Source organism: Microbacterium sp. SA156 (assembly GCF_049065455.1).
Lineage (GTDB): Bacteria > Actinomycetota > Actinomycetes > Actinomycetales > Microbacteriaceae > Microbacterium > Microbacterium barkeri.
In genome coordinates this window covers 111486-157272 of sequence record NZ_JBAKGU010000009.1, presented here as the reverse complement: position 1 = coordinate 157272, position 45787 = coordinate 111486, and the positions used below count along the sequence as shown (strand labels likewise).

Sequence of the window (45787 nt, the reverse complement as noted above, 5' to 3'; positions counted from 1 at the left end):
CGGGCCGAGGAATCCGCGCGACACAGCTTGGAGCGTGCGGCCCAGCGCGTCGCGGTCCGCCCCGTCGACGAGCCGGTAGTCGAGGCCGGCGGCGGCGAGGTGCGGGCCGCGGGCTTCGCGTCGGCGGGGGCGTCCGCGGGCTTCGCGGCGGCCTCCGACTCGAGCGCGGCGCGCAGCTTGCGCGCGACGGGCGGTTCGACCGTCGACGACGGGCTCTTCACGAACTCGCCGAGCTCCTTGAGCTTCGCGAGCGCGACCTTGCTGTCGACGCCCAGCTCCGCGGCGATCTCATGTACGCGTGGTTTTGCCACAATTCTCCTGTCTGGGGCGGCCTGCCCCGGACAGGGCAGACCTCTAAAGGCGGACGGGTCTCATTTCGAGCCGTTCACTTGATTTCCATAGCTGCTCAGCCATTTCTCGAAGGTCTGCGTGTCGAGCGGGCCCGGCACGCGCAGTGCTCGTACGAAGGCGCGGCGTGTGAGTGCGGTTCCGATGCACTCGGGCGTCGGATGGACCCACGCCCCCCGGCCCGGCATGACAGCGCGCTCATCGGGGACGAGCTCGGAATCGATGACGACCACCCTGAGAAGGGCGGCTCGGGGAGCGCGCATGCGACAGGCGACGCACGTCCGTACGGGTTCCATCCTACACCTCGGCATCGCGGATGGCCGTCGCGCGTGTCGCGACGGCCCTTTCGATCGGGCCGGCTCAGCCCTGCTCGAGGATGCTGTCGGGCTGGATGTCGATCTTGGCGCCCGTGAGCTTGGCGGCGAGACGGGCGTTCTGCCCCTCCTTGCCGATCGCGAGCGACAGCTGGTAGTCGGGCACGAGCGCGCGAACGGCCTTCGTCGTCGCGTCGAGCACGAAGCTGCTCGTCACCTTGGCGGGAGACAGCGCGTTCGCGACGAACTTCGGGAGGTCGTCATCGTGGTCGACGATGTCGATCTTCTCCCCGCTGAGCTCCTCCGTCACGGCGCGGACGCGGCGGCCCAGCTCGCCGATGCAGGCGCCCTTCGCGTTGATCGACGGGTCGTTCGCGCGCACGGCGATCTTCGTGCGGTGCCCCGCCTCGCGGGCGAGCGAGGTGATCTCGACGAGCCCGTTCGCGATCTCGGGGACCTCGAGCGCGAAGAGCTTGCGGACGAGACCGGGGTGCGTGCGCGACACGGTGATCTGCGGGCCCTTGAGGCCCTTCGCGACGCTCGTGACGTAGACGCGCAGGCGGGATCCGTGCGAGTACTCCTCGCCGGGCACCTGCTCCTCGGGCGGCAGGATGGCCTCGACCGTGCCGAGGTCGACGTGGATCATGCGCGGGTTGGGCCCCTGCTGCACGACGCCAGCGACGATGTCGCCCTCCTTGCCGCGGAACTCGCCGAGCACGGCGTCGTCGGCCAGGTCGCGCAGGCGCTGGCTGATGACCTGCTTGGCCGCGTAGGCGGCGATGCGGCCGAAGTCCTCGGGAGTCGTCTCCTCCTCGCCGATGACCGCGCCCTCCTCATCCCGCACGGGGACGAGGATCGCGACGTGGCCGGTCTTGCGGTCGAGGTGCGCGCGTGCGCCCTCGGGGATCTCGCCGCTCTGGGAGACGTGCTTGCCGTATGCCGTGAGGACGGCCTGCTCGATGATCCGAACGAGTTCGTCGAACGGGATCTCCTTCTCGCGCTCGACCGTTCGCAGCAATCCGAGATCGATATCCACAGCGTCCTCCGTATTCAGCTCTCATCGGCACACGTCTCGCCGACATCTCCGCAACGATACCGGATCGAGCCGCGCCCACGCTGGGAGCGGGCCGCGGGCGCGGGCCTCAGCGCCTGCGGCCGACCACCCGGATCGGGCCGGTCACGCTCTCCGCGTTCTCCCAGCACTCGATGCCCTGCACGTCGGGCATGAGGTCGCGCGTGAACACCGGATCGGCACCTGCTCGGCGCTGCTGCGAGTAGTCCTTGAGCAGTCGGAAGACGAGACCCGACAGCAGCGCGACCGCGACGAGGTTGATCACGGCCATGACGCCCATGATCGCGTCCGCGAGCGTCCAGACGAAGCTCGCGGCGGCGACCGACCCCGCGAGCACCGCGAGCACGACGAGCGCCCGGAACGTCGTGAGCACCGCGGGCTTCGTCGAGATGAACTCCATGCTCGCCTCGCCGTAGTAGTAGTTCCCGATGATCGAGCTGAACGCGAGCATGAACACGACGACCGCCAGGGCGATCGTGGCCCAGCCCCCGAGCGACGAGGTCAGCGCGTGCTCGGTGAGCTCGATGCCGGACATCCCGCCCTTCTCGATCGGGACCGCGACGAGGACCGTGAACGCGGTGATCGAGCACACGATCATGGTGTCGAAGTAGACGCCGAGCGACTGCACGAAGCCCTGCTTCGCGGGGTGCGTGACGGCGGCGGCGGCGCCCGCGTTGGGCGCCGAGCCGAGGCCGGCCTCGTTCGAGAACATGCCGCGCTTGACGCCCGTGAGGATGATCTGGCCCAGCGTCGCGCCGAGGATCTGGTTGACCCCGAACGCCTGCGTGAAGATCGACGCGAACGCCGCCGGGAGCTGGTCGATGTGCACGATGACGACCGCGAGGCCCAGGAGCAGGTAGGCGAGCGCCATGACGGGGACGAGCCCCTGCGTCACGCTCGCGATCCGGCGCACGCCGCCGAACACGATGACGCCCGTCAGCGCCGCCGTGAGGATCCCGACGACCCAGAGCAGCCAGGTGCCCTCGGCCCCGGAGAGCTGCGTGATGGCGGACGACATCGTGAGCGCGATCGTGTTCGCCTGCAGAGCCGAGAAGGCGAACGGGAAGCAGAAGATGAGGATGACCGCGAACGCGACGCCCATCCAGCGGGCACGCAGTCCCTTTGCCATGTAGTACGCGGGGCCGCCGCGGAAGCCGTCCTTGTCGCGCACCTTGAACAGCTGGGCGAGCGTCGACTCGGCGAAGGCGGAGGCGGCGCCGATCGTCGCCATGAGCCACATCCAGAAGACCGCGCCGGGCCCGCCGACTGCGATCGCGGTCGCGACGCCCGCGATGTTCCCCGTGCCGACGCGCGAGGCCGCCGAGATGGTGAACGCCTGGAACGAGGACACCGACTGCGGGCGGCCGTCGTCGTCGAGCGGGGTCTTGTCCGCAAGGGTCCGGATCATCTCCGGCAGCATGCGGATCTGCACCGCGCCCGAGCGCACCGTGATGTACACGCCGAGGAGCGCCACGATCGGCAGCACGATCCAGGTCCAGAGAACTTCGTTGCCGAACCAGCCGATGAACGCTTCGAGGTCTTCCATGCGCGTCAGTATGTCGCCTCGGAGTGCCGCGGCCAAACGCCGCGCGGCGCGTCAGGCCGTCAGGCGCGCCACGGCGTCGGCGAACGGGACCACCTCGCGGTCGCCCGTCCGACGGTCCCACAGCTCGACCATCCCGTCGGCCGCACCGCGCCCGACGACGACGAGCTTCGGCACGCCGATGAGCTCGGCGTCGCCGAACTTGACCCCCGGCGACACCTTCGGACGGTCGTCGTAGAGCACGTCGAGGCGGGCCGACTCGAGGTCGGCGACGAGCCGCTCGGCGAGCGCGAACGCCTCGTCTCCCTTGCCCGTGGCCACGACGTGCACGTCGAACGGCGCGACCGACTCGGGCCAGATGAGGCCCCTGTCGTCGTGCGAGAGCTCGGCGATGATCGCGAGGATGCGCGTGACGCCGATGCCGTACGAGCCCATCGTGACGGTCACGAGCTTGCCGTTCTCGTCGAGCACCTTGAGGCCGAGCGCCTCCGCGTACTTCCGGCCGAGCTGGAAGACGTGGCCGATCTCCATGCCGCGCGCGAGCGTCACGGGGCCCGAGCCATCCGGAGCGGGGTCTCCGTCGCGCACGGTCGCCGCCTCGACGAAGCCGTCGGCCGTGAAGTCGCGCCCGGCGACGAGCCCGTGTACGTGGCGGTCGGCCTGGTTCGCGCCCGTGATCCAGCGCGTGCCGTCGACGACGCGGGGGTCGAGGAGGTAGCGGATGCCCGTGGCCGACTCCTCGCCGAGGATGGGCCCGGTCGCGCTCCAGGGCCCGATGAACCCGCGGACGAGGAGCGGGTTCGCCTCGAAGTCGGCGTCCGTCGCTGGCTCGACCTCGGCGGGCGCGAAGGCGACCTCGACGCGCTTGTCGTCGATGTCGCGGTCGCCGGGGATGCCCACGACGACGAGCTCGCGCGTGCCGTCCAGATGGGTGAGCGCGAGCACGACGTTCTTGAGCGTGTCGGCCGCGGTCCACTCCCCCTCGAGCACGTCGTTCGCGTGCGCGACGAGGGTCTGGATGGTCGTGGTGCCGGGCGAGTCGAAGACGACGGGCTCGGGGAGGCCGTCGAACGGGACGGGCTCGGGCGCCGTCGTCGTGTACGCCTCGACGTTGGCCGCGTAGCCGCCCTCGCTGCGAACGAACGTGTCCTCGCCGACGGGCGTCGGGTGGAGGAACTCCTCGGAGCGCGACCCGCCCATCGCCCCGGCGTCGGCCTGCACAATCGCGTACTCGAGTCCGAGGCGCTGGAAGATGCGCTCGTACGCGTCGCGCTGCGCCTGGTACGAGCGGTCGAGGCCCTCGTCGGTGTGGTCGAACGAGTACGCGTCCTTCATCGTGAACTCGCGTCCGCGCAGGAGGCCGGCGCGCGGCCGAGCCTCGTCGCGGTACTTGTCCTGGATCTGGTAGATCGTGAGCGGAAGGTCCTTGTACGACGAGTAGAGGTCCTTGACGAGGAGCGTGAACGCCTCCTCGTGCGTCGGCGCGAGGAGGTAGTCGCCGCCCTTGCGGTCCTGCAGACGGAAGAGGAGGTCGCCGTACTCGTCCCAGCGGCCCGTGGCCTGATAGGGCTCACGCGGCATGAGCGCCGGGAAGTGCACCTCCTGCGCACCGGCCGCCGTCATCTCCTCGCGGATGATCTGCTCGATCCGCGCCTTCACCCGCAGGCCGAGCGGGAGCCACGCGAAGATGCCGGCCGCCTGACGGCGGATGTAACCGGCCCTGACGAGCAGGCGGTGGCTCGCGACCTCTGCCTCGGCAGGGTCTTCTCGGAGCGTGCGGACGAAGAGTTGCGACAGACGGGTGACCACGAGCGACAAGTCTAGGCCCGCGCCCTCGCCGCTCCGACACGCCGGCGGCGCCCCCGTCACACTTCGCGCACGCGCTCCGACGGTATGGATGGACGGCCATCCGCCGTCGACACCGACCGGAGGAGGACGCCCATGTCGCGCATCGCGATCGCGAAGACCAACAAGCTCGGCTATGCCGCGGTGATCGGCCTCGAGGGCTATGTGCGCTCGACCGTGGACGCCGAGCTCTACGAGCTCATCAAGCTGCGGGCATCCGTCCTGAACGGATGCGGATTCTGCGTGGACATGCACGCGACCGACGGAGCCCGGCGCGGGATCTCGCAGCGCAGGCTGCACGCGGTCGCCGCGTGGCGTCATGCGCGCTCCCTGTTCGACGAGCGCGAGACGGCGGTGCTCGCCCTCACCGACGCCGTCACCCGCCTCGGGCCCGACGGGGTCGACGACGTGGTCTGGGATGCCGCGGCGCGGCACTTCGACGACGGGCAGCTCGGTGCCATCGTGCTGGCGATCGCGACGATCAACGTCTGGAACCGGATCGCGATCGCGACCGAGATGGAGCCGCCGGTGGACGCCGCCCACCCCGTAGCCTGAGCATCGTGGAGGCCCTGTCGTCGCGCTCGGCGGCCGCTCTCGCCTGGCGCGAGGAGCGCGACCGCCTCGTCGGCATCGCCTATCGGATGCTCGGGGACTTCGGCCACGCGGAGGACGTGGTCTCCGAGGTGGCGCTCGAGGCCGTCCGCGCCGAGCGGCGCGCGCCCGTGCGGTCGTGGCCCGCATGGCTCACCACGACGTGCGTGCGGCGCTCGATCGACCGACTGCGGCAGCTCGCGGCGGAGCGGGAGGAGTACCCCGGCCCGTGGCTCCCCGAGCCGGTCGCGGTCGACCGGCTTCCCGAGGACGTCGTCGCCGATCGCGAGATGCTCTCGCTCACGGTGCTGCACCTCGCCGAGCAGCTCTCGCCCGAGGCGCGCGCGGCCGTCGTGCTCCACCGGGCGTTCGGGATGAGCGCGGTCGAGATCGGACGCGTGCTCGAGCGCTCGCCGGCGGCCGTGCGTCAGCTCATCTCCCGCGGCGAGCGCCGGCTCCAGCTCGACGGAGATCGCGCCGCGTCACCACCCCCTCCCTCGCGTGAGGCGCTCGCCCGCGTCGTCGAGGCCATCGAGGGCGGCGACATCGCGGCCGTGGTGGCATCGCTCGCCGACGACGCCATCCTGTGGGCGGACGGCGGAGGACGCGTCCGCAGCGCTCTCAACCCCGTCTTCGGCCCGCGTCGCATCGCCCGCTTCCTCGCGGGCATCCTCGGCAAGGCGATCGCGGCGGGCGTGCGGCCCCGCGTCGCGCACACGGAGGTCAACGGGGAGCCCGGGCTGTCGCTCGCGATCGGGGCGGAGGTCGACGTCATCGCGTTCGAGTTCGACGCGAGCGGCGCCATCCGCGGCATCCGCCGGGTGTCGAACCCCGAGAAGCTGACGCGCGTGCTCGCCTGACTCCCGCGGGCGCACCCCTAGGCTGACGGCATGCCGGCACGTCACACCCGCCTGTCGCCGTCCGCCGTCCAGAGCGCGCTCGGAGAGGCGCTCGCCGAGCTGCGGCGATCGCTCGAGCTGCCCGATTCGTTCCCGCCCGAGGTCGTCGCCGAGGCGGAGGAGGTCGCCACGAGCGATGCCGCCGTCGACGGCTCGGACGCCGAGCGCGCGGATCTGCGCGACCTCGTGTTCCTGACCATCGATCCCGAGGGATCGCGCGATCTCGATCAGGCGATGCACATCGCCCGCGCGGGTGACGGCTTCGTCGTCCACTACGCGATCGCCGACCTCGCGGCGTTCGTGCGCCCCGGCGGGGCGATCGACGCGGAGGCACGGCGCCGCGGGCAGACCCTCTACGCGCCCGACGGCTCCATCCCGCTCCATCCCGAGGCGCTGTCGCACGGGGCCGCGTCGCTCCTGCCCGACGAGGACCGCCGCGCCTATGTGTGGCGCTTCGCGCTCGATGCCGAGGGAGCGCACGGCGCCGAGGACGTGACGCTCGAGCGCGCGTGGGTGCGATCACGGCGCCAGTGGACGTACGAGGAGGCCCAGCGGGCGATCGACGACGGCTCGGCTCCGGAGACGCTCCGGCTTCTTGCAGAGGTCGGCCCCCTGCGGATCGCGCAGGAGGCCGCGCGCGGCGGAGCGAGCCTCAACGCACCCGAAGAGGAGATCGTGGACGGGCCGGACGGCTACACGCTGCGGATGCGCAGACCCCTTCCCGTCGAGGACTGGAACGCGCAGATCTCCCTCATGACGGGGATGGCCGCGGCCGCGATCATGCAGCGGGAGGGCCGCGGCATCCTGCGGACCATGCCGCCGGCCGACGAGGAGTCGCTCGCGGAGTTCCGGCGGCGCGTCGCGCTCCTCGGTCGCCCCTGGGACGACGCCGCCGTGGACTACGGCGAGTACCTGCGCCGGCTCGACCCGGCCGACCCCGCGACGCCCGCGGTCCTGCAGGCCGCGAGCGCGCTCTTCCGCGGTGCGGACTACGCGGCGTTCACGTCTCCCGACGAGCTCCCGGCGGATGCCGGCCAGGCCGCGATCGGCGCGCCCTACGCGCATGCCACCGCTCCCCTGCGGCGGCTCGTCGACCGCTTCGTGCTGCTGGCCTGCACGGGGCGTGCCGATGTCGACACCCTGCCGCTGCTGCCCGACATCATGCGCCGGTCGTCGGCCCTCGCGTCTCGTCTCGAGTCCGGCGCCGTCGACCGCGTCGAGGCGGCCGTCCTGCACGCGCGCATCGGCGACATCCTGGACGCGGTTGTCCTCGCCGAGACGAAAGGCGGCCGCCGCGTGCAGATCGCCGACCCGTTCGTGACGGCGACGGTGCAGGAGGCGGTCGAGCCGGGCACGCGCATCCGCGTGCGCGTCGAGTCGACCGACATCGCGACGGGAGCGGTCGTCCTCTCCGTCGCGTGACGCCTCGCACTCAGGCGGACGCGCTCGCGAGGGCGATGACGCCGTCGATGCCCGCGTCGACCTGCCCCGCGTCGATGTGCCCCGCGACGACGAGCGTCGCGAGCCCGTGCGCGAGGCCCCACACACCGGCGACCGCGGCCTCCCGCGTCGGAGCGTCGAGCTCGGGCGCGGCCTGTGCGACGACCTCGGCGATCAGCTCCTCGTTCGCGCGGATGAGCGGTGCCATCGCCTCCGACGGATGGCCGGGCACGCACACCTCGGGGTCGAAGACGATGCCGAAGCCGTGCGGATGCTCCCGCGCGTACCCGACGTAGGCCGACGCGATCGCGCGGAGCCGTGCGCGCGGATCGCGCTCCCCCTCCGCCGCGCGGCGCTGCGCGTCGAGGAGAGCGTCCATGTGCCGCTCGGAGAGGCGCTTGAGGAGCGCGAGGCGGTCGGCGAAGTGGTGATACGGCGCGTTGTGGCTCACACCCGCCCGGCGTGCGACCTCACGGAGGCTCAGCGCCGCCGCACCGCGCTCCGCCAGGAGCGCTTCCGCCGCCTCGAGCAGCGCGGGACCGAGGTCGCCATGGTGGTACCTACTGACGGATGTTGACACGCGCAAGATCCTAGCTATCCTGACAGTGTCCACATTCTGGACAGTGCCCACATCTCAGGAGGAGCCGTGCCCGCTCTCGTCATCGACGGCCATCCGTCGCCCGATTCCCTCGTGTCCGCCCTGGCCCGCCGCTACGCGGAGGCGCACGGCGACGCGGTCGTGCTCGCGGTGCGCGATCTCGACTTCGATCCCGTGCTGCGCGCCGGCTATCGGGCCGAGCAGCCGCTCGAGCCCGACCTCGAGCGCGCCCTCGAGGCGATCTTCGCCGCCGACCACGTCGTCGTCGCGACCCCGGTCTGGTGGGCATCGACGCCCGCACTCCTCAAGGGCTTCCTGGATCGCGTGCTCCTGCCCCGGGTCGCGTACCGATATCGGGCGAACGGGTTCCCCGAGGGGCTCCTCCGCGGGCGCACGGGCCGGGTCATCATGACGAGCGACTCACCGCGATGGTTCCTGTGGGCGACGGGCGACCCCGCGATGCGCCAGCTGCGCGCCCAGACCCTGCGCTTCTGCGGCATCCGCCGGGTGCACGCCTCTCGCTTCACCGACGTGCGCCATGCGGACACGGCGCGGACGAGCGGATGGCTCGAGCGCGTCGCCGAGGACGCGCGGCGCGACGCCGCGCGCGTAGCGCGAGAGGCGCCCGGCGCCCTGATCGCCCGCCCCGTATCCGCCTGAAGCAGAACGCGGCGCCGCCCCTTCCGTCATGTCGGAGGCCGCCGCTAGCGTCGAGGGCATGGACGTCCTCCTCATTCCCGGTCTCTGGCTCGACGCACGGTCCTGGGGGCCGATCGTCGACGCGCTCACGGCCGCCGGCCATCGCCCTCGCCCCCTCACCATGCCCGGCGTCGGGGACCCCGATCCCGGCGACATCGGCCTCGCCGACTGGATCGACGCGGTCGTCGCGGAGATCGACGCCGCCGCCGAGCGGGTCGTCCTCGTGGGCCACTCGGGCGGCGGCAACGTGGCCTGGGGCGCGGTCGATGCGCGGCCCGATCGCGTGGCACGCGCGGTCTTCGTGGACACGGTGCCGCCCGCGCCCGGCTTCGGCATCTCGGAGTTCCCCGTCGAGGGCGGCGTCGTGCCGTTCCCGGGGTGGGACTTCTTCGACGCGCCCGAGACGGCCGACCTCGACGCGGAGACGCGCGAGCGGACGGCCGCGCTCACCGGAAGCGTGCCGGCCCGGGTCCCGACCGACGAGATCGCGCTCTCGGATCCGCGACGGCACGACGTGCCGGTCACGCTCCTGATGGGGTCGATGGACGAGGACGCCCTCCGCGCCGAGCTCGCGCAGTGGGGGCCGTTCGCGGACGAGTTCGGCGCCATCGCCGACGTCGAGGTCGTGCGCATCGGCTCGGGGCACTGGCCGCAGTTCACGCAGCCGGAGCGGCTCGCCGAGCTCGTCGTCGCCGCCGTGCGCTGAGGCCGCTCAGGCGGTCTGGCGACCGCGGTAGACGGCGGTGCGCAGCTCGATCTCCCACACGTCCGCCGTGGGCATCGCGCGCTCCCGGGCGACCGCGATCTCGGCTTCGACGTCGTACGGCACGCGCACGAACTGGACGCCGAAGGGGGCGCCGCGCTCCCCGTCGAGCTCGCCCTCGAGGATGACGTACGACGGCGTGGGCTCGTCGAGCGGGTTGCCCACGCTGCCGACGTTGAAGAGCGTGCGCCCGTCGGCCGACTCGATGTACGCGTCGTGAATGTCGCCGTAGCCGACGACGTCGGGAGCCGCGCCCGGTCCGGTCATCTCGGTGGCGCGGAACATCCCGTCGAACTGCTCGGCCGTGTGGTGGAAGTGCACGCGCACGTGCGGGCTCTCCGCCGACGCGTGGAAGAGGCGGATGCGGCGCCCGCTCAGCGCGAGATCGTGGCAGAGCGGCAGCGTGCGCAGCCAGAGGCGCTGCGCGGCCGTGAGCTCGTCGCGCCACCAGACCATCTCGGCGGGGCCCTCGTCCGGAATGGTGTCGAGGAAGTCGTCCCAGTTGCCCCGCACGTTGACCGCGCAGGCCTCCTGCACGCGCGCCACGGCGGCGCTTCCGCGCGGGCCCTTGCCCGCCGTGTCGCCGAGGTTGACGATATGCATGATGCCGCGCGCGGCGATGTCGGCGAGCACGGCCTCGAGCGCCGTGAGATTGCCGTGGACGTCGGAGATCAGGGCGATGCGGTCGAGGGGCACGGACGCCATCCTGGCACGGCGCCGCGCGGCGCTACGCCGTGACGACCTGCGCGGTGCCGAGCGGGGCGTCCGGGCCCATCGCGTCGGCGATGCGGTTCGCCTCCTCGATGAGCGTCTGCACGATCTCGGCCTCCGGCACGGTCTTGATGACCTCGCCCTTGACGAAGATCTGGCCCTTGCCGTTGCCCGATGCGACGCCGAGGTCGGCCTCGCGCGCCTCGCCGGGCCCGTTCACGACACACCCCATGACCGCCACGCGCAGCGGCACCGTCATGTCCTTGAGCCCCTCGGTGACGCTGTCGGCGAGCGAGTAGACGTCGACCTGGGCGCGTCCGCACGATGGGCAGGACACGATCTCGAGCTTGCGCTCGCGCAGGTTGAGCGACTGCAGGATCTGGTGGCCGACCTTGACCTCCTCGGCGGGCGGCGCCGAGAGCGAGACGCGGATGGTGTCGCCGATGCCCTCCGCGAGGAGGATGCCGAACGCCGTGGCCGACTTGATCGTGCCCTGGAAGGCGGGGCCCGCCTCGGTCACACCGAGGTGCAGCGGCCAGTCGCCGCGCTCGGCGAGCAGTCGGTACGCCTTCACCATGACGATCGGGTCGTTGTGCTTGACCGAGATCTTGAAGTCGTGGAAGTCGTGCTCCTCGAACAGGCTCGCCTCCCACACCGCCGACTCGACGAGGGCCTCGGGCGTCGCCTTGCCGTACTTCTCGAGCAGGCGGCGGTCGAGCGAGCCCGCGTTCACGCCGATGCGGAGCGAGACGCCGGCGGCCTGCGCGGCCTTCGCGATCGCGCCGACCTGGTCGTCGAACTTGCGGATGTTGCCGGGGTTCACGCGGACAGCCGCGCACCCGGCGTCGATCGCCTGGAACACGTACTTCGGCTGGAAGTGGATGTCCGCGATGACCGGGATCTGGCTCTTCTTCGCGATGATGTGGAGGACATCCGCATCGTCCTGGCTCGGCACCGCGACGCGGACGATCTCGCAGCCCGACGCCGTGAGCTCGGCGATCTGCTGCAGCGTCGCGTTGATGTCGGTGGTCGGCGTCGTCGTCATGGACTGCACGCTGACGGGGGCGTCGCCGCCGACGAGGACCTTCCCGACCCGGATCTGACGCGACTTGCGGCGCGGGGCGAGGGTCTCGGGCACGCGGGGCATACCGATGTTCACTGCAGGCACGGGTCCAGGTTACGCCGCACGGGTGGAAGCGGGCTGGATGGCGGGCGAGCGGAGCGGCGGGAGCGTCGCACCGCGGGCAGGCTCCGCGCGCCTGTGGTAGTTTCAGGCGCATGTTCGCGAACCGCACCTGGTGGCCCGCCCGATAGGCGGTGCTTCGCGAACCTCGAATTCGACCGCCCAGTTCAACCGGATGGGGCGGTCTTTTCTGTCTGAGGGCAGCCTCGCCCAGGAGGAGTTTCACGCATGACCGGGACCGCTGCCCCCGCCACGGCCGACCTCATCGCCCGCCTCGCCGCCGACCCCGGCGCCTCGTTCGCGCTCATCGTCCGCGAGGGCGGCGACGCGGTCGAGGTGCTCGAGGGCGAGGTCGTCGACGTCGAGCTGCTCGCGGACATCCCGCTGACCGGGCCCGACGGCACCCCGCGCGAGGTGCTCGCGCTCGTGCCGTTCCGCCAGGTGCGCGAGCGCGGCTTCGAGGCGCACGACGACGACGCGCCGCTGCGCTGCCTCACCGTCGACGCCCACTCGGCCATCCCGCTCGACGCCGCCGTCGCCGCGCTGCCGGCCGAGCACATCCCGCTCGCGTCCGCGGGCTTCGACCTCGACGACGCGGAGTACGCGGCGATCGTCCGCCGTGTCATCTCCGAGGAGATCGGGCGCGGAGAAGGCGCCAACTTCGTCATCCGCCGCGACTACGTGGCCGGCGTCGACGCCGACCCGCGCGTGGCCGCGCTGACCTGGTTCCGCGCGCTGCTCGAGCACGAGCGCGGCGCGTACTGGACCTTCGCGATCATCACGCCCGGGCACGTGGCCGTCGGGGCGAGCCCCGAGGCGCACGTCAGCGCGCGCGACGGGGTGGTCACGATGAACCCGATCTCGGGCACCTTCCGCCATCCGGCCGGCGGCGCGACGGTCGAGACGCTGACGGAGTTCCTCTCGTCGACGAAGGAGACCGAGGAGCTCTTCATGGTCGTCGACGAGGAGCTCAAGATGATGAGCGCCGTCTGCAGCGACGGCGGCCGGATCACGGGCCCGCATCTCAAGGAGATGTCGCGCCTCACGCACACGGAGTACGTGCTGCGCGGGCGCTCGCGCCTGGACCCGCGCGAGATCCTCCGGGAGACGATGTTCGCCCCGACGGTCACGGGCTCCCCCATGCAGAACGCGTGCGCGGTCATCCGCCGCCACGAGGCGTCGCCGCGCGGGTACTACTCGGGCGTCGCCGCGCTGTTCACGCCGAACGCCGAGGGCGGGCACGACCTCGACGCCCCGATCCTCATCCGCACCGCGTATCTCGAGGACGGGCGCCTCCGCGTGCCGGTCGGCGCGACCCTCGTGCGGCACTCGGATCCGTACGGGGAGGTCAGCGAGACGCACGGCAAGGCGGCCGGCGTGCTCGGCGCGATCGGCGCCATCCCGCGCGCGATCACGATCGTGCCCGACGACGACGAGCCGGCCCCCGCCCGTCGTCTCGCCGACGACCCCGACATCGCGACGCTCCTGGCCTCCCGCAACGCGCGCCTCGCGCCGTTCTGGATGCAGGAGCAGGAGCCGGGTGCCCGGCAGGCGCCGTTCACGGGCCGACGCGCGGTCGTCGTCGATGCCGAGGACCGCTTCACGACGATGCTCGCGCACCAGCTGCGCCACCTGGGCCTCGACGTGGAGATCGTGCACTGGAGCGAGGCCGAGCCCGCCCGCCTCGACGCGGCGGAGCTCGTGGTCTCGGGCCCCGGCCCCGGCGATCCGCGCGACGACGAGAGCCCGCGCGTCGCCCGCATGCGCGAGGTCGTCGTGCGCCGACTCGAGCAGCACCGCCCCCTCCTCGCCGTGTGCCTGAGCCACCAGATCCTCGCGGACCGCATCGGCGTCGGCCTCGGGACGCTCGCGAGCCCCCACCAGGGCCTCCAGCTCGATGTCGACCTCTTCGGCGAGCGCGCATCGATCGGCTTCTACAACACCTTCACGGCCCGCGTGACGCCCGGCGTCACGCGGCTCACGCCGAGCGAGACGCGGTGCGGCGCGGTCGGCGAGGTCGAGGTCGCGGCCGACCTGTCGACAGGCGACGTCTACGCCCTCCGCGGTGCGGGCTTCGCGTCGGTGCAGGGGCACCTCGAGTCCATCCTGTCGCGCGACGGCATGCGGACCCTCGAGCGCCTCGTCGCGCACGCGCTCGCCTGAGACCGCCTGGCGCGCGTTCAGCCGCCGAGCAGCTGCACGGGGTTGAAGATGTCGGCCGCGAACAGCAGCGCGCCCATGCCGATGAGGAGCACGACCACGACGAGCGTGAGGGGCACGAGGCGCGTGGCGTCGGTGGGCGCCGGCTCGGGGCGGCCGAGGAGCTTGGCGACCGCCCGGCGCGCGCCGTCCCACAGGGCGACGAGGATGTGGCCGCCGTCGAGCGGCAGCAGCGGCACGAGGTTGAAGACGAACAGCGCGACGTTGAGCGACGCCAGGAGGCTCGTCATCACGGCGACGCGGTCGAGGATCGGCGCGTCGGTCGCGGCCACCTCACCCGCGAGACGCCCCACGCCGACGACGCTCATCGGGCCGTCCGCGTCGCGCTCCCCGCCGGTGAAGAGGTCGTAGGCGGTGTCGTACAGCCGAGCGGGAAGGTCGACGACGATTCCCACGACCGCCGCGACGTTGTCTGCTGCCGCCTGCGGACCCGCCCAGATCGGCTCGCGCACGCGCTCGACCGACGAGCTGATGCCGGCGTAGCCGACGGTCTCGACCGACGTCGTGCCGTCGTCCGCGGTGACCTCGACCTCGTTCTCGACGGGCGTGAGCGTCAGCGGGACACGGGCGCCGTCGCGCTCCACGACGACGGGGATGGCCGTGCCGGGGTGCGCGCGGATGATCTCGGATGCCTCGGCGAACGTCTCCACGGGGGTTCCGTCGAGCTCGACGAGACGGTCGCCGGGGAGGATGCCGGCCGCGTGCGCCGGCGCCTCGGGATCGTCGGCCGCGCATTCTGTCGCTGTCGAACCGGGAGGAAGGACGCACTCGGACACGGCGGCGACCGTCGTCGTCGCCTGCTGCATGCCGATGCCGCTGAAGAGCACCGCGAACAGGACGACCGCGAGCACGAGGTTCATGATCGGGCCGCCGAGCATGATGACGACGCGCTTCCACACCGGCAGCCGATGGAAGGTGCGCGCGTCGTCGACGCCCTCGAGCGTCTCGGCGTTCGCCGCCTGCGCGTCCTGCACGAGCGTCGCGTAGATGCCGCGGCGACGGGCGGTGCGCGCGGAGACCGCGGCCGAGTCGGCCGCGGTCGTCGGCTCGTCCTTCGCCGGCGGGTACATGCCCGCCATCGAGATGTAGCCGCCGATCGGGAGCGCCTTGACGCCGTACTCGGTCTCGCCGCGGCGCGTCGACCACAGCGTCGGGCCCATGCCGATCATGTACTGCCCGACCCGCACGCCGAAGCGCTTGGCGGGCACGAGATGCCCGATCTCGTGCAGCGCGATCGAGACCGCGAGGCCGACCACCATGACCAGCACACCGATCACGAACGCGAGGACATCCACGCCGCCACGCTAGCGGCCACGCCTCGGAGTTCCCCGCACGGCGCGGGCGCCCGCGGCGAGCGCCTATCCTGGGGGGCGTGACCGACCGGCAGCTGCGCGCCCTCCGCGGGGCGTCTGCGTCGACGGTCGCGACCGTGCTCGCCGCCGTCTCGCACACGGTCGGCGGCGGAGCCGCTCCCGCTCCGCTCCTCGTCGTCGCGATGGCCGCGGTGCTCGCTCTGCCGGCCATCCTCGTCGTCGGCCCGCGTCCGCGTCTGTCCCGCGTGCTCGCCGCCGTCGTCACGACCCAGGCGGCGTTCCACCTCGCATTCCTCGCGCTCGGGTCGCCGGTCGCGACGCGCATCTCCGCGAGCGCGCACGCGGGGCATCTGCACGCCGAGGCGCACGCGCATCCGGCCCTCGTCGAGACGGCCGTCCTCGCGACGGCGGCCGATGCCCCCATGCTCGCGGCGCACGCGGTCGCCGCGCTCGTCACGACGGCGCTCCTCTGGCGCGGCGAGCAGCTCGTCCGCGCGATTGCCGCGTGGGCGATCGCGCGCCTCGTGCGCGCGGCCGCGCTCCCGCTCGCGCGCATCCGTCGTCGGCTTCCCCTGCGTGCAGACCGCCGCAGCGAGCGGGCGAGCCGGCGCTTCCACGACATCCGCCTGCAGCGCGGACCGCCTTCGGCTTCCTTCGCCTGACATCGCCCACCCCGGGCACCCGTCGCGCTCCGCGATCGCCGCGCGCGACGTCCGGCGCATCCGCGCCATCCGGCACCCCCGCGCGCCCTCCGGCCTGCCTCGCAGCCGGGCCGCGCTGCGCCGGAGCGAATCGAAGACCCCGAAGGAACAGCCATGACTCCCATCGCCCCTGCCCGTCGTCCCGCCATCCGCCGCCGCGGCATCCGCCTCGCCGCGTCCGGCGCGCTCGCCGCCGCCCTCGTGGCCGCACCGCTCGCGGCGCACGCGCACGTCACCGTGACGCCCGACGCTCCCGTCGCGGGCGGGTACGACGTGCTGACGTTCGCGTTCTCGCACGGATGCGACGACTCCCCCACGACCGCCCTCGTCATCACGCCGCCCGCCGACGGCATCGACTCGGTCGTCCCGACCGTCCAGGCCGGATGGTCGATCGACGTCGAGCGCGACGCGTCGACCGGCCTCGTGCAGTCGATCACGTACACGGCGGACGAGCCCGTGCCGAACGCGATGCGCGCCGCCGTGGAGCTCTCGGTCGCCTACGCCGCCGACGCTCCCGACACGCTCGCATTCCCCGTCGAGCAGCTGTGCGTCGACGGGTCGACCTCGTGGTCCGAGATCGCCGAGGACGGCGAGGACCCGCACGACCTCGAGGCTCCGGCGCCGGTCGTGACGCTCGCGCCGGCGGCGGAAGACGACGGCCACGCTGCGGACGACGCGACGACGGAGACGGACGCGGCCGAGGCCGACAGCGGCGCGGTGCCGATCGCGCTCGGTGCGGGCGGTCTCGCTGCCGGGATCGCCGCGCTCGTCGTGAGCGTCCTCGCGTATCGCCGCACCGCGCGTCGCTGAGACGATGCGAGGCGCCGACACCCCGTCGGCGCCTCGCATGCTCTCCTCGGATCGCGCGTGAGACGATGGAGAGGATGTCCGCGACACCGTCGAACCTGCCCCCCGTCCTGCGACCGGAGAACCCGCCGCGACGCTCCCTGACCGAGCTCGCCGAGCGCTTCGGCGGCGAGCTGCGCGGGGAGGCGACGGGCGTCGAGCTCACCGGCGTCACGCTCGCGACCGCAGACCTGCGCGCGGGCGAGGCGTTCGTCGCGATCCGCGGCGTCAACCGCCACGGTGCGGAGTTCGCGGCGGCCGCGGCCGAGAAGGGCGCCGTCGCGGTCGTGACGGACACGGAGGGCGCCGAGATCGCGGCGTCGGCCGGTCTGCCGATCGTCGTCGTCTCCGACCCGCGCGCCGTGCTCGGCGATCTGTCGGCGTGGGTCTACGGCACCGACCGCGACCTGCCGCTGCTCCTCGGGACGACCGGCACGAACGGCAAGACCTCGATCACGCACCTTCTCGACGGCATCCTCACCCAGATGGGCGTGGTGACGGGGCTCTCCTCGACCGCCGAGCGCCACATCGCGGGCGAGGTCATCGTGTCGCGTCTGACGACCCCCGAGGCGAGCGAGTTCCACGCGCTGCTCGCCCTCATGCGCGAGCGGGGCGTCGAGGCCGTCGCGGTCGAGGTCAGCGCGCAGGCGCTGACCCGCCATCGCGTCGACGGCCTGGTCTTCGACGTCGCGGCGTTCACGAATCTCACGCACGACCACCTCGACGACTACGCCGACATGCGCGAGTACTTCGAGGCGAAGGCGTCGTTCTTCACGCCCGAGCGCTCGCGCCGCGCGGTCATCTCCCTCGACTCGGCTCCCGGTGCGGAGTACGTCGCGCGCGCGACCGTGCCCGTGGTCACCGTCGCCACCCCGTCGATCGCGGCCGACCCCGATGCGGCCGCCCAGGCGGACTGGATCGTCACGATCGACGACGAGCGCCAGGAGGGCACGCGGTTCACGCTGACCGGACCGGATGGCCGCGCGCTCACGTCGGTCGTGCCGGTCATCGGCCCGCACATGGCGTCGAACGCCGGCACCGCCATCGTCATGCTGCTCGAGGCCGGCTTCGCGTGGGAGCGCATCGTCGAGGCGCTCGAGCGCGACGGCGGCATCCGCGCCTACCTGCCCGGGCGCACGCAGCTCGTCTCGGGACCGGAGGGCCCCGCGGTCTACGTCGACTTCGGCCACACGCCCGATGCGTTCGAGAAGACCCTCGCGGCCGTCCGCCGCGTGACTCCCGGCAAGGTGCTCATGCTCTTCGGCGCCGACGGAGACCGCGACAAGACGAAGCGCCGCGACATGGGCCGCACGGCGGTCGAGGGAAGCGACATCGTCGTCATCACTGACCACCACCCGCGTCACGAGGACCCCGCGGCCATCCGCGCGACCCTCCTCGAGGGCGCACGCGCGGCGAACCCGGACCACCCGATCTACGAGTTCTCGCCGCCCGAGACCGCGATCGTCGAGGCGGTCAAGCTCGTCGGACCGGGCGACGCGATCCTCTGGGCGGGCCCGGGTCACCAGGACTACCGCGACATCAAGGGCGTTCGCACGCCGTACTCAGCGCGCGAGCTCGCACGGCGCGCGCTGCGCGACGCCGGCTGGCCCGTGCCGGACCCGGCCTGGCCCGTCCCCTACGAGGACTGAGCCACACCCGAGCCCTGGCGCTTGCCCCCGAGCCCTAGCGCTTGCCCCGTGCGGCCGGTCAGATCCGCGGATGGCGGCCGCACGCGGCAAGCACGCCCGCGGGCGGGCGCGCCGTCAGCCGCGTGCGGCGATGAGCTCGTCAGCGCTGCGGCGCGCCCAGGCCTCCGCGTCGGCGAGGGTCTCGAGCGTGAGCTCGGCCGGAGCCTCGTGTCGGTCGAGCACGGCGGCGATCGTGTCGACGATGCCGGGGAACGACAGCCGCCCGTCGTGGAACGCCTCGACCGCCTGCTCGTTGGCGGCGTTGTAGACGGCGGGATGCGTGCCACCGGCCTCACCCGCACGTCGCGCGAGCCGCACCGACGGGAATGCGTCGTCGTCGAGCGGCGAGAACTCCCACGTCTGCGCCGCGGTCCAGTCGATCGGCACGTCGACGTCGACGAGACGCTCGGGCCAGGAGAGGCCGAGCGCGATCGGGACGAGCATGCGCGGCGGTCCGGCCTGCGCGATCGTCGAGCCGTCGTGGAACTCCACCATCGAGTGGATGAGCTGCTGCGGGTGCACGACCACCTCGATCCGGTCGTACGGCACGTCGAACAGCAGGTGCGCCTCGATCACCTCGAGGCCCTTGTTCACGAGCGTCGCCGAGTTCGTCGTGATGACGCGCCCCATCGAGAAGTTCGGGTGCTTGAGCGCCTGGGCGGGCGTGACGTCCTCGAGCGCGGAGCGCGACCATCCGCGGAACGGCCCGCCCGACGCGGTCACGACGAGGCGGCGCACCTCCCCGCGCTCCCCCGCCCGCAGCGCCTGGGCGATCGCGGAGTGCTCCGAGTCGACCGGGACGATCTGCCCCGGGCGGGCGAGCCGCTTGACGAGCTCGCCGCCGACGATGAGCGACTCCTTGTTCGCGAGGGCGAGCGTGCGCCCGGCCTCGAGCGCCGCGAGCGTGGGGCCGAGGCCGACGGAGCCCGTGATGCCGTTGAGCACGATGTCGGCGTCCACGTCTCGCACAAGCTGGGCCGAGCCCTCCGCGCCGAGAGCCGTGTGCCCGACGCCGAACTCGGCCGCCTGCGCGCGGAGCAGGTCCGCGTTGGATCCCGTCGAGAGGCCGACCAGCTCGAACCGGTCGCGGTGCGCGCGGATGACCTCGAGCGCCTGCGTGCCGATGGACCCGCTCGACCCGAGGACGATGACGCGGCGCACGCGGGTCACTCCGCCGGAGCCTCTTCTGCGGCGGGCGCCGGGTGCTGGGTCGCGAGGATGTCGACGACGAAGACGAGCGTCTCCTCCTGGAGCTCGTTGCCCTCGCTCGCGCCGTAGCCCTCGGCGGGCGGGATGACCGCGAGCACCTGCGAGCCGACCTTCTGGCCTTCGAGTGCCTTCTTGAAGCCCGTCACCACGCCCGTGGTCTCGAACTGCGCGGGCGTGCCGCGGTCCCAGCTCGAGTCGAACACGGAGCCGTCGGAGAGCTTCACGCCCGTGTACTGGACGAGGACCATGTCGCCCGCCTCGACCGTGGCGCCGTCGCCGGCCTTGAGGGTCGACAGCTCGGTCGTCTCCGGCGCCTCGGCGCCCTCCGGGATCGTGACGGTCGGAGCGCCGTCCTCGGCGAGCTCGACCGTGGGCATGCCCTCGGTCGGCTCCTGCTCCTCGCCCCACGCCGCCGTCGGCGTCACACTGAGGAGGTCGAAGACGTAGATCTGCGCGTTCGTCGCGGTGCCGGCCTGGTCGGTGCCCGACGGAAGCGCGAGCACGAGACGCGAGCCGACGTTCTCGCACCCCGTGAACTGACCGAGCGACTCGGGCGACACGAGCGCGGGGAGCAGCTCGCCCTCGTTGTAGCCGAGCTCCCCGACCTTCTCGCCGCTCACGGCGTCGTAGGCGGTGAGCGCGTAGTTGAGGTAGTCGCCGCTCTGGACCGGCTCGCCGTCGCCCTCCTCGAGGACGAGGCGCTGGGCCTCGGGGACCTCGATCGGCTTCTCGAAGGTGGCCGTCGACGGCTCGCCGAGCTCGCCGTCCACTGTCACCGACTCCACGGCCTCGCCCGTGGGGGCGGCGGCCGCGCAGAGGTCGGCGGGCGTGCCCGTGGGCGACGCCTCCGGCTCCGCCTCTCCCGAGGGCGCGCAGCCCGCGAGGGCGAGAGCCGCGACGACGGCGGTGGACATCAGGCCAAGGGAGCGAGCACGCACGGAAACCTCATTCATCGGGGGATCGCGTCCATCCTCCCCGATTTCCGCTCCGCATGCGCTGAACGCCGCGGTCGCACCGGCGATCCGCAGGATTCCGGCGGCGGCATACGTCGGCAGTACCCTGGAGGGATGACCGACGACGTGCAGAACCCGGCCGAGTCCGACGGCTCACCCGTCCGCCCCAGCTGGGTCTACACGCTGGGGCGCGTCGTCCTCGCTCCTCTCGCGCGCGCCGTCTACCGCCCTCGTGTCGAGGGCAGGGAGAACATCCCCGCCGAGGGGGCGGTCATCCTCGCGAGCAATCACCTGTCGTTCATCGACTCGATCGTCATCCCGATCGCGGCGGCACCGCGCCCTGTCCACTTCCTCGCGAAGTCGGACTACTTCACCGGCACCGGCTTCAAGGGCTGGTTCTCGCGGACGTTCTTCACGGCCGTCGGCGCGATCCCGGTCGACCGCGCCGCCGGGCAGGCCGCGCTCGACGCGCTCGACCGGCAGAAGGACATCCTCGCGACGGGCGCGGCCGTGGCGCTTCACCCGGAGGGCACGCGCTCGCGCGACGGGCGCCTGTACAAGGGCCGGACGGGCGTCGCGTACCTCGCGCTCGAGAGCGGCGCCCCGGTCGTGCCGATCGGGCTCATCGGCACGGACAAGGTGATGCCGGTGGGCGCTCGCATGCCGTCGCTCCGCGACCGGGTGACGGTGCGCTTCGGCGCGCCGATCGATGTGTCCGTGCACGGACCGGCGTCCTCGGGCAAGGCTCGCCGCGCGGCCACGGATCAGATCATGGCGGCCATCCACGAGCTGTCCGGCCAGGAGCTCGCCGGGGTCTACAACGAGCTTCCGGCGAGCAGCACGCTCGAGAAGATCAAGCGCGCCCTGCCCCACGAGCGCCTGTAGCCGTCAGCCGACGGAGACCTCCGCCTCGTGGTGCACGGGGAAGTTCACCGAGTTGGCGATGAAGCACCACTCGTGGGCGTCATCGTGCGCCGCGCGCGCGTCCTCGACCATCGACGCGTCGGCGACCGTGACCCGCGGGCGCAGCGTCACGCTCTCATACCGCCCGCCGTTGCCCTGCTGGCGCATGGTTCCGACTGCCTCGTCGACGTACGACGTGACGACGACCCCGCGGACCACGCACGCGTGCAGGTAGGAGAGCAGATGACACTCCGACAGCGCCGCGAGGAGCAGGTCCTCGGGGTTCCAGCGCGCACCGTCTCCGCGGAACGGCACGTCGGCGGATGCGAGCACCTCGGGCTTGCCCTCGATCCTCAAGGACACGGACCTGTCGTAGTCGCGGTATCCGGATGTCCCGGTGCCCCGGTTGCCGGTCCAGGTGGCGGTGAGCGCGTAGTGGTGTTCGCCGAGCATGCCCCCAGTGTCGCACCGCGGACGCCGGCGGAGGGCCCGCGGCGCTTCGTTAGGGTTGTGAGGTGACCCCAGAGACCTTCACCGCCCCGGATGCCGTCGAGCTCGCCGTCGTCGATCGAGGAGGGTTCGTGGAGTCCCGCCACGTCGGCGCCGCGCTCGTGCTGTCGCCCGACGGCGAGGTGGTCACGGCGCTCGGCCGCACCGACGCGCTCGTGCTCCCCCGCTCGGCGCTCAAGCCGCTGCAGGCCATCGGATCGGTCACCGCGGGCGCGCCCCTCGAGGGCGAGCGACTCGCGCTCGCCACCGCGAGCCATGCGGGCACCGACCGTCACGCCTCGGTGGTGCGGGACATGCTCGGATCGGTCGGCCTCAGCGAAGACGCCCTCGGATGCCCCGCGCAGTGGCCGAGCGACTCGACGACCCGCGACGCGATGGTGCGCGACCACTTCGAGCCGTCCCGCCTCCGGATGAACTGCTCGGGCAAGCACGCCGCGATGCTCATGGCGTGCGTCGCGAGCGGCTGGGACACCGCGACGTATCTCGACCCCGCGCACCCGCTGCAGCTGCACATCCGCGAGGTCGTCGAGCGACTGTCGGGCGAGCGCGTCGGCGCCACGGTCGTGGACGGCTGCGGCGCGCCCGTGCACGCGATCACGCTCGCGGGGCTTGCCCGCGCCGTGCACCGCGCGGGCAACTCGTCGGAGCGGTCGCCGTTCGCGATGCACCGCGTCGCAGGCGCGCTCGTGCGGGCGGTGCGCGAGCACCCCTGGACGGTCGACGGTCCGGGCCGCCCGGACACGGTCGCGATCGAGACGTTCGGGGTCTACTCGAAGTTCGGCGCGGAGGGCGTGCAGACGATGATCGCTCCTGACGGGACGACCGTGGCACTCAAGATGCTCGACGGCTCGACGCGCGCGGGGCTCGTCGTCGCGCTCACCCTGCTCGCACGGGCGGGCGCTCTCTCGGCGGAGGCGGTCGACTCCTTCGCCCGCAGCCACCCGCTGCTGTCGATCCGGGGCGGCGGCGTCGAGGTGGGTCGCATCCGCGCGACCGTGTGACGCCGAGCCCGGCCGAGCCGCGTCGGATCATGGCAGGACGATCCGTCGCGGCGCGAGCCCGTCGGCGCACAGCCACGCCCGCGAGGCGCGCGTGCGTGCGAACGGCGGCAGCTCCCGCTCCCCGGTGAGCGCGCGCAGCTCGGTCGCGCACTCGGCGCCCACGACCAGCGGATGGCCGCCGCGCGCCTCCTGAAGGAGCGCCCACTGGCGCTGCCACGACTCCGGCTCCCCCGCGACGACGACCGGCGCGTCCGCGAGAGCGAGGCTCTCGAGAGAGGATCCCGGCGGGAGCTCGTCCAGGGCGAGGATCCGCACGCCGTCGCCCCATCCGTCGGCGAGCGCGGCGCAGCGTCGACGTGCCGCTTTCACGACCAGCGCGGTGACGGGAGCGCCCGGGCGCCAGGCGACGGGCGTGGCCGGCTCAGCGTCGTCGCGAGCTGCGCCGGGAGCGAGAGCGAACTGCACCTCCTGCCCGTCGAGGACCCCGCGCCCGGGCGGCCGCCGCGGGTCGAACGTCGTCGCGTCGCCGCCCGCCGCGGCGTGGTCGGCGCGCGACGCGAGCGCCAGGAGCGCCCGCCGCGGAAGGAGATCGATGATCCGCGCGACCGCGCCGGTGACGCGCGCGGTCGTCGCGACGACGGTCATCCGTCTCTCCCCCGCATCGCGCACGACGTTCTCGATGCGCTCGGCGATGGCGTGCGCGTAGTCGTGGGGGAATCGCGCGAGCAGAGCGTCGAGATCGTCGATGAGGAGCAGCCCGTCGACGGCGTGCTCGGCGCGCTCGACGGCATCCCAGGCTCCCTCCGCGTCGCGGGGGACGACGATGGCATCGGGGCGCTGCGCACGGACGAGACGCACGACGTTCGAGGTGCCGCTCCCCGATCCGCCGACGACGACGAGGCCGCGCTCGACACGAGGGCGGAGGGTCACCACCGGCTGGCGCTGCCGCTCCGGATCGTCGGCGATGCCGAGCACGACGGCGGAGGCATCCGGCTCGCGGCCGCGCACCGCGGCGAGGGGCAGCTCGGACGGCAGCGGCGGAAGCCACGGGCCCGGTGCGCGCGGCGCCCCCTCGGCGCCGATCGGCGCGAGCTCGCGCGGGGTGGTGAGCGCGATGCGCGTGAGCCGTGGCGCCGCGTCGGCCGCGCGGCGGATGTACGCGAGGCCGCGCCCGTCGGCGCCGCCCGGCAGCATCGCGGCGAGATCGGCGCCGATCACGCCGCGGCTCTCGGACGGCTCGGCGACACGCAGGGCGATGCGCAGGGGGCAGTTGGCGACCAGGGCATCGCGGAGCACACCCGTCGAGCGCTGCGTGCCCAGGATGAGATGCATGCCGAGCGCCCGGCCGCGTGCGGCGACGTCGGCGAAGACGGAGTGGAGGTCCGGGTGCTCCTGCAGCATGGCCGCGAACTCGTCGACGACGATCACGAGGCGGGGCAGCCCGACGCCGGGCGCGCCGACATCGCGCGCCCCGCACGCAGCGAGCCGGGACTCGCGCCGGCGCACCTCGGCGCGCAGGCTCTCGACCGCTCGCCGCGATGCCGCCCCATCGAGATCGGTGATGACCCCGGTCACGTGCGGCAGCTCGGAGAGCGCATCGAACGCGGTTCCGCCCTTGAAGTCCGCGAGGAGGAACACCACGCGGTCGGCGGTGTAGGTCCTCGCGAGCGAGGCGACCCACGTGACGAGCAGCTCGCTCTTGCCCGCTCCCGTCGTCCCCACGACGACCGCGTGCGGGCCGTCGGCGACGATGTCGATCACGGCCGGCTCGCCGTCCGCCCGCCCCACGACCGCCGGCAGACCCGCGCGATCCCCGGACGCGACGGGCTCGAGCTCGCCGAGGGTCAGCGCGGCATCGGGCCCGCCGCGGCCGCCGCGCTCGGCTCCGCGGCCCGCGAGCCCCTCGGCCACGGCCTGCGCCTGCGCGCGGGAGACGGCCTCGAGGGCGACGTCCTCCTCGTGCGTGCCGCGGATGAGCCGCCCCTGCAGGCCCTCGCCGACGTCGAGGACCGCCCCGCAGGCCTCGGGCGGAGCGGCATCCGGCGCGCGGACCGCGATCACGATGTCCGCGTCCGGTGGCGGTCCCTCGCCGGAGAGCGCCAGACGCCGCGGCGCTGAGGTCTGCCGATGCGGCAGCGCGTCCATCCACTCCTCCCCGGGAGGAGCCGCCGCGACGCCGAGAGCCTCGGGAGCCACCCGCAGGCAGACCTGGAGCGCGAGGGCGCGCGCCACCGCCTGGGCCACGACCGGCGCTCCCCGCACGCACACGCCTTCGCCCGGTGCGATGGAGATCGGGGCATCGGGAAGGACCCCCGCCCGCCGGCGCAGGGCGTCTGCGCGCTCGCCCTCGCCGCCCGACACCCGGACGCGACTCGATGCTTCCCCGCGGCCGACCACGAGTTCGTCGGATGAGGCGCGCCACACCGCGCGCTCGTCGGCGAGCAGCGCGCCGAGATCGACGAGCCGGCGGTTCAGCTCGACCCGCTCGCGATCGTGGCGCTGCTCGATCTCGCGCTCGATGCGCGCACACGCCTCGGCGTAGGCGGCGTCGGCGCGCCGACGCTCCCGTCGGGAGCTGCGTCGCGCGTCGACCGCGGCGGCGACGGCCATGAGCGGGCCGAGGGCGGCGAAGCAGAGAGACAGCAGCGACCCCGTGACGAACCACATGGCGACGCCGCCGACGACGGGCACGAGCGCCGCGAACAGCGGCCAGCGTGCGGGCCGCGGCGGCGGGGCGGGCGACGGCAGAGAGAGCGGCTCGTCGATGCGCGCCGCGAGGGGACTCGTCATGCTCCCATGTCACCGCGGATGACGAGTCGGATGGCCGGCGACTGCTCCCCTGTGGACAGGCGCGCCGGGCGCGCTGGCCTGTGCACGCGGCGCGGGCCGCGCTGTGGTGCCCGGAATCGGATGGCCGGGGCTCCTGTGCGCGTGTCTGTCCCAGGAGTGCTCACCCGCCCCGCCGATCCGAATCCGGTGACGCTCGCGCGCGAGGGCCGATCCGGCGTGGGCTGATCCGGCGCGAGGGCCTGTGCCCGCGGCGCGGACCGGCCCGCGCCGGCGTCAGGACGCGCTACGCGGCCGGGCCCGCCGTCTCGGACGAGTCCGGGCCCGCCGTCTCGGACGAGTCCGGGTCCGCGTCCGGTCCCGGGGCTTCATCCGCCCGCGAGGCCGCTGCCGTCCCGGCGGCGTCGACGGTCGGCAGCTGCGCGGTCGCGGCGTCATCGGCGGACGCCGGGGCCAGAGCGCCGGGCTCGGTGACGTCGACGACGATGATCGAGATGTTGTCGCGCCCGCCGTTCTCGAGCGCCGCGGCGAGCATGGCCTCGATCGCGGCGGCGGGGTCGGGGTTCTGCCGGAGGAAATGGAGGATGCCGTAGTCGGTGAGCTCCTTGGTGAGCCCGTCCGAGCAGATCACGAAGCGGTCGCCCGCGCGCACGTCGAGCCGCACGTAGTCGGGGATCACGCTCTCGCTCGGCCCCACGGCGCGCGTGATGACGTTGCCGTACGGGTGGTTCTCGGCCTCCTCGGGGCTGAGCCGACCCGAGGCGACGAGCTCCTGCACGAGCGAGTGGTCGACCGTGATCTGGGCGATCGCGTCATCGCGGTCGAGGTAGACGCGCGAGTCGCCGATGTTCAGGACGATCCAGGCGTCCTCCTCGCCGTCCGCGTGGAGGTAGATGCCGGTGACCGTCGTGCCGGTGCCCTCGTCGGTCGTCTCGGGGTGATCGCCGATGTCGCCGACGGCGCGCTGGAGAGCCTCCTCGATCGCCTCGGGAGTGATGTCGCCGTGCTCGACCACGCGCTGCAGCTGCGCGATCGTGCTGGCGCTCGCGATCTCGCCGCCGATGTGGCCGCCCATGCCGTCGGCCACGACGAAGAGCGGGAACTGCGCGAGCACCGCGTCCTGGTTGATCTCGCGCTTGCGACCGCGGTCCGTCACGGCCGCCCACGAGACGGTGACGTCGCCTCCGGATCGTCGCACGATCGTCGACTGCGTCGTCACGGGTGCGTCTGGCACGGATCGGCCTCCGGGTGTCGTGGAGCGCTCGTGCGAGCGAGCGCGGGTCATCACATCTTAGTCGAGCCGTGCGACCCGGCTGCGTCGGCCGCACGGCGGAGGGCCCGCACCGGTGCCGGTGCGGGCCCTCCGCGGCGTCGTCAGCGCGTCACGGCTGCGCGGGAGGCGCGGGCGGGGCCGGCGGACGGTCGTCTCCCGCCGGCGGGGAAGGCGGCGTGGTACCGCCGGGAGGCGGCGGGTACGCTCCGGGCGCGTCGCCCGCGGGCGGGAACGCGCCGGTCGCGTCGGCCGGCGGCGGGTAGGCACCCGGAGCGGGCGGCGGCGGGTACGCGCCGGGCTGACCGGCCGCGGGCTGGCCGTAGGCCGGGGCGGCCTGGCCATAGCCGGGCGCGGCAGCCGGCTGGGTCGGCACGCCGTCCCACACGGTGCGGTCGCCGAGGAATCCGTTGCCGGCCCACGAGGCGGGCGCGACGTTGGGGTTCCAGCGCGACTTGTCGAAGGCGTTGATGCCGAGCCACACGAGCGACAGGAACACGTAGAGGACGACCCACGCGCCCTCCTTCTGGAGCTTGAGCCCGACGCGGTAGGCCGCCATCGCGGACAGGACCGCGATAGCGAGGCTGAAGACATACCCGATACCGATCCAGCTCAGCAGCAGCGCGCCGCCGAGGCCGTACAGGACGAGCCAGGGGCTGAGGTCGCCGAGCTTGAAGAACACCATCATGTTGTAGACCGGCACCCAGGCGCGCCAGCGCCCCTGCACGCCCGCCTTGTCGAAGATCTTCATCAGGAACCACGAGCCCAGGACGTAGAAGACAACGCCGATCAGGAGTCCGAAGAAGGCGAAGAGTCCCGCGAGCGCGAGAATCGCGCTGCTGTCGGGACCGTACACGTCGTCATACATGGAAGTTCCCCTCTATCTGCAGCTGCCGTCAGCCGCAGCTCACACGATGCCAGAAGCGCGGTATCCCCCGCTACTCCCGCGCGAAGAGCAGCACCTCGCGCGAGCTCTCCCCCGGCCGCAGGTCCAGACCGGCATCCGCCGCCCACGCGAGGAGCCCATCCGCCGTCCGCCACGTCGGACGCGACTCCGCGAGGGCGCGCACGAACAGGCCCTTCGCCTTCTTGTTGAAGTGGTTGAGGGCGCGCACCGCTCCGTCCGCGCCCTCGGCGACGACGGACACGTAGACCGACGCGACGTCGTCGGGCACCGGGCCGAGGTCGACATACGCCTTCGAGCGCAGGTCGACGACGAGTCCGTCGGCCGCCTCCCGCAGCGCCTCCCCCGTCGGACCCGCCCAGTGGCGGCGGAGCGCGGGAACGCCCGGCAGCGAGGTGCCCGCGGCCAGCCGATACGCGGGCACGAGGTCGCCCGCGCCGACCGGGCCGAACGGCGCCGTCTGGATGAGCGCGTGCCGTGCGAGCCAGCCGCGCGCGGCAGCCGACAGCGACGCCGCGTCGAGCGCGTCGAACAGCACGCCCGTGTAGCGGTCCATGGCGGGCATCGTCGGCGCCGTCAGCAGCGCGGCGTTGTGCGCGATCTCGCCGCGCTGGCGCTCGCTGAGCTTCAGCACGCGCGCCGCGCGGTCGGCGTCGGCCGAGAGCGCGACGAGGGCCTCGGCGACGTCCTCGCGGTGGCGCCGCAGCGAGGGCAGACGCAGGCCGCCGAGGTCGATCGGGGGCCGGTCGCCGCCGGGCCGCTTGGTCTCGGACGGGGGAAGGAGGAGGAGCACGGATGGTCCCTTCCGCACGGATGGTGCGCAGACGAAAGCGCCAGGGCGGAGGATCCGAGGATCCTCCGCCCTGGCGGGAAGGTGAGCTGCGTCAGTCGACGAGCTGGGCGTGGCCGGCGACGATGGTGAGCACGTCGCCCTCCATCGACACGAACCCGTCGCGGGCGTCCGCGACGATCTTCGTGCCATCCGCCTGCGTGATGCGGACCTGCCCCTGAGAGAGGATCGACAGCACGGGCTCGTGCCCCTGCATGAAGCCGATCTCACCCTCGGTGGTCTTGGCGACCACGAGGCTCGCCTCGCCCGTCCAGACCTCCGCCTCAGCGGAGACGAGGGTGACGTTGAGCGCCATGATCAGGCGTTCTCCTTCTGGATCTTCGCCCACTGCGCCTCGACGTCGCTGATGCCGCCGACGTTGAAGAACGCCTGCTCCGCGACGTGGTCGAACTCGCCCTTGACGATCGCGTCGAACGACTCGATCGTCTCCTTGAGCGGAACGGTCGAGCCCTCGACACCCGTGAACTTCTTCGCCATGTAGGTGTTCTGCGAGAGGAACTGCTGGATGCGGCGTGCGCGCGACACGACGATCTTGTCCTCTTCCGAGAGCTCGTCGACACCGAGGATCGCGATGATCTCCTGCAGCTCCTTGTTCTTCTGGAGGATCTGCTTGACCGACGTCGCGACGCGGTAGTGGTCCGCGCCGAGGTAGCGCGGGTCCATGATGCGGCTCGTCGAGGTCAGCGGGTCGATCGCGGGGTACAGACCCTTCGACGCGATCTCACGCGAGAGCTCGGTCGTCGCGTCGAGGTGCGCGAACGTCGTGGCGGGAGCCGGGTCGGTGTAGTCGTCGGCTGGCACGTAGATCGCCTGCATCGAGGTGATCGAGTGACCGCGCGTCGAGGTGATGCGCTCCTGGAGCACACCCATCTCGTCGGCGAGGTTGGGCTGGTAGCCCACGGCCGAGGGCATGCGGCCCAGAAGGGTCGACACCTCGGAGCCCGCCTGCGTGAAGCGGAAGATGTTGTCGATGAAGAGGAGCACGTCCTGCTTCTGCACGTCGCGGAAGTACTCCGCCATCGTCAGAGCCGACAGGGCGACGCGCAGACGCGTCCCCGGCGGCTCGTCCATCTGGCCGAAGACGAGCGCGGTCTTGTCGAAGACGCCCGCGTCCTCCATCTCGTGGATGAGGTCGTTGCCCTCACGCGTGCGCTCGCCGACGCCCGCGAACACCGACACACCGCCGTGGTCCTGCGCGACGCGCTGGATCATCTCCTGGATGAGGACGGTCTTGCCGACGCCCGCACCGCCGAAGAGGCCGATCTTCCCACCCTGCACGTAGGGGGTGAGGAGGTCGATCGACTTGATGCCGGTCTCGAACATCTGCGTCTTCGACTCGAGCTGGTCGAAGTTCGGCGCCTTGCGGTGGATCGGCCAGCGCTCCGCGACCTCGAACGTCTCGCCCTCGCCGAGGTTGAGGACGTCGCCGGTCACGTTGAAGACCTTGCCCTTGGTGATGTCGCCGACGGGCACCGAGATGGCCTCGCCGGTGTCGCGCACCTCCTGGCCGCGGACCATGCCGTCCGTCGGCTTCAGCGAGATGGCGCGGATCATGTCGTCGCCGAGGTGCTGCGCGACCTCGAGCGTGATCTCGGTCGACTCCTCGCCGATCGTGATCGTCGTCTTCAGCGCGTTGTAGACGTCGGGGATGGCGTCGTGCGGGAACTCGATGTCGACGACGGGGCCCGTGACGCGTGCGACGCGCCCGACCACCGCAGTGGTCTCAGCCGTGGCGTTGGCAGTCATACTTTCGTCTCTTTCCTGGTGGGTCTGCAGCTCAGGACGCCAGCGCGTCGGCGCCGCCGACGATCTCGGCGATCTGCTGAGTGATCTCTGCCTGTCGCGCGTTGTTGCGCAGGCGCGTGTAGTCGGTGATCAGCTTGTCGGCGTTGTCGCTCGCCGACTTCATCGCCTTCTGCGTCGCGGCCTGCTTGGCGGCCGCCGACTGCAGGAGCGCGTTGAAGATGCGGCTCTGGATGTACACCGGCAGCAGGCGGTCGAGCACCTGCGTGGGCTCCGGCTCGAACTCGTAGAGCGGGTAGACGTCGGCCGGGGCCGTGTCATCCGCGTCGACGACCTCGAGCGGGAGCAGGCGCACCGACTCCGGCGTCTGCGTCATCATGCTGACGAAGCGGTTGTACACGACGTGGATCTCGTCCACGCCGCCCTCGCTCGCGTCGAGCTCGTACGCCTCGATGAGTGCCTGGGCGATCTCCTCGGCCGTGTCGAAGTGGGGCGTGTCGGCGTCGCCGACCCACTCCGCCTTCGCCGCGACACGACGGAACTGGAAGTAGCCCACCGCCTTGCGTCCGAAGAGGTAGAAGTCGATCTCCTTGCCCTCGGACTTCAGCAGCTCCGCCAGCTCCAGGCCCTCGCGGATCACCTGCGAGTTGAACGCGCCCGCGAGGCCGCGGTCCGCGCTGATGATGACGACCGCCGAACGCCGCACCGTCTCCGGCTCGCGCGTGAGCGGGTGGTCGATCGACGTGTGCGTGGCCACTGCCGAGACCGCTCGCGTCACCGCGCGGGCGAAGGGCGATGACGCGCGCACGCGCGCCATCGCCTTCTGGATGCGCGAAGCCGCGATGAGCTCCATCGCCTTCGTGATCTTCTTGGTCGTCTGAGCAGAAGAGATCTTCTGCTTGTACTCCCTGAGTTGTGCGCCCATGATGCGTCTTCTCCGGAAGGCGTTACGCCTTGCGGCCCTTGACGATCCGCTCCTGGTTCACGTCCTCGGCGGCGGCCGGCGCGAACTCCTCGCGTCCTGCGTCCGTGAGGTGCTTGCCGTCGCCCTGCTTGAACTCGAGCACGAACTTGTCGACCTGCTTCTCGAGCTCGGCCACCGTGTCGTCCTCGAGCTTGCCCGAGTCGCGCAGCGTGTCGAGGATCGACGTGTTGCGGCGGAGGTAGTCGAGCAGCTCGCGCTCGAAGCGGAGGACGTCCTCCACCTCGATCGTGTCGAGCTTGCCGTTCGTTCCGGCCCAGATCGAGACGACCTGCTCCTCGACGGGGTACGGGGTGTACTGCGGCTGCTTGAGCAGCTCGGTCAGACGCGCACCGCGCGCGAGCTGACGGCGCGACGCCGCGTCGAGGTCGCTCGCGAACATCGCGAAGGCCTCGAGCGAGCGGTACTGCGCGAGCTCGAGCTTGAGCGTGCCGGAGACCTTCTTGATGTGCTTCAGCTGCGCGTCGCCGCCGACTCGCGAGACCGAGATGCCCACGTCGACCGCAGGACGCTGGTTCGCGTTGAAGAGGTCGGACTGGAGGAAGATCTGGCCGTCGGTGATCGAGATCACGTTGGTCGGGATGTACGCCGAGACGTCGTTCGCCTTCGTCTCGATGATCGGCAGACCCGTCATCGAGCCGGCGCCGAGCTCGTCGGAGAGCTTCGCGCAGCGCTCGAGCAGACGCGAGTGCAGGTAGAAGACGTCACCGGGGTACGCCTCGCGCCCCGGCGGACGACGCAGCAGGAGCGACACGGCGCGGTAGGCCTCGGCCTGCTTCGACAGGTCGTCGAACACGATGAGGACGTGCTTGCCCTGGTACATCCAGTGCTGGCCGATGGCCGAGCCGGTGTAGGGGGCGAGGTACTTGAAGCCCGCCGGGTCCGAGGCGGGAGCCGCGACGATCGTCGTGTACTCCATGGCGCCGGCGTCCTCGAGGGCGCCCTTCACCGAGGCGATGGTCGAGCCCTTCTGGCCGATCGCGACGTAGATGCAGCGGACCTGCTTGGTCGGGTCGCCCGACTCCCAGTTCGCCTTCTGGTTGATGATCGTGTCGATCGCGATCGCGGTCTTGCCCGTCTGGCGGTCGCCGATGATGAGCTGACGCTGGCCGCGGCCGACCGGGATCATGGCGTCGATGGCCTTGATGCCCGTCTGCATCGGCTCGTGGACGCTCTTGCGCTGCATGACGCCGGCGGCCTGGAGCTCGAGCGCGCGGCGTCCCTCGACGCCGGTGATCTCGCCGAGGCCGTCGATCGGGTTGCCGAGCGGGTCGACGACGCGGCCGAGGTAGCCCTCGCCGACGGGGACCGAGAGGACCTCGCCCGTGCGGGTGACCGTCTGGCCCTCTTCGATGCCGGTGAACTCGCCGAGGACGACGACGCCGATCTCGTGCTCGTCGAGGTTCTGGGCCAGGCCCAGCGTGCCGTCCGCGAAGCGGACGAGCTCGTTCGCCATGACGCCCGGGAGGCCCTCGACGTGGGCGATGCCGTCTGCCGCGTCGGTGACCGTGCCGACCTCGTTCGCCGCGGAACCGGTGGGCTCGTAGGCGGCGACGAAGTCCTTCAGCGCGTCACGGATGACGTCGGGGCTGATGGTGATGTCTGCCATTGTCTTCCTTAGTGTTGTGGGGCCGATGGCGACCCCTGAGCCGTCCGCCGGGGCGGGAGAGCTTTCAGCCTGCGAGCCTCTGCCGGAGATCGGCGAGGCGGGACGAGATGCTGCCGTCGATGACGTCGTCGGCGACCTGGATGCGGATGCCGCCGACGACCGTCGGGTCGATCACCGGGTTCAGCGCGACCGCGCCTCCGTACTGCTTCGACAGCGCGGCGGCGAGACGCTCGCTCTGCGCGGCCGAGAGCGGCACGGCGGTGTAGACGGTCGCGACCGTGCGGCCGCGCTGGGCGGCGGCGATCTTCATGGCGCGCGAGAGGATCGCGCGCACGCGACGGTTCCGCGGCTGCTGCACGAGCGACGAGACGATGAGCGTCGTGCCCTCGCTGGCGCGTCCCTGGAGGAGGGAGGCGATGAGCTCCCCCTTCTTGGCGTCGTCGCCGAGCCGGCTGCCGAGCGCGAGCTCGAGCTCCGGGTTCGCCGAGACGATGCGGGCGACCTGGAAGAGCTCGGCCTCGACGTCGCTCTGCTCGGCCTTGGCGGCCGCGCGGATGGCGAGCTCCTCGAGACCGAGGACGAGGTCGTCGCCCGACGACCAGCGCTGCGCGACGGTCTGCTGGAGCAGACCCTGGGCGGCCGGCGACAGCGACCCGAAGGCCCTGGCGACGAGCGCGCCGCGCGCCTCGGGGGTCGCCGCGCGATCTGCGAGCGCGCCGCTCAGCGCGGACGAGCCGGCGACGGCACGCGACGCGGCGAACAGCTCGCGCGCCGTGTCGAGGTCGACCTGCGCCGCGTCGAGCGCTTCCGCGCCGACCGCGAGCGCCTGAGTGGTCGCGCTGCCCATTACTTCGCCGCCTTCTCGGATGCCTCGAGGTCGGCGAGGAAGCGGTCGACCACGGCCTGGGCCTTCTGGTCCTCCGTGAGGGTCTCGCCGATGACGCCCGAAGCGAGGTCGAGGGCGAGCGTGCCCACCTCGCCGCGGAGCGACACGAGCGCCGCCTGGCGCTCGGCTTCGATCTGCGCGTGCGCGGTTGCCTGGATGCGCTCGGCCTCGGCCACCGCGGTGTCCTTGGCCTCGGCGACGATCTTCTTGCCGTCCTCGCGGGCGGCCTCGCGGATGTCGCCGGCTTCCTTGCGGGCCTCGGCGAGCTGCTTGGTGTACTCCTCGAGGGCGGCCTCGGCCTGCTTCTGGGCCTCGTCCGCCTTCGCGATGTTGCCCTCGATGGCGGCAGAGCGCTCGTCGAGCATCTTCGTCAGGCGCGGGATGGCGACGAAGATCACCACCGCGAGGATGATGATGAAGCACACCGCGGACCAGACGATGTCGTACATCGCCGGGAGGAGCGGGTTGTGCTCGGCTTCCTCGGCGGCGACAGTGACAAGAGCGTTCAGCATCCTGCCTCCTTAAATGTCTGGCGAGGGATCAGTTGTAGCCGAAGATGAAGCCGGTGGCGATGCCGATGAAGGCGAGGGCCTCGGTGAAGGCGATACCGATCCACATCAGCGTCTGGAGGCGGCCGGCGAGCTCAGGCTGGCGGGCGGTCGACTCGATCGTCTTGCCGACGACGATGCCCACGCCGATCGCGGGGCCGATGGCGGCGAGGCCGTAGCCGACCGTCGCGATCGAACCGTTGACCTCGGCCAGAATCGTGGTAGCGTCCACGGGTTTTTCCTTTCGGTAAGGCGGATGACCGTGTGGTCGTCCGTCAGTGCTCTTCCGCAACCGCGAGCTGGATGTAGACCGCGGTGAGGATCGTGAAGACGTAGGCCTGGAGCACGGCGACCAGGACCTCGAACAGGGTGAAGGCGAAGCCGAACGCGAGCGTTCCCACGCTCAGCAGCGACCACCATCCGCCCATCGAGATGAGGAAGAACTGCGTCGCCGAGAAGAACAGCACGAGCATGAGGTGCCCGACGATCATGTTCATCAGAAGTCGCAGCGTCAGCGTGACGGGACGGATGATGAACGTCGAGAGGAACTCGAGCGGCGTGACGATGATGTAGAGGAACGGCGGGACCCCGGGCGGGAAGAGCGCGTTCCGGAAGAACCCGGCCGGGCTCTTCTTGATGCCCGCGTAGATGAAGGCCACGTACGCGACCACCGCGAGCAGCAGCGGGACCGCGATGACGCTCGTGCCGGCGATGTTGATGCCGGGGATGATGCCCGTCAGGTTCATGAACAGGATCATGAAGAACATCGTCATGAGCAGCGGCAGGAAGCGGTCGCCGTCCTTGCGCCCGAGGATGTTGTGCGCGAAGGTGTCGCGCACGAACAGCATGCCCATCTCGACGATGCTCTGGAAGCGGCCGGGGACCACGGTCATCCGGCGCGTGCCGAGCACGAGGATGAGGACGAGCACCGCGGTGGCGAGGAACTGCGCGAGGTTGATGCGCGTGATCTCGAACGGCGTGCCGACGAAGAGCAGCCCCTCGGGGAAGAAGTCCGCGATCGACGGCGGGTGGAATTCCTCGCCGTCAGCGATCTTGGCGATGAGGTTCGCTGCCTGAGTCAACCTGTGGCTCCAGCTTCTCGCGCGGAGCAGTGCCCAGCACGGTGAATTGTCATGAGAGAGCGGGTCTGCGGGGCCTCGTCGCGTTCATCGCGCCGCACACCGGCCGCAGGTGAGTCCAGCCTATCAAAGGTCGAACCCAGGTTTTGACGCTCTGTAGAAATCCGGGCGGGCGCCCGTCAGCGCGCGTCGGCGTCGGGGGCGTCCTCCCCCGGCAGCGCGACGTCGGACACGTGCGGGATGCGCATGGTCCGCACGACGATGACGTCGACGACGAGCGACGCGACGACGCTCGCGACGATCGCGACGAAGAACACGACCGGCTCGAGCCACGGCTGCCCGCGCAGGAGGAAGAGCGCGCCGATGAAGACGATGAGCTTGAGGAACCATCCGCCCAGGACGATGCCGAAGAAGATCTGCACGTAGAGGGGGTCGCCGAACCAGCGGTTCGCCACGAGTACGCTCACGCTCGTCAGGATGAGGAACACCGCGGCCACGAGGGCGCCCGCGAGCGCCGACCACAGCCCGTCCGCCCCCGCGACGAGGAAGCCGATCGCTCCTCCGACGATCGCGATGACGAGCGTCGCGATGACGCTCCACCGGATGGCCGCGCGCAGGACGGGCGTGCTCGAGACGGGAGAGGGCGACATCAGGCCTCCTGTGGGGTCGGTGCGCCGGCGGGGGTGTCCGCGCCGTCGCCGCGCGGCGCGCGGCGCGAGGGGGTGAGCGTGACGACGAGGCACGCGATGATGCCGACGCCGCCGAACGCGATGCCGATCCACCAGTCGCCGGGCCATCCGTTCTGCGTCGCGATGTACATGAGCAGCACCGCGAGCGAGCAGATCGAGGTCCACGCGTAGAAGATGAGGGTCGAGTCGCGGTCGCTGTGGCCCATGTCGAGCATCCGGTGGTGCAGGTGCTTGCGATCGGGCGAGAACGGCGACTTGCCCGCGCCCATGCGGCGGATGACGGCGAGGCCGAAGTCGGCCAGCGGGAGCGCGACGACGATGATCGGCAGGATGATCGGGATGAACGCTCCGAGCAGCTGCGAGTCGAAGTCCTCGCGCCCGACGATCGACGGAGGCAGCTGACCCGTGATCGCGACCGCGCTCGTGGCCATGAGCAGGCCCAGCACGAGCGCGCCGGAGTCGCCCATGAAGAGCTTCGCGGGGCTCCAGTTCAGCGGCAGGAAGCCGATGCAGGCGCCGATGAGGACCGCAGCGATGAAGGTCGCGAAGTTGAAGTAGCTCGTCGCGCCGATGTCGCGGATGAGCAGATACGAGTACACGAAGAACACGGCGTTGGAGATGAGGCAGACGCCGGCGACGAGCCCGTCGAGGCCGTCGATGAAGTTCACGGCGTTCATGGCGATGACGATCGAGAGGATCGTGACGCCGATGCTGAACCAGCTCCCCCACACCGTGATGCCGCCGAACGGGAGGAAGAAGATCTGCAGCTGGCCGCCCACGGCGATGATGCCCGCCGCGAGGAACTGCGCCGCGAGCTTGATCATCCAGTCGAGGTCCCACAGATCGTCGGCGACGCCGACGAGCATGATGAGCGTCACGGCGGCGAGGATCGACCACACGCGCTGCGGCTCGTCCCAGAAGATCCCGAAGTACGGGTTCGCCGCCGAGACCGCGAACGCGGTCGCGATGCCCAGGAACATCGCCACGCCGCCCAGCCGGGGCGTGGGCGTCTTGTGCACGTCGCGCTCGCGGATGCCGGGGTACAGCTTGTACCGCATCGCGAGCTTCCACACCGTCCACGAGAGGCCGTAGGTGACCGCGGCCGTCAGGACGATGATGAAGACGTACTGTCTCACGGGCCGCTCGCTGCCTCGGGCTCGGCCTCGGTCTCGGGGTCGGGCTCGAGGAGGTCGCCGAGCACATCGCGCAGCTCCGCGCGCGTGACGGCGCCGTCGCGCAGCACGCGGACGACCGGGTCGGCGACTCCGCCCACGAGCGACGTCGCGTCGATGATCGTCGACGCGATGCCCGTCGCGGAGGCGCCCGCGTCGAGGTAGACCGCGACGCTCTCGCCGAGCATGCCGATCGCGGAGTCGATCGTCACGGCGGCGGGGCGCCCCGTGAGGTTCGCGCTCGAGACGGCGAGCGGACCGGTCTCGGTCAGCAGCTCCAGGGTGAGCCGGTGGTCGGGCATGCGCACCGCCACGGTGCCGTGCGTCTCGCCGAGGTCCCAGCTGAGGGACGGCTGGGCGGGGAGCACGATCGTGAGGCCGCCGGGCCAGAAGCGCGAGACGAGGCGCTGGACGGCCCCGGGCACCTCCTCGACGAGAGCGCGCATCGCGTCCTCGCCCGCCACGAGCACGGGCGGCGGCTGCTGGCGCCCCCTCCCCTTCGCGTCGAGCAGACGCTGCACGGCCTCGGGGCTGAACGCGTCGGCCGCGACGCCGTACACGGTGTCGGTCGGGAGGACGACGAGCTCGCCGCGGGCGATCGCCTGACGGGCCTGGCGCATGCCGGGGAGGAGCTGCGTCTCGTCGCGCAGATCGAAGAGGGGGGACATAGCGGGTCAAGTCTACGGCGACGCCGCTGGGAACGCCGGTCGCGACGCCGCGGCGGCGCCCGAACGGGTGCGGCAGGCGGTCAGCCGCGGATGGCCGTGGTCGCGCGGTCGCGCATCGTGAGATCCGGATGGGTCGCGGCTCCGCGCCATCCGTCGGCCGTGAGGAGATCGCGGATGGGCGCGCCCTGCCACTCGCCGTGCTCGATGACGAGGACTCCGCCGGGGCGCAGGAGACGCGCGGCCGTCCGGCTCAGGACCCGCACGACGTCGAGGCCGTCCGGCCCGCCGTAGAGCGCCGCGGCCGGGTCGTGCAGACGCACCTCCGGGTCGCGCGGGATGGCGTCGTCGGGGACGTACGGCGGATTGGACGCGACGACCGCGACGGTGCCGTCGAGCTCGGGGAGCGCGTCGGCGAGGTCGCCGAGGACGATGCGGAGGTTCTCGGCGCCGATCCGCTCGGCGTTGCGCAGGGTCCACGCGTGCGCGTCGGGCGACTTCTCCACGGCGTGCACGCGCGCGTGCGGCACCTCGGTCGCGAGCGCGAGCGCGATGGCGCCGCTGCCCGTGCCGAGGTCGACGGCGACGGGCTCGGGCGACGGGTCGGCACGGAGCGCGTCGATCGCCAGCTGGGCCACCATCTCGGTCTCGGGGCGGGGGACGAACACCCCGGGGCCGACCGCGAGGTCGAGGTGCCGGAAGTGCGCGACGCCCGTGATGTGCTGCAGCGGCACGCGCGCGGCGCGGCGCTCGACGAGGGCCTCGAACGCCGCCGCGTGCTCGGGGGCGAGGGCGTCGCCGCGGATGACGGCGGCCTGCACTCCCCCGCGGCTCTCGCCGCGCACGTGCGCGAGCAGGAGCTCGGCGTCGACGTCGGGGTCGGGCACCCCCGCGTCGGCGAGGATCCGGGCGGCCTCCGACAGAGCGGAGCGGACGGAGGCGGCGGCGGGCCGAGGGGCGGGGAGCGTCATGGCTCGTCCAGTCTACGGACGGCGTAACTCGGTTACGCCGTCGCGCGGCGCCCCGGGCGTTGTGCCCTAATGTGAAGCCGATCGCAGGATCTCCTCCGCAGAAAGGCCGTCATGACCGGTATCCACGCAGACGTCACCACCGCGTTCGGCAACACCCCGCTCGTCCGCCTCAACCGCGTCGTCGAGGGCGCGGGCGCCGAGGTGTACGCCAAGCTCGAGTACTTCAACCCCGGTTCGAGCGTCAAGGACCGCCTCGGCATCGCGATCATCAACGCGGCGGAGGAGTCGGGCGAGCTCAAGCCCGGCGGCACGATCGTCGAGGCGACGAGCGGCAACACGGGCATCGCCCTCTCGCTCGTCGGCGCCGCCCGCGGCTACAAGGTCATCCTGACGATGCCGGCCTCGATGTCGAAGGAGCGCCGCGTGCTCCTCAAGGCCTTCGGCGCCGAGCTCGTGCTCACCGACCCCGCCGGCGGCATGAAGGCCGCCGTCGCGGAGGCCGAGCGCATCGCGTCCGAGACGCCCGGCGCCATCCTCGCGAAGCAGTTCGCGAACGAGGCGAACCCCGCCATCCACCGCAAGACCACGGCCGAGGAGATCTGGCGCGACACCGACGGCCAGGTCGACATCTTCGTCGCCGGCATCGGCACGGGCGGCACGATCACGGGCGTCGGGCAGGTGCTCAAGGAGCGCAACCCCGATGTGAAGGTCGTCGCGGTCGAGCCGAGCGCCTCGCCGCTGCTGTCGCAGGGCACCCCCGGCCCGGCGAAGATCCAGGGCATCGGCCCGAACTTCGTGCCCCCGATCCTCGACACCGAGGTGTTCGACGAGGTCGTCACGGTCGAGTTCGACGACGCGATCGCCACCTCGCGCGCGCTCGCCGCGAACGAGGGCCTGCTCGTCGGCATCTCGTCGGGCGCGGCCGCCTGGGCCGCGATCGAGGTCGCCAAGCGCCCCGAGAACGCCGGCAAGAAGATCGTCGTGATCATCCCCGACACGGGCGAGCGCTACCTCTCGACGGCCCTGTTCGAGGACCTGCGCGAGGACTGACCGCCCGATGTCCTTCTGGAGTCGCGTCCGCGAGGATCTCGATGCCGCCCGGCGTCGGGATCCCGCGGCGCGTTCCGCGCTCGAGATCGCCCTCCTCTACCCCGGCCTCCACGCCATCTGGGCGCATCGTCTCTGGCATGCCCTGTGGATCCGGGGCCTCCGGTTCGTCGCGCGCGCGGGGTCGCAGCTCACGCGCTGGCTGACCGGCATCGAGATCCATCCCGGCGCCGTGATCGGCCGCCGGTTCTTCATCGACCACGGCATGGGCGTCGTGATCGGCGAGACCGCCGAGATCGGCGACGACGTCATGCTCTACCACGGCGTCACGCTCGGCGGCCGCACCCACGACGGCGGCAAGCGCCACCCCACGCTGGGCGACGGCGTCGCCGTCGGTGCGGGAGCCAAGGTCCTCGGACCCGTCGTGATCGGCGACCGCTCGATGATCGGCGCGAACGCCGTGGTCACCCGCAGCGCTCCGGCCGACACGGTTCTCGTCGGCATCCCCGCGAAGGCGCGGGCCCGCCGGTCCGGCGAGGACGCGCGCCTCATCCTCATGGCGCCCGAGTACAGCATCTGACCGCTGCTCGACGCCTGTCTCCGCGAGGCGCCGCTCGCTCGCCGCGTTTCGCGGAACCAGCGGATGGCCGTCAGGCCGCGACCGGCGGGCGCGGCAGGGGCCCGCGCGCGGCCTCGAGCTGCGCTGCAAGGGCGATGATCGTGCCCTCGCCGCCTGGGCGTCCGACGAGCTGCACGCTCACGGGGCGCCCTGACGCGTCGGGCAGCAGCGGCACCGTGAGCGCGGGCAGCCCGCTCACGTTCACGAAGCTGGTGTGCGGCGCATAGGAGCACTGCTGCGCGAAGTTCCGCTCGGGATCGTCCTGGTCGTACCACCCCACGGGGCGCGGCGACTGCGCGAGCGCGGGCGTCAGGACGACGTCGAACGGCGCGAACGCCGCGATCGTCTCCCGCTCGAACACGGTCGCGGCGGCATACGCGGCCAGCACGCGCTCAGCCGCGAGCGCCCTCCCCTCGCGCACGAGCCACGCCGTGAGGGGCTCGAGGTCGAGGTCCAGGCGATCGTCGGCCACGGGGATCCGCGCAGCGGAGGCGCGCCAGATCGTCGTGAAGAGCTCGGGGTACCCGCGCGGCTGCCAGTCCGCGTCCGAGACATCGTGCCCCGCGGCTTCGAGGAGCGCGATCCCGCGGTCGAACGCCGCGCGCGCGGCGGCATCGAGGGCCGTGTCGGTCCATCCGTCCCACGGCGTGACGGTCGTGACGCCCACGCGGAGTCGGCCGGGGTCGCACCGGGCGGCCGCAGCGAACGGGCCGCGTCCGGGTGCGCGCGTCGCGTAGGTGTAGGGAGCGGATGCCGCGAGCGCGTCGAGCAGGAACGCCGCGTCCTCGACGGTGCGGGCGATCGGGCCGGCGACCGACAGCCCGCCCGGCGCATCGAGCCCTGATCCGATCGGCAGGCGGCCGCGCGACGGCTTGATCCCGACGACCCCCACGGTCGCGGCGGGGATGCGGATGGACCCGCCGCCGTCCGAGGCGGGAGCTGCGGGCAGCAGGCCGGCCGAGACCGCGACGGCTGCCCCGCCGCTCGACCCGCCGGCGCCCGTCGCCGGGTCCCACGGGTTCCGCGTGGGCGGGGCGACGCGCGACTCGGTGTAGCCGGTCATGCCGAACTCGGGGGTGCTGGTCTTCCCGAGGCTCACGGCTCCGAGCTCGTCGAGCGCGGCCGCGAGCGGGTCGGATGCCACGGGCACGTACGCGGCGAACGCTCGCGATCCGTAGCGGGTCGGCACTCCGGCGCGCGCGGTGAGGTCCTTGTCTGCGAGAGGCAGGCCCCACAGGGGACGCGTCGGGTCGGGCCGTCCGAGCCGATCCGCGGCCGCGAGGGCCCGCGCGGCCGTCACCTCGGTGAAGGCGCCGAGGCCGTCGTCGAGCCGGGCGATCCGGTCGAGGAAGTGCGTCGCGACGTCGCGGGGCGCGACCTCGCCGCGCTGGAGTGCCGCCGCGAGCTCGACGGCGCTCAGCTCGTGGATGTCCATCCGACCATCCTCCCGCACGATCGCCGCACCGCCTTCGTCCACGACGGTGATCGCCGCACCGCCTTCGTCCACGGCGGTGATCGCCCAGGTCGCACTTCGCGGCCCCCAACCGACGAATACGGCCGGAAATCGCGACCCCGACAGGGCGACACCCGCCCAGGTCGCACTTCGCGGCCCCCAACCGACGAATACGGCCGGAAACCGCGACCCCAACGGGGCGACCGCCCGCCCAGGTCGCACTTGGCGGCCCCCAACCGACCAATACGGACGGAAACCGCGACCCCAACGGGACGGCGCCCGCCCAACGGGGCGACGGATGGCATCAGCCGGCCGAGATCACTCCCCGAGCGACGCGAGGCGCTCGGCCTCGTCGGCCTCGATGCAGGACTGCACGACGGGCTCGAGCGCGCCGTCCATCACCTGGTCGAGGTTGTACGCCTTGTATCCCGTGCGGTGGTCCGCGATGCGGTTCTCGGGGAAGTTGTACGTGCGGATGCGCTCCGAGCGGTCCATGCCGCGGATCTGCGACTTGCGCGCATCGGCCGCGACGGCCGCGAGCTCCTCCTGCTGCTTCGCGAGCAGGCGCGCGCGGAGGACGCGCATGCCCGCCTCCCGGTTCTGCAGCTGCGACTTCTCGTTCTGCATCGACACGACGATGCCGGTCGGCACGTGCGTGATGCGCACCGCCGAGTCGGTCGTGTTGACCGACTGGCCGCCGGGTCCGGACGACCGGAAGACATCGATCTTCAGGTCGTTCGGGTCGATGTGGATCTCCTCGGGCTCGTCCACCTCGGGGAAGACGAGCACGCCGGTCGTCGAGGTGTGGATGCGTCCCTGCGACTCGGTCGCGGGCACGCGCTGCACGCGGTGCACGCCGCCCTCGTACTTGAGATGCGCCCACACGCCCTGCGCGGGGTCGTTCGAGGATCCCTTGATGGCGACCTGCACGTTCTTGTAGCCGCCGAGGTCGGACTCGTCGCGCTCGAGGAGCTCGGTCTTCCACCCCTTCGACGCCGCGTACTGCATGTACATGCGCAGGAGATCGGCCGCGAAGAGGGCGCTCTCGGCGCCGCCCTCGCCGGCCTTGATCTCCATGATCACGTCGCGCGCGTCATCCGGGTCGCGCGGGATGAGGAGACGCCGCAGCCGCTCCTGCGCCTGCGCGAGGTGCTCCTCGAGTGCCGGCACCTCCTCGGCGAAGGCGTCGTCCTCCTTCGCGAGCTCGCGAGCGGCCTCGAGGTCCTCCCCCGCGGCGATCCACTCCTCGTGCGCGCGCACGATGCGGCTGAGCTCGGCGTAGCGCCGGTTGACCCGCTTGGCGCGCGCCGCGTCGGCGTGCACGGCGGGGTCGGAGAGCTCCTCCTGCACCCGCCGGTGCTCGTCGATCAGCGCCTGGACGGACTCGAACACGCGTGCTCCCCCGCCCGCGTCAGCGGATGTCGTTCTCGTGGCCCGAGCCGCGGCCGCCCGTCGCCGGGATCGACTTCTGCATCTGCACGAGGAACTCGACGTTCGACTGCGTCTCCTTGAGCTTGTCGAGGATGACGCCGAGCGCGTGCTGCTGGTCGAGGCCCGCGAGGGCGCGACGCAGCTTCCACGTGATCTTCACCTCGTCGGGCGAAAGGAGCATCTCCTCACGGCGCGTGGACGACGCGTTGACGTCGACCGCCGGGAAGATCCGCTTGTCGGCGAGCTGACGCGAGAGGCGCAGCTCCATGTTGCCGGTGCCCTTGAACTCCTCGAAGATCACCTCGTCCATCTTCGATCCGGTCTCGACGAGCGCCGTGGCGAGGATGGTCAGCGAGCCGCCGTTCTCGATGTTGCGCGCGGCGCCGAAGAAGCGCTTGGGCGGGTAGAGCGCCGACGCGTCGACGCCGCCCGTGAGCACGCGGCCCGAGGTCGGGGCCGAGATGTTGTACGCGCGTCCGAGGCGCGTGATCGAGTCGAGCAGCACGACGACGTCGCGGCCCAGCTCGACGAGGCGCTTCGCCCGCTCGATCGCGAGCTCGGCGACCGTCGTGTGGTCCTCCGCGGGACGGTCGAACGTCGAGGCGATGACCTCGCCCTTGACCGACCGCTGCATGTCGGTGACCTCCTCGGGCCGCTCGTCGACGAGCACGACCATGAGGTGGGCCTCGGGGTTGTTCTGCGAGATCGCGTTCGCGATCTGCTGCAGGACGATCGTCTTGCCGGCCTTGGGCGGCGCGACGATGAGGCCGCGCTGGCCCTTCCCGATCGGCGCGACGAGGTCGATGATGCGCTGCGTGAGCTTCTCGGGCGCGGTCTCGAGGCGGAGGCGCTCCTGCGGGTAGAGCGGCGTGAGGTCGCCGAACTCGACGCGGTTCGCGGCGTCCTCGACGGACAGGCCGTTGATCGAGTCGACCTTGACGAGCGCGTTGTACTTCTGCCGGCCCGTCGACTCGCCCTCGCGCGGCTGCTTGATCGCGCCGACGATCGCGTCGCCCTTGCGGAGGTGGTACTTCTTCACCTGGCCGAGCGAGACGTAGACGTCCTGGTGCCCCGGGAGGTAGCCCGTGGTGCGGACGAACGCGTAGTTGTCGAGCACATCCAGAACGCCCGCGATCGGGATGAGGACGTCGTCCTCGCCGATCTCGGTGTCGAACTCGTCGTCGGCGCCGCCGCCGCGGCGCTTGTTGCGCGCGCGACCACGGCCCTCGTTCTGCGCCTGGGCCTGTGCCTGGCCGCGCCCCTGGCGCTGACCGCCGCGGTCCCCGCGGTCGCCCTCGTCGTTGGCGTCGTCCTGCGTCGCGCGGGCGTCGTCGCCCTGTGCCTCGCCGTTGCCCTTGTTGCGGCCTCGGCGGTTGCGGTTGCGGCCTCGGCGGCCGGTGCCCTCCTCCGAGCGCTCGCCCTCGCGGCCGCCCTCGGCGCGTGCGGCGTCGGACGCCTCGTCGGCGTCGCCCTGCGCGTCGGCGGGCGCCTCCTCGGCGGCCGGCTCGGCCTTGCGGACCGGACGGCGGCCACGGCCACGGCCACGGCCACCCTCGGCCTGCTCGCCCTCGGCCTGCTCCGCGGGGGCGGCGTCGGCCTGCTCCGCCGGGGCGGCGTCGGCCTGCTCGGCGGGCTTCTCGGCGTCCTCGGCGGGCGCCTCGACGGCGTCCTCCGCGGCGGCCGTCTCGTCAGCGGCCGCCTCGTCGGCCGCAGGGGCCTCCTCAGCGGACGC

General features: G+C 72.1%; 44 protein-coding genes (1 of these 44 running past the window's edge). 13 read left to right on the top strand and 31 right to left on the bottom strand.

Going from position 1 to position 45787, the window contains the following annotated elements; genetic code table 11:
* From ACOWU6_RS10545 to ACOWU6_RS10525, 5 genes are all read right to left on the bottom strand, one after another.
* Positions 1-311 (bottom strand): translation initiation factor IF-2 N-terminal domain-containing protein (locus ACOWU6_RS10545; protein WP_421075648.1); only part of this gene is annotated, 311 nt, incomplete at its 3' end.
* Positions 312-371: 60 nt separating this feature from the next.
* Positions 372-644 (bottom strand): YlxR family protein, encoded by a 273-nt coding sequence (locus ACOWU6_RS10540; protein ID WP_271172200.1) that lies wholly within the window; start codon positions 642-644, stop codon positions 372-374.
* Between the two features lie 64 nt (positions 645-708).
* The gene (nusA, locus tag ACOWU6_RS10535) at positions 709-1698 is read right to left on the bottom strand and encodes a transcription termination factor NusA (RefSeq protein WP_271172201.1); all 990 of its coding nucleotides are present in this window, start codon (positions 1696-1698) and stop codon (positions 709-711) included.
* A 106-nt stretch (positions 1699-1804) separates the two neighbouring features.
* A complete protein-coding gene (locus tag ACOWU6_RS10530; protein WP_282978090.1) occupies positions 1805-3280 on the bottom strand; it encodes an alanine/glycine:cation symporter family protein in 1476 nt (491 codons plus the stop codon).
* A gap of 51 nt (positions 3281-3331) precedes the next feature.
* On the bottom strand, positions 3332-5086 hold the full coding sequence (locus ACOWU6_RS10525; RefSeq protein WP_282978091.1) for a proline--tRNA ligase: 1755 nt from the start codon (positions 5084-5086) through the stop codon (positions 3332-3334).
* 132 nt (positions 5087-5218) lie between these two features.
* On the opposite strand from ACOWU6_RS10525, the gene ACOWU6_RS10520 reads away from it, so the two are divergent.
* The 3 genes from ACOWU6_RS10520 to ACOWU6_RS10510 are packed head-to-tail and all read left to right on the top strand — an operon-like array spanning position 5219 to position 8034.
* Positions 5219-5677 (top strand): carboxymuconolactone decarboxylase family protein, encoded by a 459-nt coding sequence (locus ACOWU6_RS10520; protein ID WP_421075647.1) that lies wholly within the window; start codon positions 5219-5221, stop codon positions 5675-5677.
* Positions 5678-5682: 5 nt separating this feature from the next.
* Positions 5683-6573, top strand: a complete 891-nt coding sequence (locus ACOWU6_RS10515) for a sigma-70 family RNA polymerase sigma factor (protein WP_421075646.1) — start codon at positions 5683-5685, stop codon at positions 6571-6573.
* A 30-nt stretch (positions 6574-6603) separates the two neighbouring features.
* Positions 6604-8034 carry an RNB domain-containing ribonuclease gene (locus tag ACOWU6_RS10510; protein WP_421075645.1) on the top strand — a complete coding sequence of 477 codons (1431 nt, stop codon included), beginning with the start codon at positions 6604-6606 and terminating at the stop codon, positions 8032-8034.
* A gap of 10 nt (positions 8035-8044) precedes the next feature.
* Here the strand turns inward: ACOWU6_RS10510 and ACOWU6_RS10505 are convergent, their stop codons facing one another.
* Positions 8045-8632, bottom strand: a complete 588-nt coding sequence (locus tag ACOWU6_RS10505; RefSeq protein WP_421075644.1) for a TetR/AcrR family transcriptional regulator — start codon at positions 8630-8632, stop codon at positions 8045-8047.
* 66 nt (positions 8633-8698) lie between these two features.
* Between ACOWU6_RS10505 and ACOWU6_RS10500 the strand changes: the two genes are divergently transcribed.
* Together ACOWU6_RS10500 and ACOWU6_RS10495 are read left to right on the top strand one after the other, a co-directional pair.
* Positions 8699-9310 (top strand): NAD(P)H-dependent oxidoreductase, encoded by a 612-nt coding sequence (locus tag ACOWU6_RS10500; RefSeq protein ID WP_421075643.1) that lies wholly within the window; start codon positions 8699-8701, stop codon positions 9308-9310.
* A 58-nt stretch (positions 9311-9368) separates the two neighbouring features.
* The gene (locus tag ACOWU6_RS10495; RefSeq protein WP_421075642.1) at positions 9369-10055 is read left to right on the top strand and encodes an alpha/beta fold hydrolase; all 687 of its coding nucleotides are present in this window, start codon (positions 9369-9371) and stop codon (positions 10053-10055) included.
* A 6-nt stretch (positions 10056-10061) separates the two neighbouring features.
* Here the strand turns inward: ACOWU6_RS10495 and ACOWU6_RS10490 are convergent, their stop codons facing one another.
* Together ACOWU6_RS10490 and ispG are read right to left on the bottom strand one after the other, a co-directional pair.
* Positions 10062-10817, bottom strand: a complete 756-nt coding sequence (locus tag ACOWU6_RS10490) for a metallophosphoesterase family protein (protein ID WP_421075641.1) — start codon at positions 10815-10817, stop codon at positions 10062-10064.
* Between the two features lie 22 nt (positions 10818-10839).
* Positions 10840-11991 (bottom strand): flavodoxin-dependent (E)-4-hydroxy-3-methylbut-2-enyl-diphosphate synthase, encoded by a 1152-nt coding sequence (gene ispG, locus ACOWU6_RS10485; RefSeq protein ID WP_271172211.1) that lies wholly within the window; start codon positions 11989-11991, stop codon positions 10840-10842.
* A gap of 243 nt (positions 11992-12234) precedes the next feature.
* Here ispG and ACOWU6_RS10480 point away from each other — a divergent pair, with 243 nt between their 5' ends.
* Positions 12235-14169, top strand: coding sequence for a chorismate-binding protein (locus tag ACOWU6_RS10480; RefSeq protein ID WP_421075640.1), 1935 nt, complete (start codon positions 12235-12237; stop codon positions 14167-14169).
* 17 nt (positions 14170-14186) lie between these two features.
* On the opposite strand, the gene ACOWU6_RS10475 is transcribed toward ACOWU6_RS10480, so the two are convergent.
* Complete coding sequence (locus ACOWU6_RS10475) at positions 14187-15521, bottom strand: M50 family metallopeptidase (protein WP_421075639.1); 1335 nt, start codon at positions 15519-15521, stop codon at positions 14187-14189.
* Between the two features lie 77 nt (positions 15522-15598).
* Between ACOWU6_RS10475 and ACOWU6_RS10470 the strand changes: the two genes are divergently transcribed.
* From ACOWU6_RS10470 to ACOWU6_RS10460, 3 genes are all read left to right on the top strand, one after another.
* Complete coding sequence (locus ACOWU6_RS10470; protein WP_421075638.1) at positions 15599-16201, top strand: hypothetical protein; 603 nt, start codon at positions 15599-15601, stop codon at positions 16199-16201.
* Between the two features lie 153 nt (positions 16202-16354).
* Positions 16355-17050 carry a YcnI family protein gene (locus ACOWU6_RS10465; RefSeq protein ID WP_421075637.1) on the top strand — a complete coding sequence of 232 codons (696 nt, stop codon included), beginning with the start codon at positions 16355-16357 and terminating at the stop codon, positions 17048-17050.
* A 74-nt stretch (positions 17051-17124) separates the two neighbouring features.
* On the top strand, positions 17125-18735 hold the full coding sequence (locus tag ACOWU6_RS10460) for a Mur ligase family protein (RefSeq protein ID WP_421075636.1): 1611 nt from the start codon (positions 17125-17127) through the stop codon (positions 18733-18735).
* Positions 18736-18849: 114 nt separating this feature from the next.
* On the opposite strand, the gene dxr is transcribed toward ACOWU6_RS10460, so the two are convergent.
* A complete protein-coding gene (gene dxr / locus ACOWU6_RS10455; RefSeq protein ID WP_421075653.1) occupies positions 18850-19935 on the bottom strand; it encodes a 1-deoxy-D-xylulose-5-phosphate reductoisomerase in 1086 nt (361 codons plus the stop codon).
* A 5-nt stretch (positions 19936-19940) separates the two neighbouring features.
* Positions 19941-20897 (bottom strand): FKBP-type peptidyl-prolyl cis-trans isomerase, encoded by a 957-nt coding sequence (locus ACOWU6_RS10450; RefSeq protein ID WP_271172217.1) that lies wholly within the window; start codon positions 20895-20897, stop codon positions 19941-19943.
* Between the two features lie 153 nt (positions 20898-21050).
* Between ACOWU6_RS10450 and ACOWU6_RS10445 the strand changes: the two genes are divergently transcribed.
* A complete protein-coding gene (locus ACOWU6_RS10445) occupies positions 21051-21821 on the top strand; it encodes a lysophospholipid acyltransferase family protein (protein ID WP_282978104.1) in 771 nt (256 codons plus the stop codon).
* 3 nt (positions 21822-21824) lie between these two features.
* On the opposite strand, the gene ACOWU6_RS10440 is transcribed toward ACOWU6_RS10445, so the two are convergent.
* Positions 21825-22292: an OsmC family protein gene (locus ACOWU6_RS10440; RefSeq protein ID WP_421075635.1), complete on the bottom strand. Its 468-nt coding sequence runs from the start codon at positions 22290-22292 to the stop codon at positions 21825-21827.
* A gap of 62 nt (positions 22293-22354) precedes the next feature.
* Between ACOWU6_RS10440 and ACOWU6_RS10435 the strand changes: the two genes are divergently transcribed.
* Positions 22355-23350, top strand: a complete 996-nt coding sequence (locus ACOWU6_RS10435; RefSeq protein ID WP_421075634.1) for an asparaginase — start codon at positions 22355-22357, stop codon at positions 23348-23350.
* 27 nt (positions 23351-23377) lie between these two features.
* Here ACOWU6_RS10435 and ACOWU6_RS10430 read toward each other — a convergent pair whose 3' ends face one another.
* The 16 genes from ACOWU6_RS10430 to prmC all read right to left on the bottom strand — a co-directional run bounded on the left by ACOWU6_RS10430 (position 23378) and on the right by prmC (position 39505).
* Positions 23378-26140 carry an FtsK/SpoIIIE domain-containing protein gene (locus ACOWU6_RS10430; protein WP_421075633.1) on the bottom strand — a complete coding sequence of 921 codons (2763 nt, stop codon included), beginning with the start codon at positions 26138-26140 and terminating at the stop codon, positions 23378-23380.
* Positions 26141-26423: 283 nt separating this feature from the next.
* Entirely contained in the window at positions 26424-27371 is a 948-nt protein-coding gene (locus tag ACOWU6_RS10425) for a PP2C family protein-serine/threonine phosphatase (protein WP_421075632.1), read from the bottom strand.
* Between the two features lie 148 nt (positions 27372-27519).
* Complete coding sequence (locus ACOWU6_RS10420; RefSeq protein WP_421075631.1) at positions 27520-28275, bottom strand: large exoprotein; 756 nt, start codon at positions 28273-28275, stop codon at positions 27520-27522.
* A gap of 70 nt (positions 28276-28345) precedes the next feature.
* Complete coding sequence (locus tag ACOWU6_RS10415) at positions 28346-29104, bottom strand: YaaA family protein (RefSeq protein ID WP_421075630.1); 759 nt, start codon at positions 29102-29104, stop codon at positions 28346-28348.
* Positions 29105-29195: 91 nt separating this feature from the next.
* On the bottom strand, positions 29196-29456 hold the full coding sequence (locus ACOWU6_RS10410; protein WP_271172225.1) for a F0F1 ATP synthase subunit epsilon: 261 nt from the start codon (positions 29454-29456) through the stop codon (positions 29196-29198).
* 2 nt (positions 29457-29458) lie between these two features.
* Complete coding sequence (atpD, locus tag ACOWU6_RS10405; protein ID WP_421075629.1) at positions 29459-30907, bottom strand: F0F1 ATP synthase subunit beta; 1449 nt, start codon at positions 30905-30907, stop codon at positions 29459-29461.
* Positions 30908-30938: 31 nt separating this feature from the next.
* Positions 30939-31829: a F0F1 ATP synthase subunit gamma gene (locus ACOWU6_RS10400; protein ID WP_271172227.1), complete on the bottom strand. Its 891-nt coding sequence runs from the start codon at positions 31827-31829 to the stop codon at positions 30939-30941.
* A 22-nt stretch (positions 31830-31851) separates the two neighbouring features.
* Positions 31852-33495 (bottom strand): F0F1 ATP synthase subunit alpha, encoded by a 1644-nt coding sequence (gene atpA, locus ACOWU6_RS10395; protein ID WP_271172228.1) that lies wholly within the window; start codon positions 33493-33495, stop codon positions 31852-31854.
* Positions 33496-33559: 64 nt separating this feature from the next.
* The gene (locus ACOWU6_RS10390) at positions 33560-34342 is read right to left on the bottom strand and encodes a F0F1 ATP synthase subunit delta (protein WP_324012035.1); all 783 of its coding nucleotides are present in this window, start codon (positions 34340-34342) and stop codon (positions 33560-33562) included.
* Positions 34342-34893: a F0F1 ATP synthase subunit B gene (locus tag ACOWU6_RS10385; protein WP_271172230.1), complete on the bottom strand. Its 552-nt coding sequence runs from the start codon at positions 34891-34893 to the stop codon at positions 34342-34344. Before ACOWU6_RS10385 ends, ACOWU6_RS10390 begins: the two co-directional genes overlap by 1 nt.
* A 28-nt stretch (positions 34894-34921) precedes the next feature.
* Positions 34922-35161, bottom strand: a complete 240-nt coding sequence (gene atpE, locus ACOWU6_RS10380) for a F0F1 ATP synthase subunit C (protein ID WP_156241867.1) — start codon at positions 35159-35161, stop codon at positions 34922-34924.
* 43 nt (positions 35162-35204) lie between these two features.
* Positions 35205-36011: a F0F1 ATP synthase subunit A gene (atpB, locus tag ACOWU6_RS10375; RefSeq protein WP_271172231.1), complete on the bottom strand. Its 807-nt coding sequence runs from the start codon at positions 36009-36011 to the stop codon at positions 35205-35207.
* Positions 36012-36187: 176 nt separating this feature from the next.
* Positions 36188-36658, bottom strand: coding sequence for a hypothetical protein (locus tag ACOWU6_RS10370; protein ID WP_282978113.1), 471 nt, complete (start codon positions 36656-36658; stop codon positions 36188-36190).
* Complete coding sequence (locus ACOWU6_RS10365; protein WP_271172233.1) at positions 36658-37833, bottom strand: MraY family glycosyltransferase; 1176 nt, start codon at positions 37831-37833, stop codon at positions 36658-36660. The genes ACOWU6_RS10370 and ACOWU6_RS10365 overlap by 1 nt, the downstream gene beginning before the upstream one ends.
* Positions 37830-38537 (bottom strand): L-threonylcarbamoyladenylate synthase, encoded by a 708-nt coding sequence (locus tag ACOWU6_RS10360; RefSeq protein ID WP_421075628.1) that lies wholly within the window; start codon positions 38535-38537, stop codon positions 37830-37832. The genes ACOWU6_RS10365 and ACOWU6_RS10360 overlap by 4 nt, the downstream gene beginning before the upstream one ends.
* 80 nt (positions 38538-38617) lie before the next feature.
* On the bottom strand, positions 38618-39505 hold the full coding sequence (prmC, locus tag ACOWU6_RS10355) for a peptide chain release factor N(5)-glutamine methyltransferase (protein ID WP_421075627.1): 888 nt from the start codon (positions 39503-39505) through the stop codon (positions 38618-38620).
* Between the two features lie 111 nt (positions 39506-39616).
* Here prmC and cysK point away from each other — a divergent pair, with 111 nt between their 5' ends.
* Together cysK and epsC are read left to right on the top strand one after the other, a co-directional pair.
* A complete protein-coding gene (cysK, locus tag ACOWU6_RS10350) occupies positions 39617-40555 on the top strand; it encodes a cysteine synthase A (RefSeq protein WP_282978117.1) in 939 nt (312 codons plus the stop codon).
* A 7-nt stretch (positions 40556-40562) separates the two neighbouring features.
* On the top strand, positions 40563-41132 hold the full coding sequence (gene epsC / locus ACOWU6_RS10345; RefSeq protein ID WP_271172237.1) for a serine O-acetyltransferase EpsC: 570 nt from the start codon (positions 40563-40565) through the stop codon (positions 41130-41132).
* A 70-nt stretch (positions 41133-41202) separates the two neighbouring features.
* Here epsC and ACOWU6_RS10340 read toward each other — a convergent pair whose 3' ends face one another.
* The 3 genes from ACOWU6_RS10340 to rho all read right to left on the bottom strand — a co-directional run.
* On the bottom strand, positions 41203-42606 hold the full coding sequence (locus ACOWU6_RS10340) for an amidase (RefSeq protein ID WP_421075626.1): 1404 nt from the start codon (positions 42604-42606) through the stop codon (positions 41203-41205).
* A 336-nt stretch (positions 42607-42942) separates the two neighbouring features.
* Positions 42943-44016: a peptide chain release factor 1 gene (gene prfA / locus ACOWU6_RS10335; protein WP_324012044.1), complete on the bottom strand. Its 1074-nt coding sequence runs from the start codon at positions 44014-44016 to the stop codon at positions 42943-42945.
* Positions 44017-44035: 19 nt separating this feature from the next.
* Positions 44036-45787, bottom strand: partial view of a transcription termination factor Rho gene (gene rho, locus ACOWU6_RS10330; protein ID WP_421075625.1) — the 3' portion only. Its footprint extends 516 nt past the window's final position; 1752 of the gene's 2268 nt are visible here — the last part of the coding sequence; the start codon falls outside the window, past its right edge — the gene reads right to left on this strand; its stop codon occupies positions 44036-44038.

Excerpts from the sequence above, each read along its gene's own strand:
- ACOWU6_RS10540 (WP_271172200.1), bottom strand. The coding sequence starts at position 644 with ATGGAACCCGTACGGACGTGCGTCGCCTGTCGCATGCGCGCTCCCCGA.
- ACOWU6_RS10530 (WP_282978090.1), bottom strand. The coding sequence starts at position 3,280 with ATGGAAGACCTCGAAGCGTTCATCGGCTGGTTCGGCAACGAAGTTCTC.
- ACOWU6_RS10520 (WP_421075647.1), top strand. The coding sequence starts at position 5,219 with ATGTCGCGCATCGCGATCGCGAAGACCAACAAGCTCGGCTATGCCGCG.
- ACOWU6_RS10510 (WP_421075645.1), top strand. The coding sequence starts at position 6,604 with ATGCCGGCACGTCACACCCGCCTGTCGCCGTCCGCCGTCCAGAGCGCG.
- ACOWU6_RS10495 (WP_421075642.1), top strand. The coding sequence starts at position 9,369 with ATGGACGTCCTCCTCATTCCCGGTCTCTGGCTCGACGCACGGTCCTGG.
- ACOWU6_RS10490 (WP_421075641.1), bottom strand. The coding sequence starts at position 10,817 with ATGGCGTCCGTGCCCCTCGACCGCATCGCCCTGATCTCCGACGTCCAC.
- ACOWU6_RS10480 (WP_421075640.1), top strand. The coding sequence starts at position 12,235 with ATGACCGGGACCGCTGCCCCCGCCACGGCCGACCTCATCGCCCGCCTC.
- ACOWU6_RS10465 (WP_421075637.1), top strand. The coding sequence starts at position 16,355 with ATGACTCCCATCGCCCCTGCCCGTCGTCCCGCCATCCGCCGCCGCGGC.
- ACOWU6_RS10460 (WP_421075636.1), top strand. The coding sequence starts at position 17,125 with ATGTCCGCGACACCGTCGAACCTGCCCCCCGTCCTGCGACCGGAGAAC.
- ACOWU6_RS10450 (WP_271172217.1), bottom strand. The coding sequence starts at position 20,897 with ATGTCCACCGCCGTCGTCGCGGCTCTCGCCCTCGCGGGCTGCGCGCCC.
- ACOWU6_RS10445 (WP_282978104.1), top strand. The coding sequence starts at position 21,051 with ATGACCGACGACGTGCAGAACCCGGCCGAGTCCGACGGCTCACCCGTC.
- ACOWU6_RS10440 (WP_421075635.1), bottom strand. The coding sequence starts at position 22,292 with ATGCTCGGCGAACACCACTACGCGCTCACCGCCACCTGGACCGGCAAC.
- ACOWU6_RS10430 (WP_421075633.1), bottom strand. The coding sequence starts at position 26,140 with ATGACGAGTCCCCTCGCGGCGCGCATCGACGAGCCGCTCTCTCTGCCG.
- ACOWU6_RS10420 (WP_421075631.1), bottom strand. The coding sequence starts at position 28,275 with ATGTATGACGACGTGTACGGTCCCGACAGCAGCGCGATTCTCGCGCTC.
- ACOWU6_RS10410 (WP_271172225.1), bottom strand. The coding sequence starts at position 29,456 with ATGGCGCTCAACGTCACCCTCGTCTCCGCTGAGGCGGAGGTCTGGACG.
- atpD (WP_421075629.1), bottom strand. The coding sequence starts at position 30,907 with ATGACTGCCAACGCCACGGCTGAGACCACTGCGGTGGTCGGGCGCGTC.
- ACOWU6_RS10400 (WP_271172227.1), bottom strand. The coding sequence starts at position 31,829 with ATGGGCGCACAACTCAGGGAGTACAAGCAGAAGATCTCTTCTGCTCAG.
- atpA (WP_271172228.1), bottom strand. The coding sequence starts at position 33,495 with ATGGCAGACATCACCATCAGCCCCGACGTCATCCGTGACGCGCTGAAG.
- ACOWU6_RS10390 (WP_324012035.1), bottom strand. The coding sequence starts at position 34,342 with ATGGGCAGCGCGACCACTCAGGCGCTCGCGGTCGGCGCGGAAGCGCTC.
- ACOWU6_RS10385 (WP_271172230.1), bottom strand. The coding sequence starts at position 34,893 with ATGCTGAACGCTCTTGTCACTGTCGCCGCCGAGGAAGCCGAGCACAAC.
- ACOWU6_RS10370 (WP_282978113.1), bottom strand. The coding sequence starts at position 36,658 with ATGTCGCCCTCTCCCGTCTCGAGCACGCCCGTCCTGCGCGCGGCCATC.
- ACOWU6_RS10360 (WP_421075628.1), bottom strand. The coding sequence starts at position 38,537 with ATGTCCCCCCTCTTCGATCTGCGCGACGAGACGCAGCTCCTCCCCGGC.
- prmC (WP_421075627.1), bottom strand. The coding sequence starts at position 39,505 with ATGACGCTCCCCGCCCCTCGGCCCGCCGCCGCCTCCGTCCGCTCCGCT.
- cysK (WP_282978117.1), top strand. The coding sequence starts at position 39,617 with ATGACCGGTATCCACGCAGACGTCACCACCGCGTTCGGCAACACCCCG.
- epsC (WP_271172237.1), top strand. The coding sequence starts at position 40,563 with ATGTCCTTCTGGAGTCGCGTCCGCGAGGATCTCGATGCCGCCCGGCGT.
- ACOWU6_RS10340 (WP_421075626.1), bottom strand. The coding sequence starts at position 42,606 with ATGGACATCCACGAGCTGAGCGCCGTCGAGCTCGCGGCGGCACTCCAG.